We start from the raw sequence: 48,472 nt of genomic DNA on the forward strand, positions 1-48,472 counted from the left end.
TATTGGTTTGATCCTTTTAAAATTCGGTTTGATGTACTTAATCAGAAAAAAACTGAACTTTGAAGTGATTCCTGGCTATAAATTTCATTTTATTATGCCCTATTTTGTCCTGACAGCCCTGCTTACATACTATGCCATCAAGCTGATTAATCATGATAAAAAACAGTAAAATAATTTATTGAAACTAGAAAAAATATCATATTTTTGCACAACGAAAAAAACCTATCAATGTTTAAGAAATTCGCAGTTTTATTCTACAGTATTTTTGTATTAAACTTAGTGTCTGCACAGCACGGTGAGGCTACTGCTGGCGCAGCTCCTGCTCAAGAGCTTTCAGAGAAAGACAAAGTAAGCAAAGAAAACAAAGAGTTCATCGATCATCACTTATTGGATGCACATGATTTCACATTGATGGTTGATAAAGATGGTCACCACATCGGTTTCCCTCTTCCTGTTATTATCTATGATAACGGTTTCCACTCTTTCATGAGTAACAAAGAAGGGTTCATGCACGGAGAGCCTACTGAAGTAGACGGTTCTTTTTATGTATTGCACCATGAAAAAATCTACAAGACTGATGCAGCTGGAACTTTAACACTTGGTGAAGACGGTCATCCAACTAACGTGAAGCCTCTAGATCTTTCTATTACAAAAAGTGTATTGATTATTTTATTAGTGTCAATCTTTATGTTTGTATTATTTGTTGGAATGGCTAAATCTTATAAGAAGTCAGCGATCCCAACAGGTGCAGCAAGATTCTTAGAGCCACTGATCATCTTTGTAAGAGACGAAGTTGCTATTCCTAACATCGGACATAAGTATAAGAGATTCATGGGGTATTTATTAACAGTATTCTTCTTTATCCTTTTCCTTAACGTTCTTGGATTAATGCCTTTCGGAATTAATGTTACAGGTAATATCACTATGACATTCTTCCTGGCTATCCTTACGTATTTGATTACAACATTCTCAGCGAACAAAGATTACTGGAAACACATCTTCTGGATGCCAGGAGTACCGGTTCCAATGAAACTGATCATGCTTCCTATCGAATTATTAGGAACAATCACTAAACCATTCGCATTGATGATCCGACTTTTTGCCAACATGACTGCAGGACACATCGTAGTAATGAGTTTGATCGGATTGATCTATGTATTCAAGAATTTCATCGCAGGTGTTGCATTCCCATTCTTAACATTAGTAATTTATTTACTGGAAGTATTGGTAGCATTCCTACAGGCTTATATCTTTACAATGTTATCAGCACTGTTTATTGGAATGGCAGTAGAAGAGCACGAGCACGAACATCATGCAGCTCACTAATTGAAATTATAAATTAAAGTAAAACAAATTTTTTAAAATTATATATTATGGAAATCCCTAAAATTGTAGGTGCTGGTATCGTAGTACTAGGTGTAGGTATCGGTCTTGGTAAAATCGGAGCTGCTGCTCTTGAAGCTATCGCTAGACAACCTGAGCAATCTGGAAAAATCCAAACAGCTATGCTTATCGCAGCTGCACTTGTAGAAGGTGTTGCGTTTGCTGCTCTATTCGCAGTAAACTAATTAAACTCAAACCATTATCTGTGACGGTTGGTTACAGGTAATGGTTCTTTAAAAAAAAGTAATAATTATTTATACATTTATATAATGGAATTAATTCATCAGTTTTCATCAGGGTTATTTATTATCCAGTCTGTAATTTTTCTAGCATTATTATTTTTGTTAGGTAAATTCGCTTGGAAACCTATTTTAACGTCTATCAATGACAGAGAAACATCTATTGTTGACGCTCTTAATCAAGCTAAATTAGCTAGAAAAGAAATGGAAACTTTAAAAGAGGATAACGAAAGAATCATTCGTGAAGCTAAAATCGAAAGAGATGCGATCCTTAAAGAAGCCAGAGAAATTAAAGATAGAATCGTAGGAGAAGCTAAGGATGCTGCTAAAGCTGAAGGAGACAAAATGATCGAAGCTGCTAAACAGACTATCAACGCTGAGAAAAATGCTGCAATGGCAGACATCAAAACTCAGATTGGTACTTTATCTGTAAACATTGCTGAGTCTATCTTGAAGCAAAAGCTGGACAACAGCGAAGCTCAAAACGAATTAGTTCAAAATTATTTAAACAAATCAAACCTTAACTAAGAATGCTTACATCTAAAGTAGCTAAAAGATACGCACAAGGTTTACTTGACTTCACCAACGAAGCAGGGCAAACGGCTACTGTATTTTCTGAAATGAAAGATGTAGTAAAGGTAATGACTGAATCTAAAGATTTAAACAAGTTTTTCCTTACTCCTTACATCGATTCTAAAAAGAAAATAGAAGTAGCAAACGAAATTTTCAAAGGTTTATCTGTTTCTTCTCAAAACCTGATCAGATTGGTTATTAAACACGGACGTGAAAACCAATTGAAAAATATCGCTCAGGAATTCATCAATAAAGTTGAAGACCTTAGTGGTGTACAGAGAGTAACACTTACAACAGCAACTCCGCTTTCAAAAGAAAACCTTGACCAGATTTTAAGATCTACCAATCTTGTAAATGCTGATTCAAACTTTGATCTGAAAGTAAATGTGAAGCCTGAAATTCTTGGAGGATATGTTCTGAGAGTAGGCGACCAGCAGGTAGATGCGTCTGTGAAGACAAAATTGAACCAAGTTAAAAAAGATTTCCAATTAAATTAAGAAAAACAACCATACAATGGCAGAAATAAATCCGGCAGAAGTATCTGCGATCTTAAAACAGCAATTGGCCAACTTCGATACTCAATCAAACGTTGAGGAAGTAGGTACAGTTTTAACCATCGGTGATGGTATTGCTCGTGTATACGGGTTAGAAAACGTACAATACGGAGAGTTGGTGAAATTTTCTAGTGATGTAGAAGGTATTGTACTTAACCTTGAAGAAGACAACGTGGGTGTTGCTCTACTTGGTGAAAGTAAATTAGTAAAAGAAGGTGATACAGTAAGAAGAACAAACAGAATCTCTTCTATCAAAGTAGGAGAAGGTATGTTAGGAAGAGTAGTAGATACTCTTGGTAACCCAATCGATGGTAAAGGTCCTATTACTGGGGATTTATATGAAATGCCATTGGAAAGAAAGGCTCCTGGAGTTATCTTCAGACAGCCGGTAACTGAGCCTTTACAGTCTGGTATCGTGGCAATTGATGCGATGATCCCTGTAGGAAGAGGTCAGAGAGAGCTTATCATTGGTGACAGACAAACAGGTAAAACTACTGTTGCTATCGATACGATCATCAACCAAAAAGAATTCTTTGATGCTGGTAAACCAGTATATTGTATATATGTTGCTATCGGTCAGAAAGCTTCTACTGTAGCACAAATCGTTAAAACGCTTTCTGATAAAGGAGCTTTAGCTTATACGGTAATCGTTGCAGCTAACGCATCAGATCCGGTTCCAATGCAGGTATATTCTGCAATGGCAGGAGCTTCTATCGGTGAGTTCTTCAGAGACACTGGTAGACCAGCACTTATCGTTTATGATGATTTATCTAAACAAGCTGTTGCTTACCGTGAGCTTTCTCTACTATTGAGAAGACCACCGGGCCGTGAAGCTTATCCTGGAGACGTTTTCTACCTTCACTCAAGACTATTGGAAAGAGCTGCAAAAGTAATCGCTGATGACGAAATTGCTAAGCAAATGAACGATTTGCCAGAGTCTCTTAAGCCAATCGTAAAAGGTGGTGGTTCATTAACAGCCCTTCCGATTATCGAAACTCAAGCTGGTGACGTTTCTGCATATATCCCTACAAACGTAATCTCTATTACAGACGGACAGATCTTCTTGGAGTCTGATCTATTCAACTCAGGGGTTCGTCCTGCAATCAACGTAGGTATCTCTGTATCAAGGGTAGGAGGTAACGCTCAGATCAAATCAATGAAAAAAGTATCTGGTACATTGAAGCTTGACCAGGCTCAATATAAAGAACTAGAAGCGTTTGCTAAATTCGGTTCTGACCTTGATGCTTCTACTTTAGCAGTTATCTCTAAAGGTGAAAGAAACGTAGAAATCCTTAAGCAGCCGGTAAATGCACCACTTCCTGTAGAAAGTCAGGTAGCGATCGTATATGCTGGAACAGAAAACTTAATGAGAAACGTTCCATTGAACAAGATTAAAGAATTCCAACACGAATATATCGAGTTCCTGAAATCTAAGCACCCAGATACAATGGCTGCGCTTAAAGCTGGAAAAATCGATAACGATATTACAGGTGTTCTTAAGCAGGCAGCTAACGATTTAGCTTCTAAATACAACTAAAAAATTCAATGTTTAAGGTTTGAAATATAGTGTTTTAAACCTTAAACTTTAGACCTTAAACTTTGAACCCAAATTAATGGCAAACTTAAAAGAAATACGAGGCAGAATTACGTCAATTTCATCTACGATGCAGATTACACGTGCTATGAAGATGGTTTCCGCAGCGAAACTTAAAAAAGCACAGGACGCAATCGTAATGTTAAGACCTTATTCTGAAAAATTACAGGAGCTTATCCAGAATGTGAATTCTAGCTCTGATCCTGATCAGATTTCTGTATATGCTCAGAAAAGAGAGGTTAAAAGAGTATTATTCATCGCTGTTACTTCAAACAGAGGTCTTGCGGGAGCTTTTAACTCTTCTATCGTAAAAGAGCTTAACCTTCAGTTTCAGAACAACGCCCAGTACGAGGTTGAAGTTCTTCCTGTAGGTAAAAAAGTATATGATGCTGTAAGAAAAAGCCGTACGGTATATACTAACGGAAGTACTGTATATGATAATCTGAACTTTGATGCTGTTGCTCATATCACTGAAGGAGTAATGACAAGCTTCAAAGAAGGTAAATTTGACGAAGTTTATGTTATCTATAACAAATTCGTGAATGCTGCTACTCAGGAAGTAACTACAGAACAGCTTCTTCCAATCTCAATGCCGGAAAATACTGAGCCACAGGTTGAAACAGATTATATCTTTGAACCTAACAGAGCTGAAATCCTGGATAACTTGATTCCAAAGTCTATCAAAACCCAGGTTTTCAAAGCGATCTTAGATTCAGTAGCATCTGAGCACGGAGCGAGAATGACTGCAATGCACAAAGCAACAGACAACGCTCAGGCTTTAAAGAATGATCTTGTGATCTTCTATAACAAAGCAAGACAGGCTGCAATTACCAACGAAATCCTGGAAATTGTTTCCGGAGCAGAAGCTTTGAAAAATTCATAAAGAATTATTTTATATACAAATAAAAGCACCGAAATTTTCGGTGCTTTTTTGTTTTTATAAGGTTAAAACTGCTGTTTAGGGCTCAAAAATCTTTGTTTTTATAAAAAATGAACACGTAGCCAGATTATTTTTTTTATTTAAAATTAGCCCTATTATATCAAGCCTTATTTTTGTAAGAAAATTTCTTCATCGAAATAATCAATCCCGGATTCAGGCAGGTTATTTTTATTTTACATATCTTTGTACTTAATAAAATTTATACAACCTCTAAATGGACTCGGACATAGTCAGGCTTTTGCTGGCCTTATTTCTTGTTTTACTAAATGGCTTCTTCGTAGCCGCAGAATTTTCAATTGTTAAAGTTCGTTATTCACAAATTCAGTTAAAAGCTGCAGAAGGAAACTCTATGGCTAAACAGGCAGAGCATATCATCAAACATCTTGATGAATATCTTTCCGCTACACAATTAGGAATTACATTGGCATCCCTTGCCCTTGGTTGGGTAGGAGAAAGTGCCCTGCATCATATTGTTGAAAATATTTTTACGTCTTTGAGTATTAATTTGACTCAGACAACCATTACTACCATTTCGGTAGTGACAAGTTTTGTATTGATTACCATCATGCACATCGTATTTGGTGAGCTTATTCCAAAATCAATCGCCATCAGAAAATCTGAATCAACGACAATGGCAACAGCAGTTCCGTTGAGAGTTTTCTATACGATTTTTAAACCGTTTATCTGGTTGATGAACTCCATGTCAAATGGTTTCTTAAGACTGGTAAAAATTCACCCTGCTTCTGAGCAGGAAATTCACTCTACCGAAGAACTTCAGCTTTTGGTAAAACAAAGTGCAGACAGTGGTGAGATTGAAGAAGAAAACTACGAGATCATTAAAAATGCATTTGATTTTACAGATCACTCTGCCAAGCAGATCATGGTTCCAAGACAGAATATTACATCCATAGATTTTGAAGAAGATATTAATGATATTATCAACAAAATAATGGATAGCGGTTACTCGCGTATTCCTGTTTATATTGATTCTATTGATAATGTGATCGGTATTTTCTACACAAAGGAAATCATAAGAGAATTTGTAAAGAGAAAAGGAGATCTGGATCATGAAGATCTTAAAGACTTAATGCGTGATGCCTTCTTCGTGGTGGAAAGCAAAAAAGTTTCAGACTTACTGAAGACTTTCCAGCTTAAAAAACAACATATCGCCATTGTTATTGACGAATTTGGAGGAACTGAAGGTATTATTACATTAGAAGATATTCTTGAAGAACTTGTAGGAGAAATTCAGGATGAAGAAGATGATGAAGAAAAAATAGTTGATAAAATAGCGGACAATACCTATTGGGTACAGGCTACACAGCCTTTGGACGAAATCAACGAATTTCTACCTAAAAAACTTCCTCTTTCCGAAGAAAGCGAGTACAACTCACTCGCAGGATTCATTCTTTATGAGCTGGAAGAAATCCCTGAAGAAAACCAGGAGTTTGATCTTGAAGATTATCACTTCAAAATCCTGAAAATGAATAACAAAAGTGTAGAACTTGTGGAACTGGTTTATCAGGAACCTAATGCTATAGATAATCTGGCAGACAAAATAGGTGAAGTTTAAAAGAATGAAAATGAATTTTTATAACAGCATAAAAGATTACGAAAATCCGAAACGTCAGTACGAAGAAGAAGTTCTCGTTTTAGATGATACGGATGAAGTGTATAAACTGGTACTGCATAACGATGATATTCATACTTTTGATTATGTCATAGACTGTCTGATCGAAATATGCAAGCATACCCTGGAACAAGCTGAGCAATGTACGATTCTGGTTCATTACAAAGGCAAATGTACCGTAAAAACCGGCTCAATGGATGTTTTGAAGCCTATGCATGAAAAACTTATTTCGCGTGAATTAACAAGCGAAATCGTATAAAATAAAATCCGGCAAATGAATTGTCGGATTTTTTTATTAAATCAAGAGAGTACATTTGAGTAATAACAATAAATCATAAAGACTGAAAGCTTTCCTGAAAATATTTTGATATTTAAATGCTTTAATCTTTTAATTTCTCAATACACTTACATTGTCATATTTTATCTAAAATAGTATATTTGTACCAACTATAAAGAAACAAAAAAACAATGCTTGTAATAGGAATTGCCGGTGGTACAGGATCCGGCAAAACTACAGTTGTTGATAAGATACTTCAGCAGCTTGATATTGAGGGAATGAATATCCTCTCTCAGGATAATTATTATCACGACAACCAAGGTCTTACATTGACGGAAAGAGAAGCTCTGAACTATGACCATCCGAAATCTATAGACTTTGACTTACTGATAAAACACGTAAAAGCTTTAAAAAATAATGAGTCTATTGAACAGCCGATTTATAGCTTTGTCACGCATTCCCGAACAGGAGATCATGTCACTGTAGAACCTAAAAACGTATTGGTAGTAGAAGGAATTCTTGTTTTAACCAACAAAGAATTGCTGAAAGAATTTGATTTGAAAGTATTTGTTCATGCAGATTCTGACGAAAGACTGATCAGGAGGATCAGAAGAGATACTCAGGAAAGAGGAAGAGATCTGAGTGAGGTATTACACCGTTATCAGACCACATTGAAACCAATGCACCAGGAATTCATCGAGCCGTCTAAAAATGATGCGGATCTTATTATTCCCAATATGAAGCAGAATTCCGTAGCGATTGATTTTTTAACTACCGTTATTAAAAATTCGTTGAAAAAACATTAAAAAAATGGAAGAAAACAACCTTATCAAAGACATTCAGCCGAAATCTGAAACATTCAAACTTATCCAGAAATATGTTTTGAATAAGTATACCATTACGATCTGTCTGTTTTTGGTATGGATGATTTTTTTCGATAAAACCTCATTTCTTGTTATTAATGAACTGAATGGTGAGATTCATAAATATGAAGATCAGCTGGATTATTATAAAAAAGAATACGAGAAAAATGATGCTTTTTATAAAAAACTGATGAATAACAAGTCAGAAAAAGAAAAGTACGCAAGAGAAAATTATTTTATGAAAAAACCGAATGAAGAGATCTTTATTCTGGTAGTAGACAGCACAAAAGTGGCTAAAAAGTAATAAAAGTTAAATAGAATGATTTCAATGATGAAATGAATTTTTAACATTAAAAATTCACTTGCGAAGCAGAATTCACCATTGACCATTCACAAATAAAAAAACTAATGTCAAATACAGATATACTTTCAAACTGGGAAAATCTAGTCAAAAAACAGCTTAAAACAGAGGATATTTACCCTGTTTTAGAGAAACAGAATCTGGAAGGAATAGAGGTGAAGCCTTTTTACACAGAGGTACAGAAACCTTTGGTCAACCTGCCAAGAGTTGAAGAAAGCACCCATCTGGTAGCTAGATACCATGAAAGTCTGGAAGAAGAAGTATTTGCATTCATCCTTGATCAGAATGTAGAAAATCTTGATCAGAAAACTCTTTTTGTGAATAATAAAGATCTTGCAGGGCATATCAGTCCTAAAGAAGAAGATCAGTATTTTTCATTGATTGATGTCTTTAATGAAAAAGAAGGAAGTATTGATGATCAGCTGGTAAAAGAATTGCTGTCAAAAGATTTTAAAAGAAATATTTGTGTAGATATCTCACTCCATCAGAATGCCGGAGCTGCTATTTACCAACAGCTTGGAATTGCCCTTGCAAAAGCTAAGGAATTGGTGGAAGCTTATGGCGCTGAAATTTTAAACAAACTGATCTTTAGAATTGCAGTAGGTGGAAGTTATTTCTTTGAAATGGCCAAACTGAGAGCTTTTAAAATTGTTTTTAACCAACTTTCCAAAGAATACGGACTGGACGAAGTTCCTTACATCTTTGCCGAGACTTCACTGCGAAATAAAGCGGTTGCTGACAACGAAAATAACCTTATCCGTTCTACACTGGAGCTTGCTTCTGCAATGATTGGTGGGGCAGATGCTGTATTTTCCAATAACTATCTTGTTGACAGAAGTACAGATAACTCAGAAGAGATCTCTTTCAAACAACAGATTGTTCTGGCTTACGAAAGTATCATCAATGTATTTGAAGATGCTTCTAACGGAAGTTATTATGTGGAAGATATTACCCAGCAGTTTGCTGAAAAAGCATGGGCTTTGTTCGTTGAGATTGAAGAAGCTGGAGGATATTTAGAACTGTTGAAGCAGGGAGTTATTCAGAAAAAAATCTATGATCATGCTATAGAAGAACAGCAATGGATTGAAGAAGGGAAAATAAAGCTTATCGGAGTGAATTTGTACCCTAAATTAGACGTTAAAAAGTCTATTGCAGATCTTTACAACGAAAAAGAAATAAAAGCCGTTCGTTGGGCGGAAATGTTTGAATAATATTTTTAACCACAGATTATACAAATTTTCACAGATGATTATTCATAATATTCTGTGAATTTTTTTATCAAAAGTTTAAATATGAACAATTATATTAAGGTTAAAACCAATTAAGGTTGAAATATAATTTCTATTTGAATTTTGGTTAAATTAAGAAACTATAGTGCTATCTCATAATATTGTACTTTTGATACAAATACAATGTAATGAAAGAAAATGAGATAAGTTTTTACATCAGAAAATCTATATTTTCTGTTTACAACGAACTAGGTCCAGGTCTTTTGGAGAAAGTTTATGAAAAAGTCTTAGCTTATGAACTGGAAAATAATGGTTTAAGAGTACAGACCCAAGTTTCAATGAATATTAAATTTAAAGATGTATTTATTGATTCAAGTTTTATAGCAGATATAATTGTTGAAGACAAAGTAATCATAGAAGTTAAGGCAGTTACTGAAATATTAAATATCCACCATCAGCAATTATTAACATATTTAAAACTAACAAATTTGAAATTAGGGATTTTAGTTAACTTTAATACCGACTATATTGATAAAAGCATTTTTAGAAAGATAAATGGAAAGTTAGACTAAAAAATAAAGAATAATCATCTTCGAAAGTTTATGAGAACTGTAGGATACTTTAATTTCACCACAGATTACATGGATTTCCTCAGATGATTGCACATAATTTATTTGGAATCCTTTAAAATATATAACATAATCATCTGTGTAAATCTGCGAAAATCTGTGGTTAAATTACTAAACAAAGAAGTTCAAAACTATATCAATGCAAATCTGAATACAGATTTACATACATTACTGCTGAAAAAATCTCCGTTTCCGGAGGTTTCTATGCATGAAATTGTGCAGCAGATCAAAGGAAAACAGGTGGCAGAGAGAAAATTTCCGTTTCTCTTAAAAGAAGGTATTCTTTTCCCGCCACAGCTTAATCTTGAACAGTCATCATCTGAAAAAACGGCGCTATATAAATCAGGATTTCTAAAAGGAAATAATTTCATTGATCTGACAAGCGGTTTTGGTATTGATGCCTTTTATCTGTCTCAAAATTTTGATAATATCACTTTAATAGAGCAGAATACTGAGCTTTTAAAGATTGTTGAAAATAACTGGGGGATTTTAGGTCGCAAAGCGAAATTTATCAATCTTAAGCTTGAAGATTTTCTGAATGAAAATACCGAACACTTTGATGTCATTTATCTTGATCCGGCCAGAAGAGATGAGCAAAAAAATAAAGTTTTTCTTTTGGAAGATCTGTCTCCTGATATTCTTGAAATTCAGGAAAAATTATGTTCCATATCCGATCTTGTGGTGATAAAGCTTTCTCCGCTTATTGATCTTAAGTATCTTGTTTCGGTATTGCCGGGTATTTCAAGGATTGATATTATCGCTCTGAAAAATGATGTGAAAGAAGTTGTCGTATTTCTTTCCAACGAAAATACGGATAAGATCATCTGTAATTGTGTGAACCTTGAAAGCAATGAATCTATCTTTAGCTTTACATTTGGGGAAGAAGAAACTGCGCAATCTGAATATTCTGAACCTGAAAGATACATTTACATTCCCAATCACTCCATTCTGAAGGCTGGAGTCTTTAATCTGATCTCTCAGAAATTCGGATTAAAAAAACTTCATCCCAACAGCCATCTTTACACTTCCAGCGAAAGAATTGGAAGCTTCCCCGGAAGAATTTTAGAAATGGAATCTGTTGATTCTAAAAGTATTAAAAAGAAAGGACAGTTCAATATTATTACAAAAAATTATCCTCTGAAACCTGAAGAAATCAAAAAGAAATATGGTTTAAAAGACGGAGGAGACCAGTATCTTATTTTTACCCAATCCAAAAAAGGGAAAATAATATTAAAATCAGTATAAAAATGTTGCCGAAAAAAGCAGGATTTCTTACTTTTGGGCAATCAAAAATTGAAGCATGAAATCGTTTGCTGTTTGGAGGATCAAATAAGTTAAAATAGTGCGGTTTCATTTTACCTTTTAAAAAAAATAATTTTACATATGAAAAAATTAGTTATATGTTTAGCGATTGCAACGGTAGCGGTAAGCTGTAAGAAAGTTCCACAAGGAGGAAACAGAGGTACTTTGAAACTTGAAGAAGGAGTAGAAAGATATTCTGACGACCCTCAGGGAGAAGCTCACGGACATGAAGCGGGAGCTGCAGAACATAAAGAAGAGGCTCATGCAAAACCAGAAGAAGCTGCTGCTCCAAAAGCAGACAGTACTGCGGCTGCAAAACCTGCTGAAGCTGATAAAGCACCAAAAGCTGAACACTAATTAGAAGTACAAAATATATAAGTGCCCTGTTTCTGCAGGGCATTTTTTTATTAAAAAAGAGGGCTATAAGGTTCATTAGCATAAGGTTGGGAAAATCCTTCCTTTTTGTTTGTCCCTGCCGGGCATTTTTTTTAATTTTAACAAAATAAATTTTTACAATGCAAGAGACATTAAATTACATTAACGAAAACAAACAGCGTTTCGTGGATGAATTATTTGAGTTATTGAGAATTCCTTCTATTTCTGCAGATCCGGCGTATAAAGATGACGTTTTGAAATGTGCAGATGTAGTGGCGGCACACCTTAAAAATGCAGGCGCTGATAATGTGGAAGTTTGCAGCACAAAAGGATATCCAATTGTTTTCGGGGAGAAAATTTTAGATAAAAGCTTACCTACAGTTTTGGTATACGGACACTATGATGTTCAGCCGGCAGATCCGTTGGAATTATGGACGAAGCCACCTTTTGAGCCTTATATTGAAAAAACTGAATTACATCCTGAAGGAGCTATCTTCGCAAGAGGTTCTGCTGATGATAAAGGACAGTTCTTTATGCATTTGAAAGCTTTTGAAGCAATGATGAAAACCAATGCTCTTCCTTGCAATGTTAAATTTATCTTAGAAGGAGAAGAAGAGGTAGGATCTGTAAGCTTAGGAGACTGGGTAAACGAGAATAAGGAGAAATTAGCCTGCGATTGTATCTTAATTTCTGATACACATATCTACAGCAACGAACAACCTACTGTAACAACTGGTTTAAGAGGTTTAAGCTATGTAGAAGTAGAAGTGGAAGGTCCAAACAGAGACCTGCATTCAGGGCTTTATGGTGGAGCGGTTCCGAACCCTATTCACGTACTTTCAAGAATGATCGCTAATCTGATTGATGAAAACGGTCATATCACCATTGATGGATTCTACGACAATGTTGAAACTGTTTCAGATGCTGAAAGAGCTGATATGAACAAATTGAAAGACAACCCGGAAGAATTCAAGAAATCAATCGGATTAGGTAATATCGAAGGTGAAAAAGGATATACAACTTTAGAAAGAACTTCTATCCGTCCTACTTTAGACTGCAACGGAATCTGGGGCGGTTATACAGGAGAAGGAGCAAAAACAGTAATTCCTTCAAAAGCTTTTGCTAAAATTTCAATGCGTCTGGTTCCTTATCAGACTCCTCAGGAAATTACAGAGAAATTCACAAAATATTTCGAAAAGATTGCTCCGGATACGGTAAAAGTTAAAGTTACTCCTCACCACGGAGGTATGCCTTATGTTTTACCAACGGATACCAAAGAATTTGCAGCAGCAAAACAAGCGATGGAATCAGCATTCGGAAAAGAAGTTCTTCCATACAGAGGAGGAGGAAGTATTCCGATTACAGCTATGTTTGAGCAGGTTTTAGGAGCTAAGTCTGTATTGATGGGCTTCGGATTGGATTCTGATGCGATCCACTCTCCAAACGAGCATTATGGATTATTCAACTTCTATAAAGGGATTGAAAGTATTCCGTTATTCTTTGAGAATTATTCAAAATAATTGATCAATATTACGACATCATAAGGTATTTCTGGAAAGAAATACCTTATTTTTTTGCTTTATATTATTCTGTTATCAACTGCCGGCAAAGCCTTTTTAAGAATTTTAAAAATTAAATTCACTGAAAATAAAAGGGTTAATTTTTATTTGCAATAAGTTATTTCACTATTCATTGAAAGTTTATATTTTTAATACAAAACTTGATTTACTATGAAAAAATACTACTCAATTGCATTTTTACTATCATCACTAAGTATTTTCGCCCAACAGGTCATATCTTTTGAGCCTATTGAAGGGTTCAACGTTGGAGATATCAATGGACAGGCAGGCTGGATCAGTACTCCCACAGGCGGGGTACCGGAAAATGTTACCCATCAAACCATCAGTTCAGATAAAGCCAGTGATGGAAGCCGTTCCCTGAGAATTGTTAAAGAAAGTACGTATGGAACGCAGGCTGAGCCAATCATCGGAGGTTTTTATAACATGTCCGCTCCTCTTGCTTACAATAATTTTTCTGTATCATTCGATATCAATATGTCACAGCTCAACGGTTCTGATTTTGGTTTTCAGGCTGTAAACAATATGGATGATCAGTTTGTCGTAAGACTGGATTTCAGAAAAACCGGGTCGGTAAAGATCCTGGATCTTTTGTCCGGCCTACAAAATCTTATTTCTGCACCCTCAGCCTGGTTGCCGAATACCTGGTATCGGTTAAAAGTTGTAGGAAGTGCCACAGATGTCAGATACTACCTTAATGATGTACTGATCTATACGGGTACAGCAGCAAGTTCCTTGAATATAAACCAGCTTCGTTTTGTTCATAATAATTCGTTGGGATCAGCTTATATTGATCATATTAAAATTAATAGCGAGCTGGGAACAATGGGTGTTCAGGATTCCAGTGCAAATGCCGCAAAAATATCTCTTTATCCTAATCCTGCAACTGATTTTATCCATATTAATGCTGCTGCCAAAGTAAAAAGTATAGAGCTCTATGACGAAACAGGTAAGCTGATAAGGACTGAAATAAATCACGATAAAATAGAGGTAAAAGGCTTAGCCACAGGAGTGTATATGGTTAATATAAAAACTGAAGAAAGAAATTTTACTGAAAAAGTCCTCATTAAATAAATATTTTCCTGTCAGTGGAAACATATGCTCTTTTAGGTGCTTTAATGTATTTATGGATGATTTTTCGGAATTGTTATTTATTCTTAGATTTAATATCTTTATTAATTTTGATTAAAAATATTATGTTAATTTGTTAATATGTGTAAAATATTCATATGTTTTGCTTTTTAGATTTAAAACGTATATATTTGCTTGGAACTAAAAAAATATCATGAAGAAACTTTACATTTTCGCAATTTCGTTGATCTCAATCTCATCTTTTGCTCAACAAACTATTTCTTTTGAAGCCAGTGAAGGATATACTGCAGGAAACATTAACGGGCAGCAGGGCTGGGTTACTACCAATGATGGAGGATTACCACCGGTATACCTGACAAGCCAACTGGTATCAGCTGAAATGGCAAGCCAGGGGTCAAATAGTTTTAAAATAACTACAGACGCACCTTACGGGCCACAGCAGAGCCCTGTAATGGGAGGTTTCTATACCTTCACTACACCATTAACATACAATAGCTTTACCCAATCATTTGATGTAAGACTTACCCAAAAAAGCACATCAAGCTCAGATTTCGTTTTTAGAACAGTAAATACCGTAGGAACAGGAGGAATTGTTACTTATATTGATTTTTCTTATGATGGAAGCATTCTGATTGCAACAGCGGGTTCAAATAATTTAGTCAATACCAATCAAACATGGAATGCCAATACATGGTACAGGGTAAAAATAGTTTCTACGGCTACAGGAATCCAATATTACCTGAATGATGCTCTGATCTATACAGGACAGCCGTTCAGTAATAATAATATTAACAGAATGGATTTTGTACACGATAACTATGGAGGTTCTGCCTATATTGATAATATCAAAATCAATAATGAAGGAGCCTTGTCTACCAAAGACGCCGTTAAAAATGACGTAAAACTATCTATTTATCCAAATCCGGCTACTGATGTGATAAAAATCACAACGCCTAACAAAATCAAACATGTTGAAGCATATGATATGTCCGGAAAGAAAGTGGATGTAACGTTAAACGGAGATCAGGTAAATGTTAGAAACCTGTCTTCCGGAGCTTATTTACTGAATATAGAAACAGAAGGAAGAAACTTCACAGAGAAGTTCATCAAAAAATAATTACTGATAAATCTTAGGATCAGCAAAACGCTCCAATTGGAGCGTTTTTGTTATTTTAGAGAATTAAAAATTTTAATCATATGTCAGATAATAAAACAGCTTATATAACAGGAGGAACCAAAGGAATAGGTTTCGGGATTGCGAAAATTTTACTTGAAAATGGCATTTCTGTAGCATTTTCAGGAAGAAAAAGAGAAGATGTGATGAAGGCGGAAGAAGAACTTAAGCAATATTCAGAAAATGTTTTGGGGATTGTTTCTGATGTAAGAAGCCTGGAAAGCGAGCAGGAAGCTGTAAAATATACCGTTGAAAAATTCGGAAGACTGGATTATATCATTGCGAATGCTGGATTGGGTATTTTTAAGCCTGTAGATGAGTTGACGGCAGAGGAGTGGAACGATATGATAGAAACGAATCTTACGGGCGTTTTTTATACCTTAAAAGCCTCTGTGGAAGAACTCAAAAAGACAGAAGGGTACTATATTACCATTTCCAGTCTCGCAGGAGCAAATTTCTTTGAAAATGGTACAGGTTACAACGCTTCAAAATTCGGAGTGGTAGGTTTCACACAGGCCGCCATGATCGATTTAAGAAAATACAATATTAAGTCTACGGTGATTATGCCGGGATCTGTAGCCACTCATTTTAACGGAAATATTCCGTCTGAAAAGGACAGTTGGAAGATCCAGCCTGAAGATATGGGGAATCTTATATTGGATATTTTAAAGATGAATCCAAGAGTTTTGCCAAGTAAAATAGAGTTTAGGGCAACAAAACCAGCTAAGTAACTACATCTAATGTATTGAATAATAATTTAATAAGTATTATGCATGCATAATATATTTTTTATTTATATTAGCAAAAATTAATTCAAACAAAATCTCTGCATAAACTGTCATGATTTTATGCGTCAAAAGGGAAAAAATAAAATAGACACATGAAACCTTAAGGTTACATATGACCAATAAAAAATTAAGAACAACATATGAAAATATTAGTTTGTATTAGTAGTGTTCCGGATACTACTTCCAAAATTAACTTTACAGCAGACAAATCTGCTTTCGACAAAAACGGAATTCAGTGGGTAATTAATCCTCTAGACGAATTTGCGTTGACAAAAGCGGTTAAACTTCAGGAATCTCAGGGAGCAACAGTAACAGTAATCAACGTAGGGGATGCTGCTACAGAACCTGTAATCAGAAAAGCTTTGGCAATTGGTGCTAACGATGCAGTAAGAGTAAATCTTGATCCAAAAGACAGCTATTCTACAGCAAAAGAAATTGCAGCTGTAGCTCAAAACGGAGGATATGATCTTATCCTTTGCGGAAAAGAATCTATCGATTATAACGGAGGTTCTGTTCCTGGAATGGTCGCTCAGTTATTAAATCAACCTTTCGTAAATGCTTCAGTAGGATTAGACGTTAACGGAAGCGAAGCTACTGCAGTAAGAGAAATTGAAGGTGGAAAAGAAACTATTTCTGTAAAATTACCGGCAATTATTGCAGGTCAGAAAGGATTGGTAGATGAGAAAGATCTTATCATCCCGAATATGAGAGGAATTATGTCTGCAAGAACAAAACCTTTGCAGGTAGTAGAACCTTCTTCTTCAGAAGTAAAAGTTCAGGGAGTATCTTATGACAGCGTTCCGCCAAGAGCTGCTGTGAAAATGGTTTCTCCTGATAATCTTGATGAATTGGTAAGATTACTTCACGAAGAAGCTAAAGTAATTTAATAAGAATCAAGTAAAAAGTAAAAAGATTCAGGATAAAATTGATGTTACCAGACATAATCTGAATTTCATCACTATTCAGAATTGGATAACCTTGAATCCTGGACGTTAAACCTTAAACAAATTAGAAATGGCAGTATTCGTATACGCAGAAAATATAAACGGAGTTTACAAAAAAGCAGCTTTTGAAGCAGTTTCTTATGCTAAAGCTATCGCTGATAAAGCAGGAGATACCGTTACCGCAATCTCTGTAAACCCAACAGATTCTTCAGATTTATTATACAAATATGGAGCATCAAATGTAATCAATATCAAAGACGAAGGTCTTAAAAATTTCTCAGCAAAAGCATTTGCTCAGGCTGTAAGTGAAGTAGCAGACGGAAATATCATCGTTTTCCCTCACACTACTGATGCTTCTTCTATTGCTCCTATGCTTGCGGTAATGAAGAACTATTCTTTAATTACTAATGCATTGGAAGCTCCTGAAAGCCTTTCTCCTTTCCAGGTAAAAAGAAGAGCATTCTCCGGAAAAGGTTTCATGCATGCAAAAGCAGAAGGAAACGGAGTAATTGTTACTGTTTCTCAAAACGCTTTCGGTGTTAAAGAAAACGCAGTATCAGGTTCAGAAGAAGTGAAAAACTTATCTGTTGCCAATGAAGATACTAAGGTGATTTCTCACGAGCAGAGTTCAGGTAAATTAGACCTTAAAGAAGCTGAAGTTGTTGTTTCTGCTGGTAGAGGGATGAAAGGACCTGAAAACTGGGGAATGATCGAAGATCTGGCAAACGTTTTAGGAGCAGCTACAGCATGTTCTAAACCGGTTTCTGATATCGGATGGAGACCTCACACAGAACACGTAGGACAAACAGGTAAAGCAATTTCTCCGAATCTTTACATTGCTGTAGGGATTTCAGGAGCGATTCAGCACCTTGCCGGAGTTAACTCTTCAAAAACTATCGTAGTAATCAACAGTGATCCTGAAGCACCGTTCTTCAAGTCTGCTGACTACGGAGTAGTAGGAGATGCTTTCCAGATTATTCCTGCACTAACAGAGAAAATTAAAGCAATTAAAGGATAAGAAAGTGAATTGTGAATAGTCAATTCGCTTCGCTCGTCAATTTTTTAATTAAATAATTCACTTGCGTAGCAAAATTTACTATTGACGTTTGACAATCATCAACAATACAGATAAAAGCTCGGCTTTCCGGGCTTTTATTTTTGCGTAAAAAAGTGAAAACACAATAAAAAATTAATCTATATTTGTGCTATGGATTATAAGCAGCTAATTATTCGCGGAATATCGTACAGCCAGACCCAGTCGGGGGCGTACGCATTGTTACTGGAACATGAAGAAACACACATAAAATTACCTGTTGTTATAGGAAATTTCGAAGCCCAGTCTATCTCTCTTGGACTGGAAAAAGATATTCATCCACCGCGTCCTCTTACTCATGATTTATTTACAAAATTTATAGTTTCTGCCAATTATGAGCTGATTTCCGTCATCATCTATCAGATTGTAGACGGAGTTTTCTTCTCCAATATCAACTTTAAAAATAAAGTAACAGAAGAAGAACTGATCCTTGATGCCAGAACTTCCGATGCTGTTGCCATGGCCGTAAGATTTGACGCGCCCATATTTACAACACAGCAGGTTTTAAATGAAGCCGGAATTTTACTGGAACTGGAAGATGTTTCAAAAGAAGATCAATCTTTCTCAGAAACTGTACAGACAGAAGATAACTTAAAATCTCTTTCTATGGAAGAGCTTCAGAAATTATTAGATGAAGCCGTTAAAGAAGAAGACTATGATACCGCCCTTGAAATCCAGGAAGAAATCAAGAGGAGGAAAAAGAAAATTGACTAAAGAGATACTTTTTATATAAACTATGAATTTAAAATTACGACTGACCATCCTCAGTTTTCTCCAGTTTTTCGTTTGGGGAGCCTGGCTGATTACGATGGCAAACTTCTGGTTTGGTACAAAACATTGGGAAGGAACTCAGTTTGGAGCTGTGTTCGGAACAATGGGAATTGCTTCCATCTTTATGCCAACCATTACTGGAATTATCGCTGACCGTTGGGTAAATGCGGAGCGCATATTTTCAGTATTACATATTCTTTATGGGGTTATTCTTTTTATACTGCCTCATTCTGCAGATCCGAATTCCTTCTTTTCGGTAATGCTCGTGGCCATGTGTTTCTACATGCCTACCATCGCATTGGCCAATTCAATTTCTTATACAATCCTGAAAAATAATAATCTGGATGTGGTGAAAGACTTCCCACCCATTCGTGTATGGGGAACTATTGGTTTTATTGTAGCCATGTGGATTACCAATCTTAGTGGAAATAAAGCAACAGAAGGTCAGTTCTATATCGGAGGTGTTGTAGCAATTTTCTTAGGAATTTATGCCCTTACACTTCCAAAATGCCCCCCACAAAAACTTATTGACAAAAATTCGCCGTTATCAGAGCAATTAGGCTTAAATGCATTTAAGCTTTTTGGAAACTATAAAATGGCATTATTCTTTATGTTTTCAATGCTTTTGGGAGCTGCACTTCAACTTACCAATGCCTATGGAGACGTATTTTTAAGTGAATTTGCCAATTTCCCTAAATATGCAGACTCATTCGTGGTACAGAGATCTACCATCATTATGTCAATTTCCCAGGTTTCAGAAACCCTCTTTATTTTGGCAATTCCTTTTTTCCTGAAGAAATTCGGAATTAAAAAAGTAATGCTGATGTCTATGCTGGCTTGGGTTTTAAGATTTGGATTCTTTGCGTATGGAGTGCCGGACGGATTCGGACTTTCGTTAATCATTCTTTCATGTATCGTGTATGGTATGGCTTTCGATTTCTTTAATATCTCAGGATCGCTTTTCGTAGAAACAACTACCGACAAAAAAATACGTTCTTCAGCTCAGGGATTATTCATGATGATGACGAACGGTTTTGGAGCAGTTTTCGGAAGTTATGCCGCAGGATGGGCTATTGATAAGTTCTTTACTCATAAGTTTTCTACAGCTTCAGATTTGTCTGCTTATCTGGAAACAACACCTGATAATCCTACTTTCCTGAGCATTTTAAAGAACAGCTTCAACGCAGCTGTTAATACAGATGGAACACTTTCCTCTGTCGTGATGGTAAAAGACTGGCAGCAGATATGGCTTTCTTTCGCAATCTATGCATTAATACTGGCAGTTTTCTTTGCTTTACTGTTTAAGCATAAACATAACCCGGAAGATGTATCCTCAGTGAAACATTAATTGAAACTTATTTTTATTAAGATATTAAATTGCATTTTTGAAAAAAGATGCAATTTTTTTATATTCAAATATACTTTTATCAAATATTGCTTCGCTGAAGAAAAATATAGACTTCAGATCGATTATAAATACGGAATGTTGATTTTTAATTTGACAACAAATTTTACTTTTATTTAAATAATAATTAAAAATACCGACTCTTTTTTATGTCTAACAAGTGTTCGGGTACGGAATTTCTATTTTTAAAACACACTCTTTAAAAGTGTGTTTTTTTTTGTATTTTGGCACTTTAGTAAATATGAAAAATATTCAGTTATTAGGATTACTATTAGTAATCGTAGGCAGCTTTTTACCCTTGGTACACGTGCCTGTCATCGGGAACTGGAACTATTGGAAGCTTGATCATTATCTGGCTATAGCATGCTGGATTTTTTCTGCTTGTGCCGTTTTTGGAATTGTAAATAACAGTGCCAAAATTGTAAGGTTTTTTGGTATTCTGCTTATTCTTTTATTCGGATTTACCTTAGTGGCTGTAAAAATGCAATCGCTTCAATACTTTAGCTTTTTACCATTCAAATCCTGGCAGGAAACTTTTGCAGGAATCGTTAAGCTGAAATGGGGTTGGGCAGTTGAGTTTTTAGGTGCTTTTCTGATGGTTTTTGCCGGAGGAAATAAAAAAGTTAACAACAGAACACAAATATAGATATGAACTTCTTAAAAATATTTTCAGCAGGTATTTTGTTGACCGCAGCAACACAGATTCACGCTCAGGCAGCAGAACAGAAAAAACCGGATAATCCGCCTAAATGTGCGAATATAAAAGAAGGGAAGTTTACAAGACCCAATTACCCTGAAGCAATATGGTATATGACCATTAAAGATAATATTCAAACTGAATATTTCAATAATGGAAAAGACTATATCAAATCGACATTGGTTTTTGTGGACGACTGCAATTATAAAGCAATCGTGATGGAGAAGTCCGATAAAAATGATCCCGCACAGATAGGAGATGTCTTCAATAATAAAATAGTAGCCACTCAGGATAATCTTCTGAAAGTGAATACCAAAATTGAAGGGACTCAGTTTGATCTGGTATACGTAAAAGTAAAATAAATTCTAACTATAAAAATGGAATCTTTATTCCGTTTCAGCTAAATAAAAATTATATACATGAAAGAAGTATTCATTGTTTCCGCAGTAAGAACACCTATGGGGAGTTTTATGGGAAGCTTATCAACAGTTCCGGCTACAAAACTGGGAGCAACTGCCGTAAAAGGAGCATTAGATAAAATTGGTTTAGATCCTAATCATGTTCAGGAAATCTATATGGGAAATGTTCTTCAGGCAGGAGAAGGCCAGGCGCCGGCTCGTCAGGTTGCATTAGGAGCAGGTCTTTCAATCAATACACCTTCTACTACAGTAAATAAAGTTTGTGCTTCAGGAATGAAGGCTGTAACAATGGCAGCTCAGGCGATCAAAGCTGGTGATGCTGACGTAATTGTTGCCGGAGGTATGGAGAATATGTCTTTAGTTCCTCATTATTACAATGCAAGAGTGGCTACAAAATTAGGCGATATCAAAATGCTTGACGGAATGGTACTTGACGGTCTTACAGACGTATACAACAAAGTACATATGGGAGTATGCGCAGAAAAATGTGCGGTAGACTATAATATTACAAGAGAAGATCAGGATAACTTCGCTGTAGAATCTTACAAAAGGTCTGCAAAAGCCTGGAGCGAAGGTAAATTCAACGAAGAAATTGTACCGGTTTCTATTCCTCAGAGAAAAGGCGAACCAGTTATCTTTGCTGAAGATGAAGAATACAAAGCAGTAAACTTTGACAGAATTTCAACACTTCCAACGGTATTCAAAAAAGAAGAAGGAACAGTAACTGCAGCAAACGCATCTACTTTGAATGACGGTGCTTCTGCATTAATCCTTGTTTCCAAAGAAAAAATGGAAGAACTGGGATTGAAGCCTCTGGCAAAAATCGTTTCTTATGCTGATGCAGCACACGAGCCTGAAAACTTTACAACTGCTCCGGCAAAAGCGTTACCAATCGCTCTTAAAAAAGCAGGATTAGAAGTTTCTGATATCGATTTCTTCGAATTCAATGAAGCGTTTTCAGTAGTAGGATTAGCTAACAACAAAATCTTAGGATTGGATGCTGCGAAAGTAAACGTAAACGGAGGTGCTGTAGCATTAGGGCATCCACTGGGAAGTTCAGGTTCAAGAATCATCGTTACATTAATCAACGTATTGAAGCAAAATAATGCGAAATACGGAGCTGCTGCGATCTGTAATGGTGGTGGTGGTGCTTCTGCAATTGTAATTGAAAACTTATAATTGACACATACAAACACATGTTGTGTTTAAGATATAAAAAATCGGGGTCTTTGTACCCCGATTTTTTTTGTTACAGAATAGAATGATACTAACTTCAATCATCATTCAGACTCATCAATACATCATTTACCAATATAGACGGAGGTGTTTCAGACTCTATAAAGTATACAGTAAGATTAAAACTTTGCTGAATGATTTCAATGCCTTACAATTATTATTTTCAAAATAATAGTAAAAACCGTAGAATATTCCGTAGTTTTTCTATTTTTGTGCTACTAATATATATTTGAAATGTCTGAAACTGAGAATCGACAGCCTAAAAACATAAAGAATAATCCGAAAATTATGAAAGCCTGGGCTGTATATGACTGGGCAAATTCTGTTTATTCCCTGGTGATTACCTCTACCATTTTTCCCATTTATTACTCTATCCTTACTACCGCTTATGAGAAAAAAGAATATGTGGCGGAAACAAAAACATGGATTGATGTTCCGGTAAGGCATATGATCAAAATTTTCGGCGAAGAATATCAGCCGGATGCTGTATACGGATATTCCCTTACCATATCATTCTTTGTTGTGGTATTACTGTCCCCATTTTTGTCTTCATTAGCGGATACCATTGGAAACAAAAAATCTTTCCTGCAGTTTTTCTGTTATCTTGGTGCAACATCCTGTATGGGATTGGCCATGTTTACAGGAATGCATAACGTATTTTTAGGACTTTTATTCAGTATTACAGCCAGTGTAGGTTTCTGGGGAAGTTTAGTTTTTTATAACTCTTTCCTTCCGGATATTGCCACACCAGACAGGCAGGATGCACTTTCTGCAAGAGGATATGTATATGGATATATTGGTTCTGTAGTTTTAGTGGTCATCTGTTTGGTATTGATTCAGGTTTTTGCCAAAGGAGCAGCCCAGCAGCTATTGTTCACAAGAATCAGTTTCCTTTTAACAGGAGCATGGTGGTTCGGGTTTTCTCAATATACCTTCAAACATCTTCCACAATTTGGGGATGTGAAAGATAAACTTCCTAAAGATTTAGTACTCCTGAACTATAAGAATATCTTCAAAAAACATGAGGAGCAGGGTGGCTTCTTTGAAGTATTTAAAGATAATCTGAGCTTCTATAAAGATATTGCAAAAGAAAGTTTTCACGAACTGTTTAAAGTGGGAGGCGAGCTTTTCAAAGATAGAAATCTGAAATTCTTCCTTTCAAGTTTCTTCTTCTACAGTGTAGGGATGCAGACGATTTTCCTGATGGCTACATTATTTGGAAAAAGTGAAATTAATCTTGCTCAGGATAAGCTGATCGGAACTCTTTTGGTGATTCAGATTGAAGCGATTATCGGAGCCGTTATTTTCTCAAGATTATCCAAAAGAATCGGTAACAAAAATGTTATTTCAATTGCGATCATCCTATGGATTGTAGCTTGTCTTTGGGCTTATTTCCTGAATAAAGAAAATCCTACAGTAGAATACCAGTTTTATGGAGTTGCTGCAGTAGTAGGGTTGGTAATGGGTGGTCTTCAGGCGATGTCGAGATCCACCTACTCAAAACTTCTTCCTGAGAACTCAATGGAGAATACAACCTATTTCAGCTTCTATGATGTGTTGGAGAAAATTGCTATTATCATCGGAACATTTATCTTTGCAACATTGATCGAACATTTCAATAATATGCGTATTGCAGCATTGTCCATGACTATATTCTTCGCCGCAGGATTGGTTTTAATCAGATTCCTGAAGGTTAAAATGAGAAAAGACAGAGAAACATTATAAAATTAAAAGACGTTATTTTTAACGTCTTTTTTATTACGGTAATTCACTGAATTTTATCTATGAAATTATATTTATTTACCATATTTTTTTCGTATTTTTAATAGAAGAACTGTAGAAAGTAAAATAGAAGACAATTCGGCCTGAGTTTTGCTTATATTCAGCGGAATAATTTTTAACTTTGCAAAAAGATTTATTGTCAATATGACCAACCCTTTATTTTATGCAAAAATAATCCTGTTTGGAGAATATGGAATGATTGAAGATTCCCAGGGGCTTGTAGTACCTTACAGCTTCTATAAAGGAACTTTGAAATTTTCTGATCTGAGTTCTGAATTTGAACTAAATTCCAACAGACATCTGCAGAAATATTCTGAATTTCTTACAGCACTTGACCTTTCCGACGACTTTAAGTTGGATATCGAGAGCTTCAAAAATGATATTTCAAACGGACTTTTCTTTGATTCCAATATTCCTCAGGGATATGGAGTAGGAAGTTCCGGGGCTTTGGTAGCTGCTATTTTTGAAAAATATTCAGTCAGCAAACTAAATCCTGAAAACATTTCAAAAGATAATCTTAAAAAATTAAAAGCTGTTTTCGGTGAAATGGAAAGCTATTTCCATGGAAAAAGTTCAGGAATGGATCCACTGATCTGTTATATGAATCTGCCAATTCTTATCGAAAATAAAGAAAATTTAGACAGGGTAGATATTCCGGAAGGTGAAGAAGGAAAAGGAGCTATTTTCCTGATAGATTCCGGAATGACTGGTGAAACAGGACCTATGATTCAGATTTTCTTCGAAAAAATGAAAACAGAAGGTTTCCGAAAAACCCTGAAAGAAGAGTTCATCCGTTATAACAACGCATGTATCGAATCTTTCCTTAAAAAAGACATGAATCCATTCTTCAGAAATCTTAAAAAGCTTTCTCACTGGGCTTATGAACATTTCCGTCCTATGATTCCTGAAAGTATTTTTAACATCTGGAAAAAAGGTCTGGATTCTAACGCTTATTATCTGAAACTGTGCGGTAGCGGTGGAGGCGGCTATATCTTAGGATTTACCAAAGACTATGCAAAAGCAGAAAAAATGCTTGATGGCTTCCAAAAAGAAGTGATTTACAGATTTTAAACAGATTGGAATGAATTCTGAAAAAGAACCTTTCCAATCTAAAAATTATCTCTCAAAATCTCTATTCTACAGATTTTCACAATTCGTGGGCTTTCTTCTCGGAGCACGCTTTTTTGTAGCCGCTCTGTTAACGTTTGCTCTCTATGTTTCTACTTTTTTCCTGTTCAATCAGGATGAATCTTTCAGAAAATTTGTCTTTGATTTTAAAGTTCACGGTATTATTTTTTGTACCGTCCTTACGATTCTGGCAGGTGGTATTATCAACCAATTCTACGATCTGGAGAAAGATCATGTAGTAAAACCCTTCAGAACACGAGTTCAGAGCTTCATCAAACAGAAATATTTTCTCTATGCCTATCTGGCGCTCAGTGCTATTTCTTTAGGGGTAGCCTGGATGATTTCTCACAATGTATTTGTATTTTTTGTGGTCTATCAGTTCTTTATGTGGTTTTACAGCCATAAGCTGAGCAGAATACTGATCCTGAACAATCTTACTTTTGTCAGTCTCACTTTATATCCGTTCTTTGGAATGATGGTGTATTACGAAACCTTTTCCAAAAAGGTTTTCCTGATGGCTGTCTTTCTGTTTCTTATCCTGCTCTGTATTGATATTGTGAAAGATACTCTTACCAGAAGTGTCGATAAAGCATTTGGATACACCACGATTCCCAATTATTTTAAAAGCAGAAATACAAAAATCATTCTGACTTCTTTACTGATCGTTACCATGGCAGTTTCAATGAATATTATTACAAAAACCGGCATCACCGGATTCATGGCTTATTATTTTGCCGGAGGGCTTTTTGTTATGATCATATGCATTTATCTCCTTTTAAACGCTTCCCGAAGAAGTAACTTCTTTACATTGAATATATTACGATTCTGGGTTTTCGTTGGAATCATCGCAATGCTTTTAAATGGAATAGAGCATAAATTGTAAAAAAATTCTTTAAATAAACTGAGGTTATTATTACCTTTGCATAACTAAATTTAATAAATAGGAATGCCCATTTTTAATGATACTAAAATTGCATTTGCAGACAAGTCTGATGCACAATTGAGAAAGGCTTACTGGATGTTTAAAATGATTGAACAGCCCGCTCTTACAAGCCTTGGAACATCTGTTCTGAATTTCACAGTACACAACAACTTCCCTTTCGTAACCGGAATTGTAAAAAATACTTTATTTGCGCAGTTCTGTGGTGGTGAAACCCGTGAAGAAAGTATGAAAGTTGTGAAACAGCTGTTCAAAAGAGGAGTTGGAAGTATTTTCGATTACTCCATTGAAGGGAAAGAAGATGAGGAAACCTTTGACGCCGTTTGCAAAGAAATTAAGGATATTGTAAGATTTTCAGTAGGAAATCCGGCGATTCCTTTTATTGTATTTAAACCTACTGCTTTCGGAAGAATTGATCTGTATGAAGCTGTTGGAAAAGGAGCAGAGCTTACTACCAGCCAGAAAGAAGAATGGGAAAGAGTCGTAAAAAGATTTGATGAAGTATGCAGTCTTTGCCATGAACATGATAAAAAAGTAATGGTAGATGCCGAAGAAACCTGGATGCAGGATGCAGCAGACCATCTTTGCGAAGAGATGATGGAGAAATATAACCAGCAGAAACCTATCGTTTGGAATACCATCCAGATGTACAGAACAGGAAGACTGGAGTATATGGAAGCCAACCTACAGAGAGCAAGAGAGAAAAATTACTTCATTGGCTACAAGATCGTACGTGGCGCTTATATGGAAAAAGAAAGAGCCAGAGCAGCAGAAAAAGGGTATGCAGATCCGATTCAGCCAACCAAAGAAGCTTCAGATAAAAACTATAATGCAGGAATAGACTTCGTGATGGATCATCTGGATAAGGTTTCAGCATTCTTTGGAACCCATAATGAAATCTCTTCTGAGTTGATTATGGATAAAATGAAAGCAAAATCTTTGGAAAACGGCAATCCGCACGTCTATTTCGGGCAGCTTTACGGAATGAGTGATAATATTACCTTCTATTTGTCTGATAAAGGCTATAATGTGGCTAAATATCTTCCATACGGACCTGTAAAGGATGTTGTGCCTTATCTGACGAGAAGAGCCCAGGAAAATACCTCTGTAGCCGGACAAACCGGAAGAGAACTTGGACTGATTAAAAAAGAATTGGAAAGAAGAAAGAAATAAAAATATTGTCCACAATATATATCGGGCCTGCAGTTTTGCAGGTCTTTTTTATTGGAATTAAAAGGCGCAAATGAAACAGTAAATTAATGATAATGAATACAATAATAAGATGTATTGGTTATAGTGTAAAATAATTCGATTTTTATTGCTGATTTGATTTAAAATAGTTATATTTGATAAAGCCATAAAAAAACATAAAACAATATCTCATTTACCAGTACACTTCTGTCCTATGACAGTAACTCTCCAATATACTAATCACTCTTATTAAAACTAAAATTATAAAAATATAATAGGGATCAGCTGATCATAAAAGATAAAAATTCTACCAGCTGATATCCGTTAAAATTTTTTACAATAAAATAAAGCAATAGCTTTAGTTTTCTTCTTCAAATATTTTTTAACCTGATCATTTTCTTGATCAGGTTTTTTTAAGGTTCAAAACTTTCGAATTTTCCGTTTTCGTAGAACAGAACAATACGTTTTATTTTACTTTGTTGATTACCAAATATTTGACCTAAAATATGATCGCCCGAATTTTCTAATCGCTGAGAATCCGATATTTTTTCCGGAGCTTTATCGTGGGACGATATAAACGATTCTCCAGGACTTGATATTGGAGCTTCCGCTTCCGTTTCATTACTTCCAAATTCATCATCATCATTCATCATGGTGAAAAGATCGGGTAGTGGAGTTGTCTTTATTTTTTCCTCTTCGGTATGCTCTTCGTTAATTTCTGATTCCGGCAGTTGAGATTTCAGCATCTCACCTTCACCGGTTACCAGCCAGTCCCAAAGAAGTTCCGGAAAACGGGATTTTATTTTTATGATAAATTCAAGAGACGGTTTGTTTCTTCCTGATGTGATATGAGAAATAGACGAACGCTGTACATCAATCTCATCTGCAAACTCAGAAGGAGTAAGACGAGAATACTCTATAATTTTGGAAATTCTTTCATTTAAACTCATAAAAATAAGTCATTAATTATTTTACAAATGTAATATATATAATTTACAAATGCAAAATACAAATGTAAATAATTTGAAATTTCTTTTGTATACATTTGTAACAAGGTTTTAATTGTTTTAAAATCAAATCATTATATATAAATTACAATTGTATTTACTTGTCATATGAATCTACCATTGGCGCTATAGACAGATAGTTTCGATCTGGTAAAAGACTACTATTCTTAAAAAAAAACTGGTTTAAAAATGTAAATTAAGCCCATCGATCGAGCTATTTTGTTCATTAAATATCTTTAAAAACAGAATATACATTATTAAACCACTTAAATCGTTTCCGGAAATAAAATTATCAATAAATACCTTATAGAACGCATATAAAAGCACTTTTTAAAGAGTTACATTGGTAAATTACTGATGTAAATACACCATTTTAAGCCCATATCTGGCCAAATTGAATGGAAAATACTGTTCCTGTTAAACAGCTCATTCTATCAAAGATTAAAACTCCTGATAAAAAGTATTATTTAAGTAATTTTCAGAGATCCATTAGATTTTTCTTTGATTTTACATATGTATACACCTCTCAACAACCTGGTTTTCCACAATTTCTATGTTTAGTAAAATAACCCTCAAATAGCAAAAACACCCTATTTTTACACTTAAAGTACTGTTATAAATATAATTGAATTAAACTTTATAAAGTACTGACTTTTAGTATTTTAAATATTTAATATTAAATTATTCGCAATCCACAATTTTATCCACAGACAAATTGTCCTGCAGTGTTGTTTAATAATGTTACAAGTGTCAACTTGTTTTTATAACTCTCAATTTGGATAATTTAAACCTTGTAAACAATTTTTAAAACAGATGTCAAATGTAAATTTGTTGATTTTACAGATATTTACAAATGTTAACTTAAGATTTTGGCTAAAAATGGCTAAATTTGATTCTTGTAAACTATTCCTACAATGAATTTTGAACAGATCTATTCTCAAAACCCCGATTTCTCAAATCGCTATATTTCCCCTGAAAAATTATTTTCTTATCTACAGGCCAATCTCAGCGATTATATTCAGGAGATCGGAACATCCTATTTAGATAAACCTATTTATCAGTTAAGCATCGGAACCGGAAACATTCAGGTATTGGCCTGGTCGCAAATGCACGGAAATGAATCCAATGCGACCCATGCTATGCTTGACCTGTTGGTAAGTCTTGATAAAGTGCCCGAAATGAAAGAAGATTTATTCAGTAAGATAAAGCTTGATTTTATATTCATGCTGAATCCGGACGGATCTGAACGATGGACCAGATTAAATGCAGCCGATATTGACCTGAACAGAGATTTTCATAACGAAGCAAGTAAAGAGATTAAATTCCTGAAGAAAGCAGCTGCTTCCAAAAAATACGATTATGCTTTAAACCTTCATGAGCAGAGAACCATTTTTACTACCGATGGAATTCATCCTGCTACGCTTTCCTTTTTGGCACCTTCTGAAAATGTAGAACGGACGGTTACCGAAAACAGAAAAAAATGTATGGCAGTCATTGGAAGTGTATACAACCATTTAAAAGAAATGATTCCCAACCAGATCGGAAGATATTCTGATGAATTTTATCCGACTTCTACCGGAGATAACTTTATCAAAGCAGGGATGCCAACCATCTTATTTGAAGGCGGACACTTTGTAGAAGATTATACCCGGAAAGGAACCAGAAAATACTATACAATTGCTCTTTATTATGCATTAAAAGCAATCAGTGAACTGAACTCTGATACTACAGGCTGGGAAACTTATCTTGAAATTCCCGAGAACCAGGAAACGCATTATGATGTTATTTACAGAAATGTAAAGCTGAATACAGAACACGAATGTATACTGGATATTGCCGTTCAGTACAGAGAGTTTAAAGAAGGAGGGAAAAATGAAATCTCATTTATTCCTTTTGTAATGGAAGTAGGCGATGTGAAACAAAAGAAAGGCTGGCTGGAAATAGACTGTACCGGAAAGAAATTTATTTCTGCAACTAAATATCCGAAACTGGATGCTGTGGTAGAATTTAAAATTGAAGATTAAAACAATGATATAAAGATAATCTCTATTACTAAATTAATTTATAAGGATTATTATGATGAAAAATTTTCTGACCTTAATTTTATGGATAAGTATGGGATTGCCTTTGATGGCACAAAATCAATCTGCCATTCCCTATAAAGCAAATGATAGTGTAATGGTGACCATAGTCCTCCGCCACATGCAGGAAAATCCTGTGGACTCAATCCAGGCAAGAGTGATGAAGCAAAAATTTTATCAGAAGCTCAGTAAAAGTCACACCCGTATTGTATCCTGGAATGTTGTGATGGGAATAGGGCAGATTATTACTTTAAGATTTAAACCTGAATACACAAGAGAAGTGAATCAGGTTTTTGAAAGCGGAGCTTGGGGTGGATTCAAGACAGAGTTTTATCCATCGTATGATTTTCTACCTGTTTATCCGGTAATGTTAGAAAAAGAAAAGAAACTGAGTAAATAACAGGATCAGTTAATATCATCTATAAAAAATTCGGCAGGCCTTTAGGCCTGCCGAATCTGTATTTTATATCTGATTTCAGAATTTGAGCTAGTAAGTAAAATTTATAGTCAATAGAAATGGGCTTTAGCCCATTTATTTTAAATAAATATTCATCCGGCTTTAGCCAAAACCTAACCTTAGAAATAAATTTTATTCAATAATTAAAGTTACTTAACCACTTTAATTCCATTCGCTACAAATCTGATCTCTTCTTTAGGTTCAGTAATAGCATCAATTTCAGATTGCGGCTGTTTAGCGTCTTCTGCATAATGTTTCTGCTCATTTACAGAAATTACTTTTCTTTCTGCATTACCATCCAATACTACATTTTTTCCTTTTAACGCTGTAGGCACGAAGAAAGCATAGTCTTTCATTTTTACAAAAAACTTAGAATTATCTTCTGTCTGGATCGTCAGCCAGCAACCTTTTTTGTCACATACATCCGTTACTTTTCCTTTGATAGATACATTCTCAATTTTTTTGTTGTCTTTTTTAAGCTGCTTATTCAATTTGTCTACAGTGATCGCTTTGGATTCAGCAGATGAAGTTACCTGACTTCCATAAGTATCACCTACCAAAGCTTTCCCTTCTGGCGGTCCTGATTGAGCAAATGCTAATGAAGAACCCGCTAAAGCGGCAGCAAATAATAAAACTTTAAATTTCATGTTTAATATTTTTCTCAAAAATACTAATTAAAATTGAATCATAAAGGAATAAAAAATGACAAAAAACAAGTCTTTTGATGAATTTTCAACAAAATTGAAAATCAAAGACAGATTTGATTATATTTGACCCCTATACTTGACTATGCAAAAAAAACTGAAACTATGGGATGCCATCATGCTTGTGATGGGATCTATGATCGGAAGCGGGATCTTTATTGTAAGTGCTGACATGATGCGAAACCTGGGGTCAGGATACTGGCTCATTGTGGTGTGGGTGATCACAGGAATAATGACAGTAGCCGCAGCGATAAGCTATGGAGAACTGTCCGCACTGTTTCCGAAAGCCGGAGGACAATATACTTATCTGAAAGAGATCTTTGGTAAAAGAATGGGTTTCCTTTACGGATGGGGATTGTTTACCGTAATACAAACCGGAACAATTGCTGCCGTGGCCATGGCGTTTGGGAAATTTACAGCGTATCTGATTCCTTCATTAAACGATGCTGCCCCTATTTTCCAGAGCGGTGAATTTAAAATTACATGGATACAGATTCTGGCCATTGCTGTCATTATTTTACTTACCTATATCAATACCAGAGGAGTGGAAAGCGGTAAAATTCTTCAGAATATCTTTACCGGGTCCAAAATTATTGCATTATTAGGGTTGATTGCTGCCGGTTTTATATTGGTAGACATTTCTCATTTAGCAGAAAACTTCAGCTGGGGAACAGATTCTTTCAATAATCTTAAAAAAGATCTGAGTGGTAATTTCCTTAAAGAAGGTTGGGAACCCATCGGAGGAATGACTCTTTTAGGTGGAATTGCTGCTGCAATGGTAGGTTCTGTCTTCAGTTCCGTTGCGTGGGAAAGTGTAACATTTGTTTCCGGGGAGATTGAAAATCCTAAAAAAAATGTAGTAAAATCAATGATTTACGGTACTTCTGCTGTAATGATCCTTTATATCGCGGTGAACTATGTCTACTTAAATGCATTGGACAGAGACGGGATTGCATTTGCAGCCAACGACAGGGTAGCGGTAGCCGCATCCCAGAATATTTTCGGAAGTGCGGGAACGATCATCATTGCTTTATTGGTTATGATTTCAACGTTCGGTTGTAATAACGGATTGATTCTGGCCGGAGCAAGAGTTTTCCAGACGATGGCAAAAGACGGAATGTTCTTTAAATCGGCAGAAAAAAATAATAAAAATGAAGTTCCTGAAAATGCCTTATGGATGCAGGGAATCTGGGCATCAATTCTATGTCTGAGCGGGCAGTACGGAAATTTATTGGATATGATCTCTTTCGTGATCGTTCTGTTTTATATGATTACGGTTTTTGGGGTTATTTATTTAAGAATGAAACAGCCGGAGCTGGAAAGACCTTATAAGACATGGCTTTATCCCATAACCCCTGTTATTTACCTTGTTATCGGAACTTGTTTCTGTATCCTGTTGCTTATTTACAAACAGCAGTATACATGGCCTGGTTTTGTTCTGGTATTGCTGGGACTTCCTGTGTACTATTTTATCAACCGTAAAAAGGTCGATAATTAATATAAAAAATGATATAACATATTCATGGCTTTCAATTCAGTTTGAAGGCCTTTATTTTTGAATAAAATTTGAAGTATAGTCATCATTATTTGTCGAAAATGTGTAATTTGGTATTTCGTTTTTAAAACAGGACCATGAAGTAAAAACAATAAGCTATGGATACACCAAATTACAGAATGCCTTTCGTACCGTCTACTTTAATGACCGAAGGCGGAAGTATCGATACCTGCGATATGGGCGAAAGTATTGCCCACAATATTATGCTGCTGATCACCACAAAAAAAGGGGAGAACAGATATGATGAAAACTATGGAAACGATGTCTGGAACCTTGAATTCGATAATGGAGTTACAAGTGCCATCTGGGAAAGCGTTTTTATCAAAAGCTTAAGAAGACAGATTCAGGAATATGAACCAAGAATCGTAAACCCGCAGATTGACGCTCACATACAATTCGTAGAGCACAGTTACGATACTAAAGAACACACCGAAATTAAAAAGAAAGTAAGAATTGCCATCAATGCAAAAATGGAAGAAACAGGAGAGCGTTTTAGTTTTTCCACAGAATTGTTTCTAAGCCCGATGTCTATTGATTAATATTTTTAACAGCGAAAGAAAATTATGAATTTAGATCAGAATATTTATTCCAAAGAATCTGTAAAAGCAAGAATGCTGCAGAATGCAACAAAGGTTTGGGGATTGAGAAGTCCACAGTCTTTAGATCCTTTTGTAAAACTGTTGATAGATGCATTCAGTACAGAAGTTTTCAAAGCGAATAATGAAATACAGACGGTCAATGCCCGTATATTGGAAAAACTGGCAAAGCTTCTTACACCGTCCATCTATACCCATCCTATTCCGGCTCATTCTGTAGCTTTTACACAGCCTTATGAGTCTTCAGAGATTTTATTGGAGCACACGGAATTTTTCTTCCGTAAACAGATGACTTCCACGGTAAAATCAGAATCAGATAAGCAGCTGAACATTCCTTTTACTCCGGTGGGAAATGTAAGAATCAATAAAGTTCACACTTCCATCATGTTTGTAGGAAATACCTGCTACAGTATTGATGACCGATTTAATAAAATTCCTATTGCAAGATTTCAGGGAAAACCTGAAGATTACAGAAAAATCACAATAGGCGTAGATGTAAGCAAATATGTAAGTGAAAACTTTCCGAAATACCTGAGCATATTCTGCTCTAATCCTGCTTTTGAGCATCTGGATTTCGTTTACAAATTATTGCCTTATATCACAGTATCAAGTAATGGAAATCCTCTGTTTGTAAGAGAAGGATTGAGCTATCTTACAGAAAGTCAGAATGATGGTTACGAGCAGATGTTCAAAGAACAATCCATCAGAAATAAGGTGATTGAGGATATTAAAAGTATCTACCGCCATAAATTTATTGAAGTAACAGGAATTTCTCAAAGTCTATTCTCAGAACCGGGACAGCTTCCGCAGAACCTTGATTTCCTGGCTGGAAAAGAAGAAATCTCCAAATTCCTCGATAATAAAAGTTATCTGTGGCTTACGTTTGAGTTTCCACCGCAGTTTTCAGCAGAAATTTTAGATAATTTCTCATTTGTCCTGAATGCTTTTCCTATCTACAACAGAGGTTGGAAAAAAACAGAATACAGCCTGGATATCATGGGAAATAATATTCCTTTGGTAACCGACGAAGGAGAGCATTTTCTTTATGTAGATGAGGTACAGGATGGTGACGGAAGAAAATATACGGAAATTCCTTTCACTCCTGCTGATGATCTTAAAAAAGGGTTGTATACTGTAAGAAAAGGAGGAATGGAACGATTCACCAGCAGAAATGCAGTCGATATGATTGCTAATGTTCTGGAACTGACCAGAGACGAAATTGCTGCATTTTCCCTTTTGAACAGAGATAATGTAAAAGGTGTCTTAAGTGAAATGTCTGACAAAATGAAATCCATGGTGCAGAAAGTAAACAATGCCAAAAGGAATATCAGACAGGAACTGAATTATGTGATCATGGAACCGGTAGAAAAAACAGATCATACTTACGCTTCTTTCTGGGTAACACATTGTACGCTGGCCAATCATATGCGTCCGGGAACAGAACTTTCCAATCAGTTGAAATCTCAGACTGTGGTATTGCTTACCGAAACATTAGGCGGAGCTGAAGAACAAAAAGGGACAGACAGTATTCAGGCTTATAAATATGCACTGACGACCAGAGATAAAATTATTTCTTTGGAAGACGTTAAAAACTATTGCCGCATGATTCTGAAAGATGAGGTAAGAGAAGTAAGGGTAAGAAGAGGAACGATGATCAGCAACAAACCCAAAGAAGGATTTGTAAGAACCGTTGAAGTAGAAATTGTTCCACAGAACTATTCTTTCTACGGAAGGGCCTATTGGGAAAATATGGCCAATATTATCAGAAACCAGATCATCGCTAAGGCCATCGACGGAATTGAATATATTGTAAGAATTACCAATGAAGATGTTGACTTCCAGGATATGTAATTCTTAAAAAATAAATCAGTTTAAAATATAAAATGCCGTATCAGTTGCGGCATTTTTGAATGATATCAATAGGAACGGGCTATTATCCTGAGCGTAGTGGAAGGAAGCCCGTTTTTTATCAATGAGCTTTTCCATTGGCTTCAGCCAAAACTTATAAAATCTTTCCGGAAAAATTCAATAACATCGGGTTTAGTACATTAACAAAACCTAAGAATTTTTTATGAAACTTTTATCCCTTTTATATTCAAAAAAAGTCTATAAAATTTCGTATTTTTGCACGTTGTGATTTTCAGGCAAAGTCACTCCAAATTATGAGTAAATCAACAGAATATATAGAAGTTTACGGAGCACGTGAACACAACTTAAAAAATATTAATGTAAAAATTCCACGTAATGAATTGGTCGTGATTACCGGCCTTTCCGGGAGTGGAAAATCGTCATTGGCTTTTGATACCATTTTTGCGGAAGGCCAGCGTCGTTACATCGAAACATTCTCTGCCTATGCCCGCCAGTTTTTAGGTGGATTGGAACGTCCTGATGTAGATAAAATTGAAGGACTTTCTCCGGTTATTGCTATCGAGCAGAAAACAACCAATAAAAATCCGCGTTCTACGGTAGGAACAGTTACTGAGCTGTATGATTTCCTGCGTCTTTTGTATGCAAGAGTTTCGGATGCTTACTCTTTGTCCACAGGGCAGAAATTGGTGAGCTATACTGAAGATCAGATCCTTGAAACCATCAAAGAAAATTATAAAAAAGAGAAGATTATGCTTTTGGCGCCAGTGGTGCGTTCCAGAAAAGGACATTATCATGAGCTCTTTGTTCAGATGGCTAAAAAAGGCTACGGACAGGCGAGAATTGATGGTGAGCTGCAGGATATTGAATATGATTTAAAACTTGACCGTTATAAAACCCACGACATCGACATTGTGATCGACCGTTGGATTATCGGGGAGAATGCTTCAGAAGGAAGAATGGAGAAATCATTGCGTACAGCAATGGAAATGGGAGAAGGTATTATCGGAATTCAGAAACTGGGAAGTACGGATATCGAATACTTTTCCAAAAACCTGATGGATGCGGAAACCGGACATTCTCTGGCGCTGCCGGAACCGAATACTTTCTCATTCAACTCTCCAAAAGGAAGCTGCCCGAATTGTAAAGGTCTGGGAACCATTAAAAAGATCAATACCGATTATTTCATCGATAATCCAAAGTTATCAATCAATCAGGGAGGATTATTGCCGTTGGAAGATATTAAATCCAACAAATGGATTCTGTCGCAGATTAAAAATATCCTTGAAATCTTCGGATTGGGATTAACAACACCTTTGCAGGATATTCCTGAAGAGGCATTGGATTATATCTATAACGGATGTCACAAAGAATTCAATAAAGACCTGAAATACGCAGGGATTACCAAGAAAATAAAAATTGGTTTCGATGGTTTGATTGCTTTCATGGAAGAAATTATCGATGAAAGAGAGTCATACGAAGCGATTTTATTGGAAAGACATTTCACTACAGAAGAAACCTGCCCGGAATGTCATGGAACCCGTCTTCAGCCTTCAAGCTTAAGTTTTAAAATTGACGGAAAAAATATTGCGGAAGTTAATGGTTTAAGCTTAGCAGATTTAAAAGACTGGTTAGCTGACGTTAAAGATAAATTCTCAGAAAAAAATAAAATCATTGCTCACGAAATCTTAAAAGAAATCGAAACCAGACTTCAGTTCCTGCTGGATGTAGGGTTGGATTATTTAAGTCTGAGCAGAAGTTCAAAAACCCTTTCAGGAGGAGAATCACAGAGAATTCGTCTGGCAACGCAGATCGGTTCGCAATTGGTCAATGTATTGTATATCCTTGATGAACCAAGTATCGGGCTTCACCAGAGAGATAATGAAAGACTGATCCATTCCCTGAAAAACCTGAGAGACATCGGAAATTCTGTATTGGTGGTAGAACACGATAAAGACATGATTCTTGAAGCCGATGAGGTGCTGGATATTGGTCCGAGAGCAGGAAAATTCGGTGGAGAAATTCTTTGGCAGGGGAAACCAAAAGATTTATTGAAAGCCGATACCATCACTGCTCAATACATCAATGGAAAAAGAAAAATTGCAATTCCTGAAGAAAGAAGAGCAGGAAGCGGTAAAAATATTGTTTTAAAAGGAGCTACAGGGAATAATCTTAAAAATGTAACCCTGGATATTCCTCTTGGAAAACTGGTGGTAGTAACCGGAATTTCAGGAAGCGGAAAATCTTCGTTGATTAACGGAACATTATATCCGATCCTTAACAAGCATTTCTACAGAGCGGTTCAGGAACCGTTACCATACAAAAAGATTGAAGGGTTAGAAAATATTGATAAAATTGTAGACGTAGATCAGACTCCAATCGGAAGAACGCCACGTTCGAATCCTGCAACGTATACCGGAATGTTTACTGATATCAGAAACCTTTTTGCAGAGCTGCCGGAAAGTAAAATCCGTGGGTACAAGCCTGGAAGATTCTCTTTCAACGTAAAAGGCGGAAGATGCGAAACCTGTCAGGGTGGAGGATTGAAAGTGATCGAAATGAATTTCCTTCCGGATGTATATGTACACTGCGAAACCTGTAACGGGAAACGTTTCAACAGAGAAACGCTGGAAGTTCGTTACAAAGGAAAATCAATCTCTGACGTATTGGACATGACGATTGATGAAGCGGTAGATTTCTTCCAGCCGATTCCCAAGATTTTTGCGAAAGTGAAAACATTACAGGATGTAGGTTTGGGATATATTACGCTTGGACAGCAATCAACAACCCTTTCCGGAGGTGAGGCGCAACGTATCAAGCTTGCTACTGAATTGGCGAAAAGACAAACCGGAAACACCCTTTATATCCTTGATGAACCAACAACAGGACTTCATTTTGAAGATGTGAAAATCCTGATGGATGCCATCAACCAACTGGTAGAACTTGGAAACTCATTCATCATCATCGAACATAATATGGATGTCATCAAATTAGCAGACCATATCATCGACGTAGGACCGGAAGGAGGAAAACATGGCGGACAGATTGTAGCACAAGGAACTCCTGAGGAAATTGTAAAGTCTAAGAAAAGCTTGACAGGGAAGTTTTTGAAGAGGGAATTGGAGTAGATATCAGAATAAAAATTGAGATAATTATTGGCTAAACTTAAAATAGTTTAGCCTTTTTTATGCTTAGAATAACCCTCCAATATTAAATTTTCAATTATTTTTAAAATTTATTATACTGATAATCAATTAATTAAATTTTAATGTTAACTCAATGTTAACTCAATGTAAAATTAATATGAATTATTTTTAATAACTTTGGGTAAGAGATACAAAAATAGGTTAGTATAACATTTAAAACCAGTTAGTTATGAAAAATAGAATTCAAATAGTAATGGCTTCACTTTTCGTTTGCGGATTTGCTGCTGTTTTGAACAGTGCTAAAGCTCAAACTACAGCTCATAATACCATTCAGGAAATTCAACTGAGCAGAAGTGAAACATTTAACGATATCAGAAATAAATTAGAAGCCAATTTTGACCTTACCAACCCTGATTACAAGCAGGGAACCGTAAACTCAGTGGTGAAATTTGATATTGCCAAAAACGGGAAAATCGTCAATGTTCACTCCAGTGGAGACTGTAAAACCGTAAGCAAAGAAATTGAAACCGTATTAAGTGATCTTGATTATAAAGTAGACCGCAAAAAACTAACTGATAATATGGTTGCCTATACTTACGTAATGCCTGTGACAGTAGAGATCCACAGCAGATAGTATTCATAGCATATTATTCAATCATGTGTGAATAATGAAAACTTATCAGATTAAATTGTAATAAACAATAAACCGTAAAGTTTTAGTTTTGGGCTACCATAAAATTAAAACGATATGAAAAATTTAAAAAAGCTGACAAAATCAGATTTGAAGTCAGTGTACGGAGGAGCACCTGTAAAATACTGTACATTTTGCGAATGGGCAAATAAAGTAATTTGCAGTGATATTCCAATTGTTCAGTGTCCATAAAAAAAACAAGCCGCTTTTGTAAGCGGCTTTCTGTTATTTTGTACTTTCAACAAATTCTGTTAATCTTGATTTAAGATCTTTAGAATTCCCTATTTTATCAAAAGTAACATTATCTACTCTCCATCCTTTTTCTGTATGGGTAAGGTGTACTGTATCCATCCAGGTTTCTTTAAGTGCACCCATATCATATTCAAAGGATACCAATGCTTCAGCGGTTTTATCCTTTATCTTGACAGATTTAATTGTATAACTTGTGAACCCTTCATACAAACTGGAGAATATAGCTCCTTCAAAAATTAATGGCTTTTCATCAGGATGATCACTCTTTTTTACCCTTTCAATATCTGCTTTTGAGGCATTTATAGCATTGTCTAAAACTTTTTTTAAATCCTGGGAAAACAAACTGTCCGGAATCGGTTCGTTGTAAATTGCTTCATTAGATTTGCCGCATTGCGTGTACAGTTCATTTACTTTTTCAGTAATGGCTGACTCTGGAGACATGGCAGGCTGAGGTTTGTCTTTTTTGCAGGATACAAAAAACAGGAATATTCCTAAACAGAGAAGTAATTTTTTCATTGGTTTTATTTTGTGGTATGTATCAGAATTCCAGGCTCAAAATGTATACCAAAATCTGTCCGTAAAATATTTTTTGCGAATCGCAAAAATCGATACATTTGAGTAGATAAAAAAAAATTGTGGATCCTATTCTTAACGTTGCTGTCCGTTCCCTCTGCGTTTACCTTTTCATGGTAATTGCCATCCGTTTATTTGGTAAAAACCAGCTTTCTCAGCTCAATGCAGGGGATGTCGTATTACTATTACTCATTTCAAATGCTGTTCAGAATGCAATGGTAGGCCCCGATACCTCTCTCCAGGGCGGAATTATTGCGGCATTGGTTTTGTTTGTTGCTAATTTTATTTTGAAAAGAATTATGTTTTCCAGCCGTTCCTTTCAGACTTTTATGGAAGATGAGCCGGTTATTCTGATCAGAGATGGAGTAGCAGATCAGGCCGCTTTAAACCGGGTAAAGATCACAGAAAGCGAATTGGAAGAAGCGATAAGAGAACATGGAATTGAAAATATAGATAATGTAAAGCTTTCCGTTCTGGAAGTGGATGGAAATATCAGTGTGGTTTCTCAGGACGAGAAGAGTAAACAAACCCATTATTCAAGAATTAAAAGAAAAATTAAAAGAAAATACCATTAAATACGATGAATTACGAATTAAGAGAAATGCTTCCCAGCGACGAAGCCAGGGTCCTTGAAATTTTCCGCCAGGGAATAGACGGTGGGATTTCCACTTTTGAAACAGAAGTTCCCACTGCTGAAGCCTGGAGCATGGGCTATTTTAACGACTGCCGCTGGGTGCTGGAAAATGAAAAAAATGAAGTAGTAGGATGGTGTGCCTTAAAACCGGTCAGCAAAAGAGAATGCTATAAAGGAGTTGCAGAGGTAAGCATTTATTTTGATAACGAATATCAGGGAAAGGGTTTGGGTTCCGTATTGCTTAAAAAACTGATTTTGGATAGTGAGGATCACGGATTCTGGACATTACAGACCAATATCTTCTCCGAAAATGAAACTTCTATCAAATTTCATCAGAAAAACGGTTTCAGAATCGTAGGTATCCGTAAAAAAATCGGAAAACTCAATGAAGAGTGGAAAGACGTTGTTCTGATGGAAAAAAGAAGCGGAGCCATGTAAAGAATTATAAATGATGAATGATGAATGATGAATGATGAATTTGTTTGATAGGCACATTAATCTCCATCACAAAATTCACTACTGACTTGCGAAGCAAAATTGACCATTGGCATTAAAAGTCAATATATTTCAACCTTAAACCTTAAACCTTAAACTTTAAACCCTAAACTTTGAACTTTGAACTATTTTGGCATTCCCCTTGTTATATTAATAAGTGAAAAAGTAGAAATAATGAAAAATTTGATTAAAGTTACAGGAGTCCTTGTTGTGATGTTTATGCTGTCATCATGCGTAGTTCATGACAATGGAGCCCGAGGAAATACAATCCCTCCAGGACAGGCTAAGAAAGTGTTTGGAGGAAGTGCAAAAGACTATGCCCCGGGACAGGTGAAAAAGAGAAGTGGCTACTAATAAACATATAAAATAAAAATATGAGCCGTAAGTTTTAACATACATTAGCTTAATTTTAATTTCTTTTGGCATTAACATTGATATATTTCGCTATCGAAATTGAAAAAGTGAAAATAATGAAAAGTATGTTGAAAATTGCTGGGGTAGCAGTAGTCGTATTAATGCTGTCTTCTTGTGTGGTACATGAGCATCATGGAAGAAGAATGCCACCCGGGCATGCTAAAAAGTATTATGGCGGAAGTGCAAGGTACTATGCACCTGGCCAGGTAAAGAAAGTGTATATTTATGACGATCGTGGTCATCATCACAAAGGCCGCGGTCATGGACATCACAGATAAAAAAAAGAAAAGCACTGAATTTTTCAGTGCTTTTTTTATGACTCATTATAATCTCGATTTTTTCGGATTAAGGAAAGTATTAAAGACCATCACTTCCTGTCCGAACTTTTTCTCAATTCTTTCCGAAATATTTAAAAGCTCACTTTTAATGAAATCTTCACGTAATTCTTCATTATCAAAAATTAACAGGAGATTATAATTTTTACCTTCCTCGATAAAGTCACTGTGTACCTCAGAAAGAATATATTTGTTGACATCCATCAGGTTTTCAGTCATTAAAACCAGTGTTTCATCAATATAATTTTCCCATTCTTCCAGGTTATCTTTCGTACAGTGGAAAGTTATACTTAATACGCTCATATTTTTATGAATTTTTAAGATTTTTTTGGATAAATTCTGCAGCAAAAATCGGCATTTTTTTCGTAAATTAGCCCGTTAATAAAAATTGGAAATAAATAATTTTCAGACTTACAGCTAAGAGTTTGAATATCATTACAATAAAATTTGTTTATGCAAAAAGAAGGAGAAAGACTGATTCCTATCAACATTGTTGATGAAATGAAGTCGTCTTATATCGATTATTCGATGTCCGTTATCGTTTCAAGAGCGCTGCCGGATGTAAGAGACGGCTTGAAACCCGTTCATAGAAGAGTACTTTATGGTATGTATGGATTAGGGGTTTTTTCTAATAGAAAATATTTAAAATCTGCGAGAATTGTTGGGGACGTTTTGGGTAAATATCACCCGCACGGTGACTCTTCTGTATATGATGCGATGGTGAGAATGGCTCAGGAATGGAGCTTGCGTTATCCTCAGGTAGACGGGCAGGGTAACTTCGGTTCCATGGATGGCGACCCGCCGGCAGCAATGCGTTATACCGAAGCAAGATTGAAAAAAATCTCTGATGAGGTTCTTTCTGACCTTGACAAAGAAACCGTTGATTTCCAGAATAACTTCGACGACAGTTTGCAGGAACCCACCGTAATGCCTACCAAAATCCCGAACCTTTTGGTCAACGGAGCTTCAGGTATTGCTGTAGGTATGGCAACCAATATGGCGCCACACAACCTTTCTGAATCTGTAGATGCTATCTGTGCTTATATCGATAATAAAGAAATTACGATTGATGAGCTGATGCAGCATATTATTGCGCCGGATTTCCCTACAGGTGGTATCATCTATGGATATGACGGAGTAAGGGATGCTTTCCATACAGGTAGAGGTAGAGTTGTTTTAAGAGCTAAAGTGAACTTTGATGAAATCGGAAACAGAAACGCGATTATCGTTACTGAAATCCCTTATCAGGTAAACAAAGCGGAAATGATTGCCAGAACCGCAGAGCTTGTTAAAGACGAAAAAATACCTGGTATCCACGAGATCAGAGACGAATCGGATAGAAAAGGACTTCGTGTTGTATATGAATTGAAAAACGATGCAATTCCGAATGTAGTTCTTAACCTATTATATAAATATACAGCACTTCAGACTTCTTTCAGTGTAAACAATATTGCATTGGTACACGGAAGACCGGAGCAGTTGAACCTTAAAGATATCATTCATCACTTTGTAGAGCACAGACATGAGGTCATCGTAAGAAGAACTCAGTATGAGCTTAAAAAAGCAAAAGAAAGAGCACACATCCTTGAAGGATTCATGAAAGTGATCGGAACTCAGGATGCATTAGACAGAGCGATTTCTATTATCCGTCACAGTGCCAACCCTCAGGCGGCGAAAGAAGGCTTGATCGAGGCTTTTGAGCTTTCAGACATTCAGGCTCAGGCAATTCTTGATCTTAGATTAGCTCGTCTGACAGGAATGGAGCTTGACAAGATCCGTGATGAATACGATGCAATCATGAAAGAAATTGCAAATTTGGAAGACATCTTAGCTAACGAGCCGAGAAGATTCCAGATCATCAAGGAAGAATTAATCGAAATCAAAGAAAAATACGGAGACGAAAGAAGAACTGAAATTGATTATTCAGGAGGAGAAATGTCTATTGAAGATATTATCCCTAATGAATCTGTAGTTCTTACGATCTCTCACGCAGGATACATCAAGAGAACTTCGCTTTCAGAATATAAAATTCAAAGTAGAGGTGGTGTAGGAAACAAAGCAGCAACAACCAGGGATTCCGACTTCCTTGAATATATCGTTTCTGCAACCAACCACCAGTACATGTTGTTCTTTACGGAAAAAGGAAGATGTTACTGGCTGAGAGTATTTGAAATTCCTGAAGGCTCTAAAACGGCAAAAGGAAGAGCAGTACAAAACCTTATCAACATTGAACCGGATGATAAGATTAAAGCTTATATCAGAACGAACAACCTTAAGGATTCTGAATATGTAAATCAGATGAGTGTTGTGATGGTAACCAAAAACGGGACCATCAAGAAAACATCATTGGAAGCGTATTCAAGACCAAGGGTAAACGGGGTAAATGCTATCGAAATTAGAGATAATGACCAGTTATTAGGAGCTTACCTTACCAACGGAGAATCTCAGATCATGATCGCTACTAAAAATGGTAAATGTATTCGTTTTCCTGAAGAGAAAGTAAGAGAAGTAGGTAGAGGATCTATCGGGGTAAGAGGGATCTTGCTTGAAGATGGTGACGAAGCTATTGGTATGATTGTTGTGAACGATGTAGAGAACGAAACAGTACTTGTGGTATCTGAAAAAGGATACGGAAAGAGAACTGCAGTAGAAGACTACCGAATTACCAACAGAGGAGGAAAAGGAGTTATCACCCTGAATATCACTGAAAAAACAGGAAATCTTATCGCTATTCAAAATGTAACAGACGAAGACGGATTGATGATTATCAACAAATCTGGTGTTGCGATCAGAATGGGAATGGATGAAATGAGAGTTATGGGTAGAAATACGCAGGGAGTGAAACTTATCAACCTTAAGAAAAATGACGAAATTGCAGCCATTGCAAAAGTAGAAATGGATAAAGATGTAGAAGAAGATGCTGAAGAACTTGAAGAAACAGAAGAAGGAGTGGTAGGATCACTATTTGATAACCAGGAAAATGACAATGTAACACCTCAGGCTGAAAATGAAAACTCAGCAGAGGAAAATGAGAATTCTGATTCTGAAGAATAAATTGTACAATATAAATATAAAATAGTTATTATGAAGAAACTAATTTTAGGAATGGCTATCGTAGCGTCTGCTTTTGCTTTTGGGCAGAAAAAAGATGCCGCTGCTTTAAATGCTCAGCTTCAGGAAGCAAATAAGGTTGCTATGGATGCATATAATGGAAAAAATTATGCTGCAGCAGCACCAAAGTTTATAGAAGTTTATGATCTATTGAAGGCTAACGGACAGGATAATAAAATATATATGTATTATGCCGGATTGAGTCATGCATTAGCTAACAACAGTGATCAGTCTATCAAAATATTTACAGATCTTATAAATTCCGGATTTACAGGAGTAGAAACTACTTATACTGCCAAAGAAAAAAAATCAGGACAGGTGGTTAATCTTGATAAAGCGACTTGGGATCTTATGAAAAAGAACTCAGATTATACTGATTTTAAAACAGAACAGACAAAAAGTATAGAATCTGATTTATATGAAACTCTTGCTTCCTTACTTCTGAATGCAAAAAGCGCTGAGGCTCTTCCTGTTATTGAGAAGGGATTAGCAAAGTTTCCTAATAATGCTAAGCTGAAAGAAGCTCAAACTACCGCATATCTTCAGTCAGGAAACACAGATAAATTCGTTTCCGGATTGAAAGAGCAGCTGGCTAAAAATCCTAATGATGCCACAAACTGGTATAACCTTGGAGTAATGCAGGCTAAAAATCCAGCTACTGTTAATGATGCTCTGGAAGCTTTCAAAAAAGCAATTGAGCTGAAGCCGGATTTCTCTGATGCCTACCAGAACCTTGTGTATACAACTATCGGGGATGATGCTAAAGTAGTTACGGATATCAATGCTTTAAGAAAAGATAAGCCGGATGAAGCGTCTAAACTGATTGATGCGAGAAGAGAGAGATTCAACAAGGCATTGCCGTTTGCAGAAGGATGGTATAAAGCTAGTCCAAAAAGCCTTGATGCAGTTACTACGTTAAAAGAAATTTACATTGTAACTAAAAACATGGATAAAGTTAAAGAAATGAAAGCTAAAGAAGCTGAACTTACAGCTGCTGGAGCAAAATAATCATTTTTTACAATAACAGATATGAAAACCGGAACAGAAATGTTCCGGTTTTTTTATTGTATGTCTCGTCCTGAAAAAGGTTGACTAAAAAACCATAAAATTAGTCACCCTTATGAATCTAAAAAAAACATCGTCCCCTGTCCAAGAATACAGTGAGGCATTCAAACGACAAGTTGTCTCTGAATATGAACGGGGATTATATACAAAATCCCAATTGCAAACTCGATACAATATTCGGGGTAATTCATGCATTTCAAGTTGGTTAATAAAATATGGTAACTTTACTTATGAAAAACAATTAAGTAAAGGCAGACCTATGAAAGATCCACAGAAACAAAAGATTAAAGAGCTTGAAGCTGCTTTATCCAAAAAGGAAGAAGAGCTCAAAGTGTTTAAGAGATTTATAGAAATCGCAGAGCGTGAGTTGAAGATTGAAATTGTAAAAAAGTCTGGTTCCAATCAATCCAGGAAATAAGGCCGTATACAAATCTTTCACTGGAAGATATCTGCCGATTGTTTGGATACAGTAAACAAGCTTATTATAAAAGGAAGAAACAGCCTGATTCTATCAATAATCAAAAAAGGATTATAGAACTGGTATTATCAATTCGTAAGAAGATGCCTAAAATAGGGACTCGAAAACTTTATGTATTACTTAAAAATGATTTTTCAAAAGAGGATCTTCGTATAGGAAGAGATCGGCTATTTCAACTTTTAAGATCGAATTATCTTTTAATTCCCAGAAGACACAGTTATTTTAAAACAACCAATTCCAGACATTGGATGAAGAAATACCCGAATATTATTAAAGAAAAGGAGTTGAAATGTTCAGAAAAAGTTTGGGTTGCAGATATTACCTATCTGAAGACTAAAGAGAAAAATTATTATCTTCATTTGATTACCGATGCCTATTCAAAGAAAATTGTAGGATATGAACTAAGTGATAATTTACAGACTGCCTCCACATTGAAAGCATTAAAACAAGCCATAAAGAACAGGGTGTATAAACATTCTTTAATTCATCATTCAGACAGAGGATTGCAGTATTGTAGTAAAGAATATACTGAAACGTTAAGGAAAAGTGATATTCTTATCAGTATGACCGAGAACTCGGATCCTTATGAGAATGCTGTAGCAGAGAGGGTAAACGGCATTCTGAAATATGAGTTTGGATTGATTGATACTTTTGAAAACTTTAAGAATCTCTCACAGCAGCTTGATCAATCAATTTATTATTATAATAATTTAAGACCTCATTTTTCCCTAAATTATAACATCCCTAGCCAAGTGCATATGAAAAATAACGTGAAATTAAAAACATACAAAAAACAAAATCAGAATAGGAAAATTCCTACTCTGAT

Annotated in this window: 49 protein-coding genes (1 of these 49 only partly in view); 45 read left to right on the top strand and 4 right to left on the bottom strand. The window is 35.7% G+C overall.

Going from position 1 to position 48,472, the window contains the following annotated elements:
- From DDF69_RS14060 to DDF69_RS14205, 30 genes are all read left to right on the top strand, one after another.
- Positions 1 to 169 carry the end of a hypothetical protein gene (locus DDF69_RS14060; RefSeq protein ID WP_034695426.1) on the top strand. Its footprint begins 203 nt before the window's first position, so only the last 169 of its 372 coding nucleotides appear in the window; its start codon lies off the left edge, out of view; it ends in the stop codon at positions 167 to 169.
- A gap of 59 nt (positions 170 to 228) precedes the next feature.
- Positions 229 to 1,326, top strand: a complete 1,098-nt coding sequence (gene atpB / locus DDF69_RS14065; RefSeq protein WP_114821342.1) for a F0F1 ATP synthase subunit A — start codon at positions 229 to 231, stop codon at positions 1,324 to 1,326.
- 47 nt (positions 1,327 to 1,373) lie between these two features.
- Positions 1,374 to 1,568 (top strand): ATP synthase F0 subunit C, encoded by a 195-nt coding sequence (atpE, locus tag DDF69_RS14070; RefSeq protein ID WP_002979108.1) that lies wholly within the window; start codon positions 1,374 to 1,376, stop codon positions 1,566 to 1,568.
- Between the two features lie 84 nt (positions 1,569 to 1,652).
- Positions 1,653 to 2,150, top strand: a complete 498-nt coding sequence (locus DDF69_RS14075) for a F0F1 ATP synthase subunit B (protein ID WP_114821343.1) — start codon at positions 1,653 to 1,655, stop codon at positions 2,148 to 2,150.
- A 2-nt stretch (positions 2,151 to 2,152) separates the two neighbouring features.
- Positions 2,153 to 2,692, top strand: a complete 540-nt coding sequence (gene atpH, locus DDF69_RS14080) for an ATP synthase F1 subunit delta (protein WP_114821344.1) — start codon at positions 2,153 to 2,155, stop codon at positions 2,690 to 2,692.
- Between the two features lie 16 nt (positions 2,693 to 2,708).
- Positions 2,709 to 4,286, top strand: coding sequence for a F0F1 ATP synthase subunit alpha (gene atpA, locus DDF69_RS14085; RefSeq protein WP_062675006.1), 1,578 nt, complete (start codon positions 2,709 to 2,711; stop codon positions 4,284 to 4,286).
- 76 nt (positions 4,287 to 4,362) lie between these two features.
- Positions 4,363 to 5,226 (top strand): ATP synthase F1 subunit gamma, encoded by an 864-nt coding sequence (atpG, locus tag DDF69_RS14090; RefSeq protein WP_062675004.1) that lies wholly within the window; start codon positions 4,363 to 4,365, stop codon positions 5,224 to 5,226.
- A gap of 271 nt (positions 5,227 to 5,497) precedes the next feature.
- Positions 5,498 to 6,856 (top strand): hemolysin family protein, encoded by a 1,359-nt coding sequence (locus tag DDF69_RS14095; protein ID WP_114821345.1) that lies wholly within the window; start codon positions 5,498 to 5,500, stop codon positions 6,854 to 6,856.
- 10 nt (positions 6,857 to 6,866) lie between these two features.
- Entirely contained in the window at positions 6,867 to 7,172 is a 306-nt protein-coding gene (locus tag DDF69_RS14100; protein WP_099049883.1) for an ATP-dependent Clp protease adaptor ClpS, read from the top strand.
- A 209-nt stretch (positions 7,173 to 7,381) separates the two neighbouring features.
- Positions 7,382 to 7,996: a uridine kinase gene (gene udk, locus DDF69_RS14105; protein WP_034697618.1), complete on the top strand. Its 615-nt coding sequence runs from the start codon at positions 7,382 to 7,384 to the stop codon at positions 7,994 to 7,996.
- A gap of 4 nt (positions 7,997 to 8,000) precedes the next feature.
- Positions 8,001 to 8,357, top strand: coding sequence for an FtsB family cell division protein (locus DDF69_RS14110; protein ID WP_034697620.1), 357 nt, complete (start codon positions 8,001 to 8,003; stop codon positions 8,355 to 8,357).
- Positions 8,358 to 8,461: 104 nt separating this feature from the next.
- Positions 8,462 to 9,625, top strand: coding sequence for a methylmalonyl-CoA mutase family protein (locus DDF69_RS14115; RefSeq protein ID WP_114821346.1), 1,164 nt, complete (start codon positions 8,462 to 8,464; stop codon positions 9,623 to 9,625).
- Positions 9,626 to 9,831: 206 nt separating this feature from the next.
- A complete protein-coding gene (locus DDF69_RS14120) occupies positions 9,832 to 10,215 on the top strand; it encodes a GxxExxY protein (protein ID WP_114821347.1) in 384 nt (127 codons plus the stop codon).
- Between the two features lie 156 nt (positions 10,216 to 10,371).
- Positions 10,372 to 11,517 (top strand): class I SAM-dependent methyltransferase, encoded by a 1,146-nt coding sequence (locus DDF69_RS14125; protein ID WP_114821348.1) that lies wholly within the window; start codon positions 10,372 to 10,374, stop codon positions 11,515 to 11,517.
- Positions 11,518 to 11,655: 138 nt separating this feature from the next.
- Positions 11,656 to 11,931: a hypothetical protein gene (locus DDF69_RS14130; protein ID WP_114821349.1), complete on the top strand. Its 276-nt coding sequence runs from the start codon at positions 11,656 to 11,658 to the stop codon at positions 11,929 to 11,931.
- A gap of 158 nt (positions 11,932 to 12,089) precedes the next feature.
- Positions 12,090 to 13,469 carry a dipeptidase gene (locus DDF69_RS14135; RefSeq protein WP_114821350.1) on the top strand — a complete coding sequence of 460 codons (1,380 nt, stop codon included), beginning with the start codon at positions 12,090 to 12,092 and terminating at the stop codon, positions 13,467 to 13,469.
- Positions 13,470 to 13,679: 210 nt separating this feature from the next.
- Complete coding sequence (locus tag DDF69_RS14140) at positions 13,680 to 14,600, top strand: T9SS type A sorting domain-containing protein (RefSeq protein ID WP_114821351.1); 921 nt, start codon at positions 13,680 to 13,682, stop codon at positions 14,598 to 14,600.
- Positions 14,601 to 14,811: 211 nt separating this feature from the next.
- Positions 14,812 to 15,735 (top strand): T9SS type A sorting domain-containing protein, encoded by a 924-nt coding sequence (locus tag DDF69_RS14145; protein ID WP_114821352.1) that lies wholly within the window; start codon positions 14,812 to 14,814, stop codon positions 15,733 to 15,735.
- 80 nt (positions 15,736 to 15,815) lie between these two features.
- A complete protein-coding gene (locus DDF69_RS14150; RefSeq protein ID WP_079241856.1) occupies positions 15,816 to 16,523 on the top strand; it encodes an SDR family oxidoreductase in 708 nt (235 codons plus the stop codon).
- A 197-nt stretch (positions 16,524 to 16,720) separates the two neighbouring features.
- Complete coding sequence (locus tag DDF69_RS14155) at positions 16,721 to 17,467, top strand: electron transfer flavoprotein subunit beta/FixA family protein (protein WP_034697635.1); 747 nt, start codon at positions 16,721 to 16,723, stop codon at positions 17,465 to 17,467.
- 127 nt (positions 17,468 to 17,594) lie between these two features.
- On the top strand, positions 17,595 to 18,542 hold the full coding sequence (locus DDF69_RS14160) for an electron transfer flavoprotein subunit alpha/FixB family protein (protein ID WP_047429869.1): 948 nt from the start codon (positions 17,595 to 17,597) through the stop codon (positions 18,540 to 18,542).
- A 189-nt stretch (positions 18,543 to 18,731) separates the two neighbouring features.
- On the top strand, positions 18,732 to 19,331 hold the full coding sequence (locus DDF69_RS14165; RefSeq protein WP_034697639.1) for a bifunctional nuclease family protein: 600 nt from the start codon (positions 18,732 to 18,734) through the stop codon (positions 19,329 to 19,331).
- A 22-nt stretch (positions 19,332 to 19,353) separates the two neighbouring features.
- Complete coding sequence (locus DDF69_RS14170; protein WP_114821353.1) at positions 19,354 to 20,736, top strand: nucleoside permease; 1,383 nt, start codon at positions 19,354 to 19,356, stop codon at positions 20,734 to 20,736.
- 298 nt (positions 20,737 to 21,034) lie between these two features.
- The gene (locus tag DDF69_RS14175) at positions 21,035 to 21,439 is read left to right on the top strand and encodes a hypothetical protein (RefSeq protein ID WP_110010253.1); all 405 of its coding nucleotides are present in this window, start codon (positions 21,035 to 21,037) and stop codon (positions 21,437 to 21,439) included.
- 2 nt (positions 21,440 to 21,441) lie between these two features.
- Positions 21,442 to 21,852, top strand: coding sequence for a hypothetical protein (locus DDF69_RS14180; RefSeq protein ID WP_114821354.1), 411 nt, complete (start codon positions 21,442 to 21,444; stop codon positions 21,850 to 21,852).
- A gap of 57 nt (positions 21,853 to 21,909) precedes the next feature.
- A complete protein-coding gene (locus DDF69_RS14185; protein WP_079241852.1) occupies positions 21,910 to 23,088 on the top strand; it encodes an acetyl-CoA C-acyltransferase in 1,179 nt (392 codons plus the stop codon).
- Between the two features lie 291 nt (positions 23,089 to 23,379).
- On the top strand, positions 23,380 to 24,870 hold the full coding sequence (locus tag DDF69_RS14190; RefSeq protein WP_114821355.1) for an MFS transporter: 1,491 nt from the start codon (positions 23,380 to 23,382) through the stop codon (positions 24,868 to 24,870).
- 201 nt (positions 24,871 to 25,071) lie between these two features.
- Positions 25,072 to 25,998 carry a mevalonate kinase gene (locus DDF69_RS14195; RefSeq protein ID WP_062674970.1) on the top strand — a complete coding sequence of 309 codons (927 nt, stop codon included), beginning with the start codon at positions 25,072 to 25,074 and terminating at the stop codon, positions 25,996 to 25,998.
- A 10-nt stretch (positions 25,999 to 26,008) separates the two neighbouring features.
- Positions 26,009 to 26,938 (top strand): UbiA family prenyltransferase, encoded by a 930-nt coding sequence (locus DDF69_RS14200; protein WP_114821356.1) that lies wholly within the window; start codon positions 26,009 to 26,011, stop codon positions 26,936 to 26,938.
- A gap of 63 nt (positions 26,939 to 27,001) precedes the next feature.
- Complete coding sequence (locus DDF69_RS14205; protein ID WP_062674965.1) at positions 27,002 to 28,168, top strand: proline dehydrogenase family protein; 1,167 nt, start codon at positions 27,002 to 27,004, stop codon at positions 28,166 to 28,168.
- Positions 28,169 to 28,599: 431 nt separating this feature from the next.
- Here DDF69_RS14205 and DDF69_RS14210 read toward each other — a convergent pair whose 3' ends face one another.
- A complete protein-coding gene (locus DDF69_RS14210) occupies positions 28,600 to 29,136 on the bottom strand; it encodes a helix-turn-helix transcriptional regulator (protein ID WP_114821357.1) in 537 nt (178 codons plus the stop codon).
- A gap of 971 nt (positions 29,137 to 30,107) precedes the next feature.
- On the opposite strand from DDF69_RS14210, the gene DDF69_RS14215 reads away from it, so the two are divergent.
- Both DDF69_RS14215 and DDF69_RS14220 read left to right on the top strand, forming a co-directional pair.
- On the top strand, positions 30,108 to 31,217 hold the full coding sequence (locus tag DDF69_RS14215; protein ID WP_114821358.1) for a M14 family zinc carboxypeptidase: 1,110 nt from the start codon (positions 30,108 to 30,110) through the stop codon (positions 31,215 to 31,217).
- 52 nt (positions 31,218 to 31,269) lie between these two features.
- Positions 31,270 to 31,674 carry a hypothetical protein gene (locus tag DDF69_RS14220; protein ID WP_228412002.1) on the top strand — a complete coding sequence of 135 codons (405 nt, stop codon included), beginning with the start codon at positions 31,270 to 31,272 and terminating at the stop codon, positions 31,672 to 31,674.
- Positions 31,675 to 31,880: 206 nt separating this feature from the next.
- On the opposite strand, the gene DDF69_RS14225 is transcribed toward DDF69_RS14220, so the two are convergent.
- Entirely contained in the window at positions 31,881 to 32,378 is a 498-nt protein-coding gene (locus tag DDF69_RS14225; RefSeq protein ID WP_114821359.1) for a DUF4920 domain-containing protein, read from the bottom strand.
- A 142-nt stretch (positions 32,379 to 32,520) separates the two neighbouring features.
- Between DDF69_RS14225 and DDF69_RS14230 the strand changes: the two genes are divergently transcribed.
- The 6 genes from DDF69_RS14230 (at position 32,521) to DDF69_RS22535 (ending at position 40,481) form a co-directional block, all read left to right on the top strand.
- Positions 32,521 to 33,933 carry an APC family permease gene (locus DDF69_RS14230; RefSeq protein ID WP_114821360.1) on the top strand — a complete coding sequence of 471 codons (1,413 nt, stop codon included), beginning with the start codon at positions 32,521 to 32,523 and terminating at the stop codon, positions 33,931 to 33,933.
- A 155-nt stretch (positions 33,934 to 34,088) separates the two neighbouring features.
- A complete protein-coding gene (locus tag DDF69_RS14235) occupies positions 34,089 to 34,529 on the top strand; it encodes a GPW/gp25 family protein (protein ID WP_002979175.1) in 441 nt (146 codons plus the stop codon).
- A gap of 24 nt (positions 34,530 to 34,553) precedes the next feature.
- On the top strand, positions 34,554 to 36,437 hold the full coding sequence (locus DDF69_RS14240; protein WP_114821361.1) for a type VI secretion system baseplate subunit TssF: 1,884 nt from the start codon (positions 34,554 to 34,556) through the stop codon (positions 36,435 to 36,437).
- A 311-nt stretch (positions 36,438 to 36,748) separates the two neighbouring features.
- Complete coding sequence (gene uvrA, locus DDF69_RS14245; protein ID WP_114821362.1) at positions 36,749 to 39,580, top strand: excinuclease ABC subunit UvrA; 2,832 nt, start codon at positions 36,749 to 36,751, stop codon at positions 39,578 to 39,580.
- 247 nt (positions 39,581 to 39,827) lie between these two features.
- Positions 39,828 to 40,232, top strand: coding sequence for a hypothetical protein (locus DDF69_RS14250; protein ID WP_114821363.1), 405 nt, complete (start codon positions 39,828 to 39,830; stop codon positions 40,230 to 40,232).
- 114 nt (positions 40,233 to 40,346) lie between these two features.
- Positions 40,347 to 40,481, top strand: a complete 135-nt coding sequence (locus DDF69_RS22535; RefSeq protein WP_114821364.1) for a bacteriocin-like protein — start codon at positions 40,347 to 40,349, stop codon at positions 40,479 to 40,481.
- Positions 40,482 to 40,514: 33 nt separating this feature from the next.
- Here the strand turns inward: DDF69_RS22535 and DDF69_RS14260 are convergent, their stop codons facing one another.
- A complete protein-coding gene (locus tag DDF69_RS14260; RefSeq protein WP_114821365.1) occupies positions 40,515 to 41,057 on the bottom strand; it encodes a hypothetical protein in 543 nt (180 codons plus the stop codon).
- 119 nt (positions 41,058 to 41,176) lie between these two features.
- On the opposite strand from DDF69_RS14260, the gene DDF69_RS14265 reads away from it, so the two are divergent.
- The 4 genes from DDF69_RS14265 (at position 41,177) to DDF69_RS14280 (ending at position 42,935) form a co-directional block, all read left to right on the top strand.
- Positions 41,177 to 41,689, top strand: a complete 513-nt coding sequence (locus DDF69_RS14265; protein WP_114821366.1) for a DUF421 domain-containing protein — start codon at positions 41,177 to 41,179, stop codon at positions 41,687 to 41,689.
- A 5-nt stretch (positions 41,690 to 41,694) separates the two neighbouring features.
- Positions 41,695 to 42,186, top strand: a complete 492-nt coding sequence (locus DDF69_RS14270) for a GNAT family N-acetyltransferase (RefSeq protein ID WP_114821367.1) — start codon at positions 41,695 to 41,697, stop codon at positions 42,184 to 42,186.
- A gap of 270 nt (positions 42,187 to 42,456) precedes the next feature.
- Positions 42,457 to 42,597: a quinol oxidase subunit 4 gene (locus DDF69_RS14275; RefSeq protein ID WP_407849198.1), complete on the top strand. Its 141-nt coding sequence runs from the start codon at positions 42,457 to 42,459 to the stop codon at positions 42,595 to 42,597.
- 125 nt (positions 42,598 to 42,722) lie between these two features.
- Positions 42,723 to 42,935 carry a hypothetical protein gene (locus DDF69_RS14280; protein ID WP_228412003.1) on the top strand — a complete coding sequence of 71 codons (213 nt, stop codon included), beginning with the start codon at positions 42,723 to 42,725 and terminating at the stop codon, positions 42,933 to 42,935.
- A 45-nt stretch (positions 42,936 to 42,980) separates the two neighbouring features.
- Here DDF69_RS14280 and DDF69_RS14285 read toward each other — a convergent pair whose 3' ends face one another.
- Positions 42,981 to 43,295 carry a DUF4286 family protein gene (locus DDF69_RS14285; RefSeq protein ID WP_034697690.1) on the bottom strand — a complete coding sequence of 105 codons (315 nt, stop codon included), beginning with the start codon at positions 43,293 to 43,295 and terminating at the stop codon, positions 42,981 to 42,983.
- 150 nt (positions 43,296 to 43,445) lie between these two features.
- Between DDF69_RS14285 and gyrA the strand changes: the two genes are divergently transcribed.
- The 3 genes from gyrA to DDF69_RS14300 all read left to right on the top strand — a co-directional run.
- Entirely contained in the window at positions 43,446 to 46,046 is a 2,601-nt protein-coding gene (gene gyrA / locus DDF69_RS14290; RefSeq protein WP_114821369.1) for a DNA gyrase subunit A, read from the top strand.
- A 30-nt stretch (positions 46,047 to 46,076) separates the two neighbouring features.
- Positions 46,077 to 47,111, top strand: coding sequence for a tetratricopeptide repeat protein (locus DDF69_RS14295; RefSeq protein WP_114821370.1), 1,035 nt, complete (start codon positions 46,077 to 46,079; stop codon positions 47,109 to 47,111).
- A 112-nt stretch (positions 47,112 to 47,223) separates the two neighbouring features.
- A protein-coding gene (locus DDF69_RS14300; protein ID WP_114820660.1) for an IS3 family transposase occupies positions 47,224 to 48,472 on the top strand; the annotation gives its coding sequence in 2 pieces (ribosomal slippage) (positions 47,224 to 47,551 and positions 47,551 to 48,472; 1,250 coding nt annotated over the 2 pieces). This gene is flagged as partial in the annotation.

Origin of the sequence: Chryseobacterium sp. KLBC 52 (genome assembly GCF_003347605.1) — a bacterium.
Lineage (GTDB): Bacteria > Bacteroidota > Bacteroidia > Flavobacteriales > Weeksellaceae > Chryseobacterium.

Excerpts from the sequence above, each read along its gene's own strand:
- uvrA (WP_114821362.1), top strand. The coding sequence starts at position 36,749 with ATGAGTAAATCAACAGAATATATAGAAGTTTACGGAGCACGTGAACAC.
- atpA (WP_062675006.1), top strand. The coding sequence starts at position 2,709 with ATGGCAGAAATAAATCCGGCAGAAGTATCTGCGATCTTAAAACAGCAA.
- DDF69_RS14160 (WP_047429869.1), top strand. The coding sequence starts at position 17,595 with ATGGCAGTATTCGTATACGCAGAAAATATAAACGGAGTTTACAAAAAA.
- DDF69_RS14155 (WP_034697635.1), top strand. The coding sequence starts at position 16,721 with ATGAAAATATTAGTTTGTATTAGTAGTGTTCCGGATACTACTTCCAAA.
- atpH (WP_114821344.1), top strand. The coding sequence starts at position 2,153 with ATGCTTACATCTAAAGTAGCTAAAAGATACGCACAAGGTTTACTTGAC.
- DDF69_RS14145 (WP_114821352.1), top strand. The coding sequence starts at position 14,812 with ATGAAGAAACTTTACATTTTCGCAATTTCGTTGATCTCAATCTCATCT.
- DDF69_RS14075 (WP_114821343.1), top strand. The coding sequence starts at position 1,653 with ATGGAATTAATTCATCAGTTTTCATCAGGGTTATTTATTATCCAGTCT.
- DDF69_RS14175 (WP_110010253.1), top strand. The coding sequence starts at position 21,035 with ATGAAAAATATTCAGTTATTAGGATTACTATTAGTAATCGTAGGCAGC.
- DDF69_RS14285 (WP_034697690.1), bottom strand. The coding sequence starts at position 43,295 with ATGAGCGTATTAAGTATAACTTTCCACTGTACGAAAGATAACCTGGAA.
- DDF69_RS14275 (WP_407849198.1), top strand. The coding sequence starts at position 42,457 with ATGTTTATGCTGTCATCATGCGTAGTTCATGACAATGGAGCCCGAGGA.
- gyrA (WP_114821369.1), top strand. The coding sequence starts at position 43,446 with ATGCAAAAAGAAGGAGAAAGACTGATTCCTATCAACATTGTTGATGAA.
- DDF69_RS14195 (WP_062674970.1), top strand. The coding sequence starts at position 25,072 with ATGACCAACCCTTTATTTTATGCAAAAATAATCCTGTTTGGAGAATAT.
- DDF69_RS14260 (WP_114821365.1), bottom strand. The coding sequence starts at position 41,057 with ATGAAAAAATTACTTCTCTGTTTAGGAATATTCCTGTTTTTTGTATCC.
- DDF69_RS14295 (WP_114821370.1), top strand. The coding sequence starts at position 46,077 with ATGAAGAAACTAATTTTAGGAATGGCTATCGTAGCGTCTGCTTTTGCT.
- DDF69_RS14095 (WP_114821345.1), top strand. The coding sequence starts at position 5,498 with ATGGACTCGGACATAGTCAGGCTTTTGCTGGCCTTATTTCTTGTTTTA.
- DDF69_RS14110 (WP_034697620.1), top strand. The coding sequence starts at position 8,001 with ATGGAAGAAAACAACCTTATCAAAGACATTCAGCCGAAATCTGAAACA.
- DDF69_RS14100 (WP_099049883.1), top strand. The coding sequence starts at position 6,867 with ATGAATTTTTATAACAGCATAAAAGATTACGAAAATCCGAAACGTCAG.
- DDF69_RS14130 (WP_114821349.1), top strand. The coding sequence starts at position 11,656 with ATGAAAAAATTAGTTATATGTTTAGCGATTGCAACGGTAGCGGTAAGC.
- DDF69_RS14180 (WP_114821354.1), top strand. The coding sequence starts at position 21,442 with ATGAACTTCTTAAAAATATTTTCAGCAGGTATTTTGTTGACCGCAGCA.
- DDF69_RS14165 (WP_034697639.1), top strand. The coding sequence starts at position 18,732 with ATGGATTATAAGCAGCTAATTATTCGCGGAATATCGTACAGCCAGACC.
- DDF69_RS14150 (WP_079241856.1), top strand. The coding sequence starts at position 15,816 with ATGTCAGATAATAAAACAGCTTATATAACAGGAGGAACCAAAGGAATA.
- DDF69_RS14205 (WP_062674965.1), top strand. The coding sequence starts at position 27,002 with ATGCCCATTTTTAATGATACTAAAATTGCATTTGCAGACAAGTCTGAT.
- DDF69_RS14200 (WP_114821356.1), top strand. The coding sequence starts at position 26,009 with ATGAATTCTGAAAAAGAACCTTTCCAATCTAAAAATTATCTCTCAAAA.
- DDF69_RS14190 (WP_114821355.1), top strand. The coding sequence starts at position 23,380 with ATGTCTGAAACTGAGAATCGACAGCCTAAAAACATAAAGAATAATCCG.
- DDF69_RS14135 (WP_114821350.1), top strand. The coding sequence starts at position 12,090 with ATGCAAGAGACATTAAATTACATTAACGAAAACAAACAGCGTTTCGTG.
- atpB (WP_114821342.1), top strand. The coding sequence starts at position 229 with ATGTTTAAGAAATTCGCAGTTTTATTCTACAGTATTTTTGTATTAAAC.
- DDF69_RS14250 (WP_114821363.1), top strand. The coding sequence starts at position 39,828 with ATGAAAAATAGAATTCAAATAGTAATGGCTTCACTTTTCGTTTGCGGA.
- DDF69_RS14270 (WP_114821367.1), top strand. The coding sequence starts at position 41,695 with ATGAATTACGAATTAAGAGAAATGCTTCCCAGCGACGAAGCCAGGGTC.
- DDF69_RS14225 (WP_114821359.1), bottom strand. The coding sequence starts at position 32,378 with ATGAAATTTAAAGTTTTATTATTTGCTGCCGCTTTAGCGGGTTCTTCA.
- DDF69_RS14280 (WP_228412003.1), top strand. The coding sequence starts at position 42,723 with ATGTTGAAAATTGCTGGGGTAGCAGTAGTCGTATTAATGCTGTCTTCT.
- DDF69_RS14120 (WP_114821347.1), top strand. The coding sequence starts at position 9,832 with ATGAAAGAAAATGAGATAAGTTTTTACATCAGAAAATCTATATTTTCT.
- atpE (WP_002979108.1), top strand. The coding sequence starts at position 1,374 with ATGGAAATCCCTAAAATTGTAGGTGCTGGTATCGTAGTACTAGGTGTA.
- DDF69_RS14210 (WP_114821357.1), bottom strand. The coding sequence starts at position 29,136 with ATGAGTTTAAATGAAAGAATTTCCAAAATTATAGAGTATTCTCGTCTT.
- DDF69_RS14185 (WP_079241852.1), top strand. The coding sequence starts at position 21,910 with ATGAAAGAAGTATTCATTGTTTCCGCAGTAAGAACACCTATGGGGAGT.
- atpG (WP_062675004.1), top strand. The coding sequence starts at position 4,363 with ATGGCAAACTTAAAAGAAATACGAGGCAGAATTACGTCAATTTCATCT.
- DDF69_RS14220 (WP_228412002.1), top strand. The coding sequence starts at position 31,270 with ATGATGAAAAATTTTCTGACCTTAATTTTATGGATAAGTATGGGATTG.
- DDF69_RS14240 (WP_114821361.1), top strand. The coding sequence starts at position 34,554 with ATGAATTTAGATCAGAATATTTATTCCAAAGAATCTGTAAAAGCAAGA.
- DDF69_RS14230 (WP_114821360.1), top strand. The coding sequence starts at position 32,521 with ATGCAAAAAAAACTGAAACTATGGGATGCCATCATGCTTGTGATGGGA.
- DDF69_RS22535 (WP_114821364.1), top strand. The coding sequence starts at position 40,347 with ATGAAAAATTTAAAAAAGCTGACAAAATCAGATTTGAAGTCAGTGTAC.
- udk (WP_034697618.1), top strand. The coding sequence starts at position 7,382 with ATGCTTGTAATAGGAATTGCCGGTGGTACAGGATCCGGCAAAACTACA.
- DDF69_RS14215 (WP_114821358.1), top strand. The coding sequence starts at position 30,108 with ATGAATTTTGAACAGATCTATTCTCAAAACCCCGATTTCTCAAATCGC.
- DDF69_RS14170 (WP_114821353.1), top strand. The coding sequence starts at position 19,354 with ATGAATTTAAAATTACGACTGACCATCCTCAGTTTTCTCCAGTTTTTC.
- DDF69_RS14140 (WP_114821351.1), top strand. The coding sequence starts at position 13,680 with ATGAAAAAATACTACTCAATTGCATTTTTACTATCATCACTAAGTATT.
- DDF69_RS14235 (WP_002979175.1), top strand. The coding sequence starts at position 34,089 with ATGGATACACCAAATTACAGAATGCCTTTCGTACCGTCTACTTTAATG.
- DDF69_RS14115 (WP_114821346.1), top strand. The coding sequence starts at position 8,462 with ATGTCAAATACAGATATACTTTCAAACTGGGAAAATCTAGTCAAAAAA.